We start from the raw sequence: 57,671 nt of genomic DNA, 5'->3' as shown, positions 1-57,671 counted from the left end.
GTTCGGCCGGACCTTGAAGCGCTCCACGAGCGCCGGGTAGATCGCTCCCAGCACGATGGCGCAGACGATCAGCAACGCCAGCCCGACCACCGGCAACCGCCAGGTGCGGGTCCAGATCGTCGCGACGAAGAGCGCGGCACAGATCACCGACGCACCGGCGAGCATCGCCTTGGCCGGCAGCACGGCGTTCTGGGCGGTGTAGTCGATGCCGGTGAAGAGCGAGTTGTCACTCACCGTGAGGTCGTAGCGGCCCAGCCAATAGGCGGCGCCGCGGACGAGCACCAGCACCGCGAGTAACACCGACAGGTGCACCCGGGCCGCGCCGGTGGTGTGAATTCCCCGGGCGTGCAAGGAGATTCCGCCATACAGGTAGTGCATGACAACCGCGGCGACCGCGGACAGAATCAGCGCCATGGTGAGGAAGCCGACCACCACCTGCAGCCAGGGCAGGGTGAAGACGTAGAACCCGATGTCCTTGTGGAACTCCGGGTCCTTGACACCGAAGCTCTGCCGGTGCAGCCACAGCAGCACGACCTTCCACTGGCCGATGCCCGCCGATCCGGCGAACAGTCCGAAGACGATCGGCACCACCCAGAACGCGGCCCGGCGGAACGGTTCGATCGCCTGGCGGTAGCGGTCCATCGAGTCGAGGTCGCCGTTGGCCGGCGCGTAGAGCGGACGCTGCCGGAAGGCGATCCACATGCTGCACCAGATGAGCCCGCCCACGATGATCCCGCCGCCGAGGAACATCAGTGCCTTGGTGAGGTATTCGGTGCGGAACACCGAGGAGAAACCGAGGCTGTCGAACCACAGCTGGTTGGTCCAGACGTTGGCCCAGACCTGCACCAGCACCGCCAGCACGATGAGCGCAGCAGCGACGAGCAACGTGCGTCGCGCGCCGACGGGTCCGAAATGCCGCATCGAGATGCCGGCGTGCTCGTCGTGGCGCTCGCTGCCGGTGGGCTCGTCCGAAGAAGTCACGTGGGCCTCGAAATTCGTTCGCGGACACTGTCCAGGTTGGGGACAACTTAACGCGGGGAGATATGTGAGGTGCCGACGACTCGAGGTTTCACCCGCGTGCGGCAGCATGGGGGTATGCCGTCCGACGACTCGACCCCCGTGGCCAAGCCAATGCTCAGTCCCCTCGCCGAGTGCGCGATCGAGACCGAGCGACACGTCGCATCGGCCGGCTGGGACCAGCCGCCGCGGCTGTTCGCGATCGCGCGCAACGCGGAGCTGCTCGATCGCGAGCCGGCGCTCGCCGGCCAGCTGCGCGGCGCAGACCCGTCGGCATACAGCACCATCGAGCAGGAGGGTCTGCCGCAGACCTCCAACATCGAGAGCCTGCTGCGGCAACTCGGCTGGCCTCCGGAAGTGGACGGCGTCGCGCTGGCCGTCGAGCGGATCGTCGTGCCGCCCGAGGCCGAGCAGGGACTGCCCGACAACCCGACCGAGGCGACCGATGCGCTGGCCGCGCACCCCGACCGCGCGGACGTGCGTCTCTTCGTGGCCGTGCTGCGCGACGGCGACTCGATCTGCCTGCTGCGCCAGCGCGCTCACGACACCGACGACAAGGTGGCCGTCGGCAAGGACATCGCACCCGGCCTCGTCCACGCCCTACGGGTCACTCTCGACGACTGACGTCGAGGGCTGGTCTGTCGGTCAGCAGCCCGGGAAGCCGGTGGTCTTGCCTGCCGCGATCTGCTTCAGCGCGGCCAGCGCCTCCTGCAGGCTGTTGATCCGGATGACCGTCAGCCCGTTCGGGACGTGCCCCTTCGCGTCCTGGCAGTCACTGACCGGCGCGAAGAAGAACTTCGCCCCGGCCCGCTTGGCACCGAGCATCTTCTGCTTGATGCCGCCGATCGGCCCGACCGAGCCGTCCTCACTCATCGTGCCGGTGCCGGCGACGTTCTTCCCGCCGGTGAGTGAGCCCGGCGTCAGCTTGTCGTAGATCGCGAGGGTGAACATCGTCCCCGCCGACGGTCCGCCGACGTCCCCCGCGTTGACCTTCACCGTGTAGGGGAACTTGTATGACGGGGAGATCGCGATGCCGAACACCGCGCCGCCGTCCTGGCCCTTGCCGGTCCGAACGCGCAGGTGCAGCACCTTGCCGGCCCGGCGCACGGTGACCGGCACCACACTGGCGGCGGTGACCTTGGACATCACCGTCGACACAGATTTCAGCGTGGTGACCTTCGTGCCGTTGATTGTCAGCAGCACGTCCTCGGGCTTCAGCGTGCCCTCGGCGGCCGCGCCGGGCTGCAACTGCACGACGGAGATCGTCTCCGGCACGGTGATGCCCGCGGCGCGCATCGCGACAACTTCGGCGGTCTGCTGGGAGTCGGTCATCTCCGCCGTGCTCTGCTGCTGCACCTGCTTGGAGGTGATCCCCTTCGGGAACCACATGCTCTCGGGGTCGATCTCGGCGTCGTCGTCGACGTACTTCGCCTTGAGCCACTCCATCACGCTGACCGGATACTGCGGGCCGCCCGCCATCGAAACCGTCGTGAAATCAAGGCTGCCCGAGGTCGGATACGTCGTGACGCCGTTGACCTCGATGACCGGCTTGCCGTTCTGCTCACCCAGCGTGTTGGTCACCGGGCCGGGCCGCAGGATCACCTTCGGCACGTGGACCAGGTTGAGTGCCGCGATCGCGACCACCACCACGACGGCGACGATCAGCAGCGAGACGTTCTTACCGCTGAGCTTTCCGCCAGACGGTCGCTGGTCGTCCGTCATACCTTCTGCCGCGCCGTGTTCGTGTGCACCTGACGTCATCGCTTCTACAGTCCGACCCATTCATCGCTTCCGTCACGGAACGCCTGATGCTTCCAGATCGGCACCCGCTGCTTGAGGGTGTCGATCATGTCCTTGCACACTGTGAGAGCGCTGCCCCGGTGCGGCGCGCTGACCGCGACCACGACCGCGAGATCGCCGACCTGCAGCCGGCCCACCCGGTGCACGGCCGCGAGCGCGGTGATCTCGTCGGTGATGACCGACTCGGCCACCTCCCGCATGACCTCCACCGCCGTCGGATGCGCCGAATAGTCGAGCAACTCAACGGCTTTGGCATGATCCTGCTGACGAACCGTGCCCACGAAGAGCGCCACTCCGCCGGCCGCTGGGTCGTTGACTGCGGTGAGTGCCTCGTCGACCGAGAGCGGGCTGTCCCGCAGGTCGACCAGGCGTACGCGCGGGTCGGGATCCGTCATACCTTCTCCTCATTGCGCTCAGGGCGAACACCGCCCGTCCGGCGGAACCAGACCGGCGAGTTCGTGGTTGTCTAGTGCAGAGGGTATTGATCGAACGCAGGCGCGCGCTCACCGCGTGCCCCATCCGGGCCAGGAGAAGACATGTCCAACAACCCACCCGAGCGCCCTGACGACGACGAACCACAACAGCCGGATCTCTCCGAGCTCCTGCGCTCTTTCCTCGGCGGCGGCTCCGGCAACGACCAATTGGCGAGCGCCCTGGAGCAGATGGGCATGCAGGACCTCAACCCGCAGATGCTCCAGATGCTGCAGAGCCAGCTGCAGGCGATGATGTCCAGCCCGGTGGAGGGTGCGGTCAACCTGGAGCTGGCGACGGATGTCGCGCGCAAGACCGTGTCCGCCGCCGGCGACGCCAGCGTCGGCGCGGCCGCGACGCGCGACGTGCAGCAGGTCGTGCAGGTCGCCAACCTGTGGCTGGACGAGGTCACCGAGTTCCCCGCCGTCGGACCGGCGAAGGCGCTCAGCCGGGCCGAGTGGGTCGACCAGACGATGCCGATGTGGCGCCAGCTGGTCGAGCCGGTCGCGGCCGGCGTCAACAGCGCGATCGAGCGGGCGATGGGCGAGCAACTGCGCCGCCTCGACCCGGGCGCTGCGGAGCAGCTCGGACTGCCGGCCGGCATCAATCCCGCCGCGTTGATGGGCCAGATGCAGCCGATGATGGCCCGGATGAGCGCCGGCATGTTCGGGGCGCAGGTGGGGCAGGCCGTCGGTGCGCTGGCCGGCGACCTGGTGAGCGGCAGCGAGGTGGGGCTCCCACTCACCGACGGCGTCGCGATGCTGCCGGCCAACGTCAGCGAGTTCGCCGACGGCCTGGAAGTCGACGCCGGCGAGGTCAACCTCTATCTCGCGGTCCGCGAGGCGGCGCGCGCCCGGCTCTTCGGGGGCGTGCCCTGGCTCGGTCCGGCGCTCATCGCGGCTGTCCAGTCGTATGCCGGGGACATCTCGATCGACACCGAGGGCATCGAGCGGGCTGTCGCCGATGCCGACGCCACTGATCCCGCTGCGATGCAGGAGGCCCTGCAAGGTTCGCTGTTCAGCGCTCAGCCGTCCGAGGCCCAGCAGCGGGCACTGGCCCACCTGGAGACGCTGCTGGCGCTCGTCGAGGGCTGGGTCGACGTGGTCGCCAACGAGGCCGCCGGCCAGCATCTCCCCCACACGACCCAGTTGTCCGAGGCAGTTCGGCGGCGGCGCGCGACCGGCGGCCCGGCCGAGCGGGTCTTCGCCTCGCTCGTCGGGCTGGAGTTGCGGCCGCGCCGGTTGCGCGACGCGGCCAGCGTCTTCACCCAGCTCGAGGAGGCGCTCGGCCAGGAGTCACGCGACGAAGCGTGGAAGCATCCCGATTTCGCACCGACCGCCGAGGATCTCGACGACCCGCAGGCCTACGTGCGGCGTCGGCAGTCGCCCGAGGAGACGGCCGGGGCGCCCGACGAGGTGGACGCCGCGCTCGAGGCGCTGCTCGCCCAGGGAGCGGCGGAACTCCACGCCGAGCGTGGGGGCGACTCGCGCCCCGGGGGCGGCTCCGGAGCTGAGGGCGACTCCGGTCCTGAGGGCAAGGACGACCCCAAGCGCACCGACGGCGGCTCCGGCGACGACCCGGACGACGCGTGACGGACAGCGGCACATCCGATTCACCGGTCGAGTCACGAACAGCGCTGCGCGACGACGCTTTCCAGGTGTTACGCGGCGCAGCGCCCGGACCGACTCGGGATGCGTTCGAGGCCCACCTCGCGGCATACGACGACGCGCTCTGGCGCGACGGCCCACCCGAGCACTTCACCGCGAGCGCGGTCGTCTTCTCCGCCGATCTGACCCGGGTGCTGCTCGTCCTGCACAAGAAGGCGCGACTGTGGCTGCAGCCTGGTGGGCACTTCGAGACAGGTGACCGGACGGTCGCCGGCGCGGCGCTGCGGGAGGCGACCGAGGAGTCGGGAATCGCTGGGCTGACGCCGGTGCCGGGCGCGCTGTTCCTGCACCGCCATGATCTCGCGGCGGCGTTCGGTCGCTGCACGGCTCACTGGGACCTGCGCATCGCCGCCGTCGCGCCGCACGGTGCCGCCGTCATTGTGTCCGACGAGTCCGAGGATGTGCGTTGGTGGCCGGTCGATGCGCTGCCCGAGCCGACGGATCCGGACTTGGCGGAGTGCGTCGACGTGCTGCGGGGACAACTCGTCTCGGCCTGAACCGACCCGGCCGCGGTCAGTGGCCGCGGCCGAGACCCGCCTCGCGCGCTCGCACGATCGCGGCCGACCGGTCCGACACCTGCAGCTTCGCCAGGATCGCCGACAGGTGGTTACGGACCGTCTTGTCGGTGAGCCCGAGCGCTGCGGCGATCGCCGAGTTGCGGCGCCCTGCGGCCAACAGGTCCAAGACCTCACGTTCCCGAGCGGTGAGTTCGGGAAAGGCGCCCTGCGCGAACCGGCTCGTCGACTCCAGGTAGAAGCCGACGATGCGCTGTGCGACCGAGGGGCCGAAGGCGGTGCCGCCGGCCGCGACGGTCAGGATCGTCGCGACGAGGTCGTCGGCGTCGGCACCCTTGAGCAGATAGCCGCTGGCGCCCGCGCGCATCGCGCCGAAGACGTTCTCGTCGTCGTCGTGCATGGTCAGCACGAGAACGGGCAGCTCAGGGTGCGCGCTCCGTAGCTGCCGGGTGACCGCGATGCCGTCCAGGTCAGGCATCTGCAGGTCGGTCAGGACGACGCCGGGTCGGACGCGGTCGACCAGATCAAGCAACTCGCGTCCGCCGGCCGCCTCGCCGACGAGCTCGACGCGCGATTCGGAGGCCAGCACGGCGGCGACCCCGTAGCGATACATGGGGTGGTCGTCCGCCAGCACCACCCGCACCGCCTCCCCCGCACTCATCGCGTCCCCTCAGCTGCCAGGGGTATCTCCGCGTGGACCACGCTGCCGTGCGGTGCGGCATCGCGGATCGCGAGCGTGCCGCCGACCGACTCCGCCCGCTCCTGCATCGACCGCCGCCCGATGCCCGGTGCGGAGCCGTGCAAGCCGACGCCGTCGTCGCGCACGTCGAGGACGAGCAGCGTTGGCGCACAGTGCAGTTCGACCTCGACGCAGGTCGCGTTCGCATGTCGCACGGCGTTGGTGATCGCCTCGGTCACGATGCGGTGCACCGCGATCTCGACCTGCACGTCGAGATCGGGCAGCGGGTCGATCGCAACGGTGACCTGCAGCAGGCCGAGCGCGTTCACGGCCTCCGCATGCGCGCCCAGCGCCGACCCCAGGGCGCCGTGCTGCAGGCCGGCTGGGCCGAGATCGTCGATGAGACAACGGACTTCGCGGACCAACTGCTTGATCTCGTCGTGCACGACTCCGAGGATCTCGCGGGTCTGCTCGGGCCGGTCACTGCGCAGCGCTGCTTCGATGCCGAGCGCGGCGCCGGAGAGCGACGGGCCGACGCCGTCGTGCAGGTCGGCCCGTAACCGGTGACGTTCCACAGCACGGACCTCGATCACCCGTGCGCGCGACTCCGCCACGTCGCGGGCCAGCCGGGTCGCGTGGACCGCGACGGCCACGGGCACGGCGAGCGCATCAATCAGCGCACGCTCCGCCCGTGACGGAGGATCGCTCGGCGTCCGCCAGCACACCCGCAGCGCGCCGATGCGACCCTCGCCGTCGTCCAGCGAGACCTCCGACGCCGTGTGCGGCTGCGACCGGCCGGCACTCGCCAGCAGCCGGCCGTCCGCGTCGACCACTTCCACGTATGGCGAGCGCAGGGACTCCGCGACCGCCGTGACGACGGCATCCAGGTCGGGACGCGTCCCAGCGTGCAGCCCTGCCCCGAGCCGGCCGAACGCGCGGGCCGGGTCGGCGCGATCGCCATACACGAATCGGCCGATCCAGCCCGAGAGCCGGCTGTATGCCGGGCGCACCAGCAGGGCGACGAGCGCCGCCGCGAAGAAGGTGGGCACCGCATTCGACGGGGAGACGACACCCACGGCGGCAACCGCGGCGAAGTAGACGCCGACGGCCAGGCCGATGAGCGTCCCATAGAGCAGCCCGCTGCGCAGGATCAGCTGCACGTCGAAGAGTTGGTAGCGCACGATGCCGATCAGCAGCGTGACCGTGGTCAACAAGGTGACGACGAAGAGCACGGGAGGTGTTCCGAGGACGACCGCCACGATCACCGGCACGACGGACACCACCAGCCAGGCGAGTTGCTCGCGCTCGGGCGACGCAGCCCGCCACAGCCGGTGGATCGTCCAGCCGATGGTGACCGCCGACAGCACGACCGAGACGACCACCCCGACCCCGGCGGCTCCCCAGAAGACCGGCTGAATGTGCCCGTGACTCAAGGGGTTCGAGCCGAGCGGGTGTCCTGGCGCGACGCCGTCATACACCTCGTCGAGGCCGGCCAGCCCGACGCCGAACAGCAGGCTTGCGACCCAGCCGAGGCGGACGATCCACCGACTCATCCGGGTCGTGGTTCGTCCGGTCGGGTAGATCGCGGGCAGGACGGTTCCGCCGAGGAACAGCGCCGTCGCCCAGGTCCACGAACCGAGCCAGGCCATGAGCGACCGGCCCGGCAGGGACACCTGGTATGACGCGAGCGCCCAGCCCTCCCCGAGGATCGCCAGCGCATTCACCGCCGCGAGATACATCATCAGCCAGCCCACTCGGTTCGCCGGCCGCAACCACATCAGCACCATGGCGACGCTGCCGATGACCACACCGTTGACCACGTTGTTGATCACGTTGTCGTGCATCATGCCGACCAGGCTGCGGCCGCCCGGGCCGTGCGCCAGCCAGGCGCCCACCACCGACCCCGCCATCACCGGGACACCGCACGCGATGCCGATCCAGCGAGAGCGGATCCGTGGGTCGTGAATCATCGCCGGAGCGGTCGGGGTGACGGTTGCGGTCATGGCGTCCTCCAGTCAGGCTTCATCCTCCCGCCGATACACCGGCCGCGCCTGCGGATTCGGCCGGGAAACCGTCCCGGGCGGATCGGGACATCCGCCCCTGTGCCGATACCGGGCCGCAGCGGGACGCTCTTGCTCCGAGGCGCCCCAGTCAGGGTGCGCCCGGCGACGAAGGAGACGACCATGAATCAACTACGGCAGCACCCCGGCAAGACCCTCGGCAGCCTGCTCGCGCTGGCGTTCGTGCTGTTCATGTGCAGCGGCATTCCCGCACTGAAGAACGCTCAGCACGGTGTCAACCTCGTGCTCGGCGACATCTGCTGGTTCGGATTCCTGTTGACGGCACTGGTTTTCGTGGTCTCGGGCGTCCTCACCCTGGTCTGGAGGACCGGGCGCGCGCGGAGTGCGCTGTAACCCGCGCGCAGCCGTCGTCGGCCGGCACGGCGAAGGAGGGCCGGACGGGCTGCGGGGTCCTGCTGTGCTATTCGTCGAGCGCGGCTGTGCCGGCGATGTCCGGCTGCTCGTCGGTGCCGGTCTCGGTGCTGAGGCCGGCGCCGAACGCAACGCCGTCGAGATAGCCGCGCGCCCGCTCCAACTGCGGATAGGCCTCGAGCAGAGCCCAGAAGCTCTTGCCGTGATCGGGCTGCAGCAGGTGCGCCAGCTCGTGCAGCAGCACGTAGTCGCTGACGTAGTCGGGCATGCCTTGCAGGCGCTGGGACAGCCGGATGGTGCCGTTGACCGGTGTGCAGGACCCCCAGCGAGCGTGCTGGTTGGCCACCCACCGGACCGACGCTGGGCGGGCCAGGCCGCCGAGGTAGCGCGTGGACAACTGGATCGCCCGGGCCATCAGCTCGGCGTCGGTGGACCGCCCCCTCGTCGCAGCCGCCTGCACCTTGCGGACCATGTCCGCGACGAGGCGCTGCTCGTCCTTCTTCGACAGCCGGGCAGGCACCAGCACGACGATGCGCTCACCGTCGCGGTATGCCGACACAGTGTGCCGCCGGCGGGTGGAGCGCCGCACTTCCACTTCGGGTGTGGGCGACGTCATACCTCGAACCTAAGCGATGCCGGTGACATTCGCGACCATCCGGGTTGGCGCCGCGCCGCCGCGCGCGGTAGTTTTCACAATGCAAACTTGTGTTTACTACGTCCGAGGATCTGCCGATGACTGAATTCCCGCTCACCGAGACGACGCACAGTTGCGGCTGCGGCTGCTCCGACAGCGCACCGCTGCCCGAACTGGACACCCGCACCATCCCGCACGAGCTGCGGCACGGCGCCGTCTTCGGCGCGCTGGCCACCCGGCGGCCGGGCACCGGCCTGGTGCTCATCGCGTCCCACGACCCCAAGCCGTTGCTGGCGCAGATCGCCGACCTCGAAGGCGACAGCATCGAGATCGAATACCTCGCCGAAGGTCCCGATGCGTGGCGCCTGCACATGACCCGGCGCTGAGCACCACACGGCGTCCTGCCGCGTTGCGCACACCGTCGCGGGCCTGGCTGCTCGCCCCCGCGGCACTCAGCCTGCTCGCCGGTCTGGACGCCGCGCTCCTGCTCGCCGGTGTAGCGGCGCCGGTCGACGCGGCGGCACTCGCCGCGCGGCACGGTGTGCTGATGACGCTGGGCTTCCTCGGCACCCTGATCGCCCTGGAACGCGCCGTCGCACTGCACCGTTCGTGGGCGTATGCCGCCCCAGCGCTGCTCGGTGCGGGAGGCGTGGCGCTCGCGGCCGGACTTCCGGCCCACATGGGGGCCGCGCTCCTGGCCGACGGGAGCGCAGCCCTGCTCGTCGTCTATGCGCTGCTGTACCGCCGCCAGCACGACGCGGCCACCGCGGCCGAGGCGCTCGCCGCGGTCGCGGCCACCGGTGCAGCAGTGCTCTGGCTGCGCCTGCCGGTGGCCGAACTGCTGCTCTGGCTGGTCACCTTCGTCGTGCTGACGATCGTCGCCGAGCGGGTAGAGCTCGCTCGCCTGCACCTACCGGCCTACGCACCGCACCTCCTGCTCGCCGGCGGTGTCCTGCTGATCGCGTCCGCCGTGGCTTCACTTGCCTGGCCGGACGCCGGGGACCACGCGGCAGGGGCGGTGCTGCTTGCGGTCACCGCCACCCTGATGGTGCAGGACGTGGCCCGCCATACGATCCGGTTGCCGGGGTTACCGCGCCTCTCGGCCGCGGCGCTGCTCGCCGGATACGGATGGCTCGCCGTCGCAGCCGGGGTGTGGTTGCTCACCGGCACACCGAGCACCCCCGCGCAGTACGACACGGCCGTGCACGGCGTCTTCCTCGGCTTCGGTATGTCGATGGTGATCGCCCACGCGCCGGTGATCCTGCCGGCGGTCATCCGACGCCCCCTGCCGTACCGGCGCATCCAGTGGGCACCGCTGGTCGTGCTGCAGGCGAGCCTGGTGCTGCGCATCGTGGGCGGGAACGCCCTCGGCGTGCATCGTTGGTGGACGATAGGAGCCGTGCTCGGCGTGGTCGCGCTGCTACTACTGCCCGTCAGCGTGCTGACCAGCATGACGACTGCGGGCGGTTCCCGATGATCGGTTCACCGTTTCGATCATCATCGCGTTCCTCGCGAGGCAGGTGGGCGTTGCGCGACCAGCCGGCCTTCGGCTGGCTGGTCGCCGCCGTGGCGGTGGCACTGCTGCACCCGGTGGTGTCCGACGCGCACTGGCTGATGGTGCACATGATCCTGCTGGGTGCGATGACGCACGCAGCGATCGTCTGGAGCACCTACTTCACCCAGGCGCTGCTGAAGACCTCCGAGGAGCTGGACCCCCGACGTCTGCAGTCGGCCCGCATCGTGCTGGTGCTCGCCGGCGTGCTCTGTGTGCTCATCGGCGTCCCGACGGCACGCTGGCCGCTCGTGATCGCCGGCGCGAGCCTGGTGTCCGCCGCGATCATCTGGCACGCCACAGCACTCGCCGTCCGGTTGCGGCACAGCGTGGCGCGCCGCTTCCGCACCACCGTCCTCTACTACCTCGCCGCGGCCGGATGCGTGCCGCTCGGCGCGGGCTTCGGGACGGCCCTGGCCAAGGGTCCGGGCGCGGAGTGGCACGGCCGCCTGCTGGTCGCACACTCGATGACCATGCTGCTCGGCTGGCTGGGGCTGACCGTGCTGGGCACCTTGGTGACGCTGTGGCCGACGATGCTGCGGACCCGGATGGACGCACGCGCTGAAAGCCTTGCACACCAGGCACTTCCGATCGTCGTTGCCGGCCTGCTCACGGTCGACTGCGCAGCCCTTGCGGGTCTGCCCTGGGCAACGGTCGCCGGCCTGCTGATCTATCTGGCCGGGACGTGCTGGTGGGGCCGGGCCCTGCTGCGACCAGTGCGGACCAGTCCCCCGAGACACGCCTCGGCATACTTCGTCAGCGCCGCGGTCGGCTGGGGCGCAGTCCTGCTCGTGCTCGCGCCACTCACGATCGCGACCACGAGATCGTGGGGCGACCTCGGCGACGGGTATGACGACGTGGCGACGATCGCGGCGGTCGGTTTCGCGCTGCAACTGCTGACCGGTGCTCTTTCCCACCTCGTGCCGGTCGTGATCGGGGGCGGCGCCCAGGTGATCCGAGCCGCGCAACGGCACTTCGACCGGTACGCCGTCCTCCGGCTCACCGTCGTCAACCTCGGACTGCTGCTCTGGGTGACACCGACGCCACCCGCCATCCGCGACACGGCGCGGGTGCTGGTCATGCTCACGCTGCTCGCCGTCGTTCCGCTGATGCTGCTCGGCATCCGGGCCGCGGTCCGCATGCGACGGGAGCTCGCCGCCGACCACGGCCTGCGCGGCCGGCAGCTCGGCGCCGATCCGGGCATCTGGTCCCCGGGGCAGCTGGTGGCGGGCGTCGCGGTGCTCGCACTCGGGATCAGCGTCGCCGTTGCGTGGAACCCGACGGGCGTCACGCCGGTGAATGCGGCAGCTGCCGCCTCCGGGGTCGTGCGAGCGACCGGGAAGACCACCACCGTGTGGGTCACCACGGACGACATGCGCTTCCATCCCTCGTCGGTCACCGTGCCACGGGGCAACAAGCTGGTGATCGTGCTCACCAACACCGACAGCACGACGTCGCACGACATCTACTTCCCGAACGGCGCGCGGGCGCCGCTCCTGTCGATGGGTCAGAGCGCCACCGTCGACGTCGGTGTCGTTACCAAGGACATCCAGGGCTGGTGCACCGTCACCGGACACCGAGCGATGGGAATGGTTTTCGACGTCGCGGTGCGCGATGCACCATCTGCCACGGCAGGCGGCTCGTCGATGGACATGCGCGCCGGCGGCACGGCCTCCGCCATACATCCGGACACTCGGGTGCCGGCGTCGTTCCGAGCCGCCGACGCGTCGCTGCCGCCGCTCCCGGCATCCACGGTCCATCACGTGACACTGACGATCCGGGACGTCCGGATGCAGGTTGCGCCCGGCATCTGGCAGACCCGGTGGACGTACAACGGACAGGTTCCCGGGCCGACGCTGCACGGTCGGGTCGGCGACAGGTTCGTCGTGAAGCTGATCAACAAGGGCGACATGGGCCACTCGATCGACTTCCACGCCGGCGACGTATCACCCGCCGAGCCGATGCGCACCATCGCGCCGGGGCGGTCCTTGACCTACACGTTCACCGCACATCGCGCGGGCGCCTGGCTCTACCACTGCTCGACGATGCCGATGTCGGCGCACATCGCAGCGGGGATGGCGGGCGCGGTGATCATCGAGCCGCCGCATCTGCCGGCCGTCGACCGGAGCTACGTCCTCGTGCAGTCCGAGGCGTATGTCGACGGCAACGGCCGCTCCTCCGTCACGGAGGTCGACGCCGCCGCAGTCGCCGCGCGAACACCGAGTTTCGTGACCTGGAACGGTATGGCGAACCAGTACGACTACCGGCCGCTCACCGCGAAGGCCGGTGAGCGCGTCCGCATCTGGGTCGTCGACGCCGGACCGAACGAGCCGACCAGCTTCCACGTCGTCGGGTCCCAGTTCGACACCCTGTACGCGGAGGGCGCCTACCTCCTCAAGCACGGCAGGGACGCCTTCGGCGACACCGGCGGTAGCGCGCAGGCACTGTCCTTGGCGCCGGGTCAGGGCGGGTTCGTGGAGTTCACCCCACCGGCCGCCGGCACGTACCCGTTCGTCAGTCACATCATGAGCGACGCCGAGGCAGGTGCCCATGGCGAGCTGACGGTGTCCGCCGGGTAGCGCCGGCGCAGGGTATGGCGCGCACTGTGGACAACTTCTGCGCGAGAGGGGCGGCCGGTGGCACGGTGGCTGTCTGCCACAGCGACCGTCACGTCGAAGGAGACACGTCGATGACCGCTCAGCCCGCGGCGTTCGAGCGACCGGAGCTGCCCGACCGGCTGGGCCTGCGCCGGCACAGCGACAGCACCGTGCTGTTGACCGGCCCCGACCCCGGGAGCCTGGTGCTGTCCGGGCTCACCGAGGCTGAGACAACGGCCGTCGTCGGACTCGGCGCTGCCCTGCGGATGCCGCACCAGCCGCGGCGCTGGACTCCGCCATCCAGCCGCTGGGGCGGGCTGCTGGCGATGCTCCAGGAGGCGGCCCGCCATCTGTCTCCACCGGCCCCGCGCACGCGGGTCGTCGTGCTCGGTGACGGCCCGCTACCCGACGAGATCCGCCGGGCGCTGACACCGGTCGTGCAGCGCATCGTGCCTGAGTCCGAAGCGCTCGCGGCCGTCCACGCCGACGCCACGATTCATCCGCCGGATCTCGTGGTGCTGCCGGCGATCGACGCGGTCCCTCCGCTCGCCGGCCGACGGTGGCAGGCCCGCGGGGTGCGCCAACTACCGGTCGTGGTCTCCGGCGGGATGCTGATGGTGGGACCACTCGTCCGGCCCGGCACCGGTCCGTGCTTGGGATGCCTGGACGTGCACCGCGGCGCGCGAGACCCCGGCTGGGCAGCGTGGCAAGCCGCGCGAGCAGGTATGCCGGACACCGAGCGAGATCTCGATGCCGCACCGGAGGTGCGGGTGGCGGCCGCCGCTCTCACCGCCTGGATCGCGTCCGGAGACCACCTGGACCAGGCCCTACCGGCCGGTGTCAGCGTCAGCCTGGAACGGCCGCGCCTACGCCTCCAGCACCATCTGTGGACACGGCACCCGTCCTGCTGTGGCTCCGTCACGCAGGGGTGACAATGGACAGGTGAGCGACCTCCCCCGCAAGACCGTCGTGCGTGCTGCCCGACTGGCGACGCTGCCCCTCGGCTTCGGCGCCCGCGCCGCGGTCGGGCTCGGCAAGCGGGTCGGCGGACGTCCCGCGGAGCTCGTGACCGCCGAGTTGCAGTCCCAGACCGCCGAGCAACTCTTCAAGGTGCTCGGCAGTCTCAAGGGCGGCGCGATGAAGTTCGGCCAGTCGCTGTCGATGTTCGAGGCAGCGCTGCCGGAGGAGCTCGCCGCGCCATACCGCTCGATGCTGACCAAGCTCCAGGACACTGCGCCGGCGATGCCGACCGCGTCACTGCACGCTGTGCTCCGCGAGGAGCTGGGGGTCCGGTGGCGCTCGAAGTTCACCGAGTTCGAGGACGAGCCCCGGGCCGCGGCCTCGATCGGGCAGGTGCACCACGCCGTATGGCGCGACGGCCGCGAAGTGGCGGTCAAGGTGCAGTATCCGGGCGCCGCGGAGGCGCTGATGTCCGACCTGAACCAGCTGTCACGGGTGGCGCGGGTGAGCACCAGCTGGGTGCCCGGGCTCGAGGTCGCACCGATCCTCGCCGAGCTGAAGGGCCGCATGGCCGAGGAGACCGATTACAGTCTCGAAGCCGCGATGCAGGAGCAGTTCGCCGAAGCGTTCGCCGGCGATCCGGCATACCTGCTGCCCGGCGTCGTCTTCGCCACACCCCGGGTGATCGTCAGCGACTGGATCGACGGTTTGCCGCTGTCCCGGATCATCGACTCCGGCAGCGAGGAGGAGCGCGACCTGGCGGCCGCACGCTATTTCGAATTCCTCGTCAGTGGGCCGGAACGCTCCGGTCTGCTGCACGCCGACCCGCACCCCGGCAACTTCCGGCTGCTGGCCGACGGGCGGCTGGGAGTGCTCGACTTCGGCGCGGTCAACCGGCTGCCCGACGGCCTGCCGCCCGCGATGGGCGAGTTGATCACCGCCGCGCTTCGTGGCGACGAGGTGACCCTGCTGGACGGCCTGCGCGACGAAGGCTTCGTCAAACGCTCCATCGACGTCGACGCGCACGACGTGCTCGAATACCTCGGCGTCTTCCTGAAACCGTTGCGCTCCAACGAGTTCCGCTTCGACCGCGATTGGTTGCGGAGCATTTTCAACTACCTCAACGACCCGCGCAACGCGACCTTCACCGTCGGGCTGCGGCTCAACCTGCCGCCGAACTACGTGATGATCCACCGCGCCTGGCTCGGCGGGATCGCGGTCTTGTGCCAGATCGGCGGCAACGTGCCGGCGCGGGAGATCTTCGATACGTGGGTTCCCGGCGCCGACCTGCCGCCATTGGCCGCCTAGCGCTTGCTGCTCGAGCGTCGGAGGCGGCTGCGCGCAACTCGCGACCGTCGCGACTTATGGACGCTGCGACGCCCTATTCCCGCACATACCTCGCGACCGTCGCGACTTATGGACGCTGCGACGCCCCATTCCCGCACATACCTCGCGACCGTCGCGACTTATGGACGCTGCGACGCCCTATTCCCGCACATACCTCGCGACCGTCGCGACTTATGGACGCTGCGACGCCCCATTCCCGCACATACCTCGCGACCGTCGCGACTCATGGACGCTGCGACGCCCCATTCCCGCACATACCTCGCGACCGTCGCGACTCATGGACGCTGCGTGTCGGGCGCTGCGTCGGACCAGTAGAACGTGCGGCATAGCGCACCAGCCACTGGACGGAAGCGGTCCCGCGAGCCTCGCCGTCGCCGCGGACCAGTAGAACGTGCGGCACAGCGCACCAACTACTGGACGCCAGCCGCCCCGCAAGCCTCGCCGTCGCGTCGGACCAGTAGAACGTGCGGCATAGCGCACCATCTACTGGACCTGGAACGACTGCGGAGCGGTGCCTCGCGTGAGCCGGCGGGACCAAGCGGACACAGCAAAGCCGGCCGCGGTGAGCCGCGACCGGCTTTGCGATCGGACCGCCGACGAGAGGCGGTGGTAGGGCGTTCATCGACGTGGGGTGGTCGGCGGGGGAAGCACACGCGTCACGTGTTTGCTTCGCCTGGTCGCCGGCTGGCCCGTCGGTGGGCGAGGTCGGGTCGGTTCGACCCGCAACAGCTGGAACATGGTGAAAGCTCTTTCGGGATGGGCATCCCCGCACGGCCGGTGTTGTCCGCGAGGGACACACCGGCCGCGCGGCATACCGGTGTCGTGAAGTCGAAGATTGCTGCGCATGGTGATCACGCGGCGACGGTCTGCTTGCGCGGCCGGCCGCGAGGCCGCTTCCGCGGGATCACCACGCCCTGATCGAACAGCTCGCCGCCCCAGACGCCCCACGGCTCGGAGCGGTCCTTCGCTCCGGCGAGGCAGGCGTCCCGCAGCGGGCAGGTGCCGCACAGCGCCTTGGCGAACTCGACGTCCTCCGGGCGCTCGGCGAACCAGAGCTCGGGGTCGTTGGCCCGGCAGGGCAACTGCTCGCCGCATGCCGCGGCCAGCTCGGTCGCGTCTATCAGATCGGTCAACATCATCGGTGGCACCTCCTTGTCGCGGAAACCCCGGGTGCGGGGCCCCTCCTGGTCGGTCCGCGCCTGGTGGGCGCCGGCCGGTTGTTCGGTGGTCGTGCACTCGTGCATGGAGTTCTTCCTGGTCGTGGATGGAGGCCTGCGACACAAAAAAGCCGCGGACCCTGGTGTCGGGTTCCGCGGCCTTCGATGAGGACCTTCACGTCTGGATCAGACGGGTGGCCCCGAAGGGAGGGAACGCCGGACACCGCCGGCAAAGCTGTAGTTGCGGTCGGACGGGACGTCGGCACGAACGATCGGGTCAGACACCGCACCCATGACCTGGGCGGCGCCCTCGACGAAACGCTCACGCTTGACCAGTCCAGTGACGACACCGCTGGCGATGGACGCACCGGTGGCGCCGAATCCACCGCGCGCATCGGCGAGGATCGTCGTCGACGGCAGGAGGGCAGGCGTCATCGCGGCGTGCTCATCGCACAGCTGCGTCATCGGAATGTTTCCCATTGCGCCGACCCTCCTTTCGCTTTCGCGTTCCTCAACACGTCGCCTGGACGCTTGAGCTGGACTCGAACAGGCTACGGTCTGCGCGCACACGCGAGCAACCGATTTACCGAGAATCTTTTCCCCGATTTGCCACTTTCTTGAAAAGCGTTGTGCGCCAACAAGATTCGAGACAAGAAAATCTGCACCTCGAAAAGGTATGGCGTGGCGCCGCGCCCGACCCGTCAGGCGCTGGTGCGTTGCGCCGCGACACACTGCTCCGCCGCCTGTTCCGGATCCGTGCCGGCCAGCACGGCCAGCACCGCTTCGCCATAGGTGTCCCGCTTGTGCTTGCCGACGCCGGAGACCTGGGCGAGGCCCGCCACGTCATCGGGCCGGCGCTCGGCGATCGCGATCAGCGTCGCGTCGGTGAACACCACGAACGCCGGAACCTTCGTCAGCGTCGCGACGTGCAGGCGCCACGCCCGCAACGCCTCGAACTGCGCCTCGTCGTAGGTCGCCGGGCAGTCCGAACAGCGGCCGATCTTGCGCTCGGCCGCCGTGTCGAGAGCCGCGCCGCAACTGCGACACGTCTTGGGCTTCGCGGGCTTCTTGGCCGGGCTGCCGGCCGCTTGGGTCTTCGGCGCACTGCGCGCGCCCGGACCGAGCAATGACGCCGCGGGGTCGAGGAAGCGCGACGGTCGCCGGCTCGCTCTGCCTCCGGCGTTGCGCGAGGCCGCCCAGCTGAGCAGCAGGTGCTTGCGGGCGCGCGTGAGCCCGACATACAGCAGCCGGCGCTCCTCCTCGATCGCCTGGGGTCCCTCGGCCAGTGAGATCGGGATCAGTCCGTCGGAACAGCCGATGAGCAGCACGGCGTCCCACTCCAGGCCCTTCGCCGCGTGCAGCGACGCGAGTGTCACGCCCTCGACGGTCGGTGCGTGCTGCTCGGCGGCGCGGCGGTCGAGCTCGGCCACCAGGTCGCGCAGCCGAAAGGCCCCGTCGGTGCCAGCGAGGTCGTCGGCGAGCTCGGCCAGGGCGTTGAGCGACTGCCAGCGCTCGAGCACCGAGCCGCCGGAGGGCCGCTGTGGCGACCAACCGGCCGCGGTGATGATGTCGCGCACCAGCTTGCCCAGGGCTTCGCTGCCGTCGTCACCGCGCACGCCACCGCGCAACAGCACCAGTGCCTGACGTACCTCGGCACGCTGGAAGAAGCGCTCGCCGCCACGGACGAGGTAAGGGATGTCGGCCGCCGACAACGCCTGCTCGATCGCCTCGCTCTGGGCGTTGATGCGATAGAGCACCGCGATCTCGCTGGCCGGAACACCCTCTGCGAGAAGCTTTTTCACCTCGGCCGCGACGTATGCCGCCTCGGCGTCGTCATCCGGCAACGAGCTCAGGCGAGGAGCCGGGCCGGCGTCGCGTTGCGCCCGCAACTGCACGCCGCCCTCGGCATGCCGCGTGCCGGCCTGCAGCACGACGTTGGCGAGCTCGACGACCTGCGGCGTCGAGCGGTAGTTGCGCACCAGCCGCACGGTCGCGGTGCCCGGCCGCCGCTTGGCGAAGTCGAGCAGATGCCGGGGCGTCGCGCCGGTGAAGGAGTAGATCGTCTGCGCCGGGTCGCCCACGACGCACAGGTCGGGCCGGTCCCCCACCCAGAGGTCCAGCAGCGCCTGCTGGGCGGTGTTGACGTCCTGGTATTCGTCGACGACGAAGTGCCGGTATTGACCGCGAACGGTCGCGGCGATGTCGTCCCGCTCGGCGAGCACTCCGGCCATCAGCAGCAGCACGTCCTCGAAGTCGATGACGCCGCGGGCCGTCTTGACCTCCTCGTAGGTCTCCCAGAGGCGCGCCATGGCGGTCAGGTCGAGCTCGGCGGGTGACCGGCCGGCCCGGGCGGCGGCGGCGCGGTAGGTCTCCGGGGTCAGCATCGACACCTTCGCCCACTCGATCTCCGCTGCGAGATCACGGATCACCACCCGGTCCAGCTCCAGCCGCAGTCGCGCGCCGGCCTCGCCGACGGCCGGCGCCTTGTGCTTGAGCAGCTGCGGGACGGGGCCGCCGATCGCCTGGGGCCAGAAGTACTGCAGCTGTTTGAGGGCGGCGGAGTGGAAGGTGCGCGCCTGCACGGTGGGTAGGCCGAGACCGCGCAGCCGGGTGCGCATCTCCCCCGCCGCACGGGCGGTGAAGGTCACTGCGAGCACCCGGTCGGCGCGGTAGGCACCCGAATGCACGCCGTAGGCGATGCGGTGGGTGATGGCTCGGGTCTTGCCGGTGCCGGCGCCGGCCAGCACGCACATCGGCCCGAGCGGGTTGCTCGCCACCTGCCGCTGCTCGGGGTCGAGCCCGGCCAGAACGTCGCCCGCACCCCACGAAGTTCTCCGCTCCTTCGTCGCTCCGATACTTCGCAGGGACCCCGCGTCCATTTCGGACTCGTCTCGTTGGCTCATCGCGCCTGCCGCAGCAGCGAGCCATCATCGGCCTGGTCGATCGGCCCGCCATACCAGTGCTCGATGAGGTGTCGCGCGATCGACAGGCGCGCCGACAACCGGATCTCCCCGCGGCTCACCGCGTCGGTGAGCTCCTCGCGACTGAACCAGCGCGCGGCCGCGATCTCGACCGGGTCGAGGGTGAGCTCAGTGGTGGTCGCCCGGCAGGTGAAGCCGACCATCAGCGACGCCGGGAACGGCCACGGCTGGTCGCCGAGAAAGCGCACATCGGTGACGGGCACCCCGACCTCCTCCATGACCTCGCGGGCGACGGCGGTCTCCAGTGACTCGCCGGGTTCCACGAAACCAGCAAGCACCGACATCCCGTTGCCGGCGAAGTTGTGACCGCGGCCGAGGAGGATCCGGTCGTCGGCGTCGACGACCGACATGATGACCGCGGGGTCGGTCCGCGGGTACTGGTCGCGGCCGCAGTTGTCGCAGTGCCGGACCCAGCCCGCCTCGGCGACCGTCGTCGCGTGGCCGCACCGGGGGCAGAAGCCGTGTGCCGCATGCCACCGGCCGATACCCATCGCCGCCACCGCGATCGGGACGTCGTCGGCGTTCAGGCGCAGTCCGAGCTGCCGCAGGCCCTCGGCGGTCACCCGGTCGTCGTGGGGCCGCAGCACGGCCAGCACCTCACGATCGCCGACCGCCCCCAGGTAGACCAGCAACTCCTCGCGGTCGTCGCCGCGCGGCGCCCGGTAGAGCAGCCGGCTGCCGCCGTCCTCGTGCGGCAGGCGATCGCCATACACATCCAGCACGGCGGTGGTCGGCTCCGCGAGGAGGCTCGCGATCAGCTCGGGGTCGCGCCGGCGCAGGGCCCGGCGGTCGAGAGCGCCGCTGTCGAGGACGAGATCCAGAAGAGTTTGGGAAGCTGCGGGCACGCCATCAAGGTTATGCCGTCGGTTCGGCTTACCGTGGGGCCGTGCTCCGCAGCCCGTTCGCCCTCGCCGCCCTCGCGACGGCCGCCGTCCCTCATTTCACACCGACCAGCGTCGAAGGCACCTCGACCGCCGGCGACGATCGCTTCCAGATCGCCTACGTCACCACCGGGGACGGCCGGCAGTGGGTGGTGCGCGCCGGGCTGAGCACCGCCGCGGGCGCCCAGATGGAGCAGTCCGACGGCCTGCTGCGGCTGCTCACCAAGCGGGTCCCCTTCGCGGTGCCGCGCATCGAAGGCATTGCCACCACTGACGACGGCACCGTCGTCGCCGTCCAGCCGCGGCTGCCGGGCACCTCGTTGGTATGGCGCGACCTGCGACCCGGGTCCGTCGTTGCACGCGGCATCGGCCGCGCCCTGGCCGCGGTGCACGACGTCGACCCGCGTGCGGTCGAGGAGGCGGGGTTGCCGACCTACGACGCCGACGCCTACCGGGCGCGCCGCCTGGCCACGCTGGACCGGGCCGCGGCGACCGGGCACGTGCCGCCGACGCTGTTGTCGCGCTGGGAACGCGCCCTCGAAGAGGTGGCGCTGTGGAAGTTCGCGACCTGCACCGTGCACGGTCCGCTCGAGGGCTCACACGTCCTCGTCGACGACACCGAGGTCGTGGCGATGACCGGCTGGGAGCAGGCGGCCGTGTCGGACCCGGCCGCCGACTTCGCCGTGCTCTCCGTGCTGGCCGAGCCGGCGACCTTCGACACCGTGCTGGAGGCGTATGCCGGGGCGCGTCGCGACACCATCGACCCCCACCTGGAGCGCCGGGTGCGGCTCGCGGCGGAACTGCAGCGGGTCAACGCGCTGATGGACGCCGTGACCACCGGCGACGAAGGCCTCGTCCGCCGCAGGGCGGCCGCCCTGCGGCGGCTCGACGAGTCCGTGCAGGGCGACGAGTCGCTGCTCCCACCCGCGCCGGGCAGACGCACCATGCCGGAGGTCGCCCCGCAGGAGCCGACGCCGACGGTCGACCCCGAGGACATCGAGGTGGTGGAGTTCGAGGACGCCGGTTCCGACGACGAGACGGTCGAGATCCCGGTCAGCCAGCGGCCCGCCGCCGGCACCGTGCACGACCGGGCCACCGACGAACACGCCGATGAGGAGCCGGAGCCGTCGACCTACCCGATCGAGGACGACGGCTCCGCCGACGACACCGAAGAGGACGAGACGACGTCCTGACCGCGAGCGCTACATGTCCATGCCGCCGTTGACGCCCCACACGGCGCCGGTGATGTATGACGACTGGTCCGCGGCCAGGAAGTGCACGACCCGCGCGATCTCGTCCGGGCGGCCGAGCCGGCCCATCGGGATCTTCGCCTTGATGCTGTCCAGCACCTTCTCCGGGATGTGCTCCAGCATCTCGGTCGCGATGAAGCCGGGCGCGACGGTGTTGACCGTGATGCCGGCCGAGTCCTCATCGAGTTTGCCGGCCCGTTTGAGCTGGAAGCACGCCTCCAGCGCGAGCGTCTTGGTCAGCCCGAAGAGGCCCGACTTGGACGCGGCGTAGTTGGCCTGACCGATGTTGCCGGTCTCGCCGATGATCGACGAGATGTTGATGATCCGGCCGGTGCCGCGCTCGATCATGTGCGGTAGCACGGCCTGCGCCATGAAGAACGCGCCGTTGAGGTTGACCGCGATGACCTTCATCCAGTCCTCGGCGGTCAGCTTGAGCACCGTCTTGTCGATCGTGATGCCCGCGTTGTTGACCAGGATGTCCAGCCGTCCGTGCCGTTCGATGACCTCGTCGATCGCCCGGCGGCAGTCCTCGACCTCCCCGACGTTGCCCTGCACCACCGAACCCTCGAGGCCGGCCTCCTTCAGGGAGTTGGAGTAGTCCTGCGCCTTCGCAGAGTTGGCGCTGTAGCCGGCGGCCACGACCGCCCCTTGCTCGGCCAGACTGCGGCTGATGGCCGCTCCGATGCCTCGCGTGCCTCCGGTGACGAAGGCGACCTTGCCGTGCAGGCGCGGCCGGCGCGGCGTCGTCGTGTCGATGTCCGGTGCTGTTGCGGTCATGATTCCTCCTCGCGCTGCGCAAGGAGCGGGCTCACCCGGGGCTCGGCACTCGCGCCGCTGGATCTGTTTCTGCTGGCGGCTCCTTCTCGAGGGCTCACGGTGAGCGTGCTCGTGCGCCGAGGCTACTGCGGCCCGGCAACGGACGGGTGAGTTTGGAGCGGCTACTGCGGGACGCGCCGCAGCAGCTCGGCGATCGCGTCATCCGGCGGCATCGCGGGCCAGACCGTTTCGCCGCTCGTCGCGTAGTAGAACGCGGCGGCCACCTGCGCGGTCGGTATGCCGCGCAGCCGCGCAAACGCCAGGCGGTAGGCCGCGAGTTGCAGGACTCGCGCCTGCATCGCCGGGCCCGAGGGGCGGGCGCCGGTCTTCCAGTCCACGATCATGAACCCGCCGTCGTCGCGCGGGAACACCGCGTCGATGCGTCCACGCACCGAGATGCCGTCGATCCACGTTTCGACCGACACCTCGATCTCCGAGGGCGTGCGGGCTGCCCATTCGGAGGCGAGGAAGCGGTCCTTCAACGCCTCAAGGTCCGCGCCGTCGTCCGCATCGTCGTCAGCGGCGCCGGGAAGCTCCAGCACATCGACGAGTGCAGCGCGCGAGTAGTGCTGCTCGATCCAGGCGTGGAAGGCGGTCCCGCGGCGCGCGGCCTGCGCCGGTGGCGGCGGCATCGGCCGGCGCAGCTCGCGAGTGAACTCCTCCGGATCTGCCGCCAGCGACACCACCGCCGATGCGGACAGGTGGCGCGGCAACAGCACCGCACCGGTCCCCCGGGTGCGCGCCCGATCCCGCTCTCGCAGCAGGAGCTCGATCTCCTGCTCGCGGTCGTCCAGCGGCAGCACATCGTGCACCGCGGGGTCGGCCAGCGCCGCCCGGACCCGGCCAACGCCATCGGCCAGCTCCGCCCGGCGTGCGGCCATCGGGTCGTGCGGCCAGGACACGACCGAATCTTGCCCGTCCCGGGGATCGGGCACCTTGGTCTCGCCCGGCTCGGGCTCGGGCATCGGCTCCCACCGCTCCTGGTCGACGAGACCGGTGTCGACCAGCTCGGTCAGATAGCGGGAGGTGATCCGTGGGGCCGTGGCGGTGGCCCAGACGCTCGCGGTGAGCAACAGCTCGGACCGGGCTCTGGTGAACGCGACATAGGCGAGCCGGCGCTCCTCGTCGAGGCCGTGCTGCCCTGCGGCGGCACGGAAGTCGTTGATCGCATCACGCAGCTCGGCCGCGTCGGTCGCCTCGGCCCAACGCAGCTGGGGCAATCCCTCGGCGTCACCACGCAGGTCGAACGGCAGCCCCTCGATGCCGCCGGTCCACTCGGCGGCGTTGACCGCCCAACTGTCGGGGTCACCCGGCCGGCCGTCCTTGCTGATCTTCCAGCCGTGGTAATCGGCGCTCCACGTCACGACACCCGAGTGGTCGGGGAAGGTGCCCTCGATCAGGCCCGGCACCGCGACGATGTCCCACTCGAGTCCCTTGGCGGCGTGCACGGTCAGGACCTGTATGGCGCGCGGCTCGGCCTCCAGGTAGGGACGGTCGAGCCCACGCTCCTCGCGCTCGGCCGCGGCCAGCCAGTCGAGGAATCCGCCGAGGGTCGGGCGGTCCGACGACGCGGCGAATCCCGCTGCGACTTCGGCGAAGCCGTCGAGGTGCACGCATGCGGTCTCGGGTGTCTGGCCGGGTCTGGACAGCACCTCGATGTCGAGGGCGAGCGCCCGCTCGGCCTCGACGACGAGCTCGCCGAGCGGCAGGCCGGTCATCGACCGCAGCCTCCGGATCTCGTGCGCGAGGCCGGCCAGCCGCTCGAGCGCCGACTTGCTGAGTCGCTGCCCTGCGGGCCCACGCCAGTCGGCGTCAGGCAGCTCCTCCAGCGCCTCGATGATCGATGCGCGGTCGCGGGTGTCGCTCTCAATGTCCTTGCGCCGGTCGCCGTCCATCCGGGGCCGGTCTCTCTTCTCCAACACGCGGGCCCACTCCGCCAGGCCGTCCAGGTCGGCCGGGCCGAGCCGCATCAGCGGCCCGGTGAGCAGCCGCATCAGCTGATCGCCGCGGGTCGGATCCTGCACTGCCCACAGCAAACTCACGATATCGGCGACCTCGGACGTGGTGAGCAGGCCGCCCACGCCGACCACCTCGACGGGCAGGTTGCGCTCATGCAGTGCCTCGACCACCGCGGGGAACTGGGACCGCTTGCGGCACAGCACCGCGGCTGTCCGGCCGGTCCATGCGCCGTCCGGGTCGGTGTGCCGGTCGGCGACCCAGCCGGCAAGGTATGCCGCCTCCGCATCCTGGTCGAGCAGCCGGGCCGCCACGACAGAGCCCTCGCCCGCTCCCGGCCGGGGCTGCAACGTCTCCACGGGCACCGCACTCGCCGAACGCAACGGTCCCGACACCCGGTTGGCAGCCGCCAGGATGCCCCGGTCGTTGCGCCAGCTGCGCGACAGCTGAAGGACTTTCGCCGGACCGTCGGTGTCGGCGAAAAGCTGCGGAAAGCTGGTCAGCGTGGTCGCACTCGCGCCGCGCCAGCCGTAGATCGACTGGTTGGGGTCGCCGACAGCGGTCACTCGCACGTCACGACCGGGCGTGTCGTCGGTCCCGGCGTACAGGGAGCGCAACAGCACCAGCTGCGCCTCGCTGGTGTCCTGGAACTCGTCGAGCAGCACCGCCCGGAACCGTTGGCGCTCCAGCGAGCTCAGCTCCGGGAAGTTGCGCGCCAACTGCGCCGCGAGGGCCATCTGGTCGGCGAAGTCGAGCGCGGACCGCTGCCGCTTCAGCCGGAGGTAACGCTCGACGATCGGAACGATCTGCTGACGCGCGGCGAGCGAGTCGATGACCTTCTTGATGTCGCCGCCGGTGACCTTGGTCGCACCCTTCGGCGGCAACGCGCCGGCGTCCTTGAGGAACTGCTCGAGGTGGTCGGACAGCTGGTCGACGGTCACCAGGTGCTCCGCGAGTTCACCGGCGATCGACACGACCGCGGTCGTCACGTTGCCCACCGCCGACGTGACGAGGTCCATCGGCCCGTCATACCCGAGGACGGCTTCGGAGGCGAGCTGCCAGGCGGCGGCCTCGGAGAGCAGCCGCGACTCCGGCTCGATGCCCAGCCGCAGCCCGTGCTCACCGACGATCCGGCCCGCATAGGAGTGGTAGGTCTGCACGGTGGGCAGCTCGGCGAGCGCCTCAGCGCCGTCGTCGGCCGTCGGTAGCCAGATGCCCTCGCGGCGCAACCGGCGCAGCCGCAAGCCGATCCGCTCGGCGAGCTGCCCGGCGGCCTTGCGGGTGAAGGTCAGGCCGAGCACCTGGTCGGGCTCCACGTGCCGGTTGGCGACCAGCCACACCACGCGAGCAGCCATCGTCTCGGTCTTGCCCGAGCCGGCGCCCGCCACGACCAGCAACGGGCTGTCGGCGGCGGCCTCGGTCACCGCGATCTGTTCGTCGGTCGGCCGCGGTAGTCCCAGCGCTGTGGCGAGCTCGACCGCGGAATACCGCTCCGTCATGAGCGAGATCCTTCCGGCCGCAGCGGACAGCACTTGATCACCGGGCACGTGCGGCACCGCTTGTTCAGTTGCGCGGTGAAGGTCGTCGCGGACATCCCCTCCGCGGTCTGCTCGATCAGCCGGTAGGCCCACCGCGGGTCGTCCTGGTCGGCGAGCGGGCCCTGCACCTGGGTGGCCGCGCTCTTGCCGGCCACCTTGCCCACCTGCACCAGGGCGGCGCCGCCCGAGGTCGTTCCCTCCTCGAAACCACCCTCGGCGATCGCCACCTGGTAGGCCGCGAGTTGCGGGTTGGTCTCCAGCTCCGCCGCGGTCGGTTTCGAGGAACCGGTCTTGAGGTCGATCACCCGCAGCTCGTCGCCCCGGCGCTCGAGGCGGTCGACGCGGCCGGTGAGCTCCGCGCGCCCGACGGCGACCCGGAACGCCCTCTCGACGTCGACCCGCTCCCAACCCTGCGCCTTCGCCTCGTCGAGGTAGCCGATGAGCCGGGTCAGCATCTGCTGCGCGGTGGTCCGCTGCTGCTCGGACACCCACGTCTCACCCAGCCCGAGCCGCGCCCAGCGCTCGTCGAGGGCAGCCGCCATCGCATCCGGATCGGTGTCGGCGAACTCCTGGGCAACCTCGTGCACCAGGGTGCCGAGCGCCGCCGCGCCGACGTCCGGTCCATCCGCGCCGGCGGTCGTCAGCAACCAGCGGAGTCCGCACTCCCCGAACGACTCGACCCGCGAGGGTGAGACCTGAACCCGCTGACCGGGCAACCGGAGCGGCCGGTCGTCGCTGAGCTCGCGCAGCGCCCACCACTGTGCCGGGTCCGCGCCCCGCACACCGGCCGCCGCCAGCCGCGCCAGTTGCCGGGCGGCCTGACCGCGCTGCTCGTCATCGCCGATCGCCAGCTCGCGCCGCAGCTCGGCGACAACCGCGGAAAGCGTTGTAGGCCTTGCCACTTCGGTGAAGTCGCGCAGGGCATCCGGATCGTCGGGCGCGTCCAGCGGGTCCACCACGTCGAGGTATGGCGAGGGCTGCTCGTCCTCACTGCGGACCGCCGTCACCAGCAACCGCCGGTTCGCCCGCGTGACTGCGACGAGGAACTGCCGGGTCTCGTCATACCGCACAGCGGCCTGGGCCGCCCGCCATGAGTCGCCGCGGTCGGCGAGCACGTCGACCAGCCGCTCGGAGCCGAGCAGCGAGCCGCGCAACCGCAGGTCGGGCCAGACGCCCTCCTGCACGCCGGCGACCACCACGAACTGCCATTCGCGGCCGGCCGCGGCCTGCGGGGTCAGCAACGCGACCGCCTCGTCGTCCGGGGCGGCGGCGACCAGCCGGTCGCCGGGCACGTCCTGTCCGCGGATGTGCTCCAGGAAGTCGAGTGGCGCGGCGCCGGGCAGCCGGTCGGTGTAGGCGGCCGCGTCGGAGAAGAGCGCGACGATCGCGTCGAGCCGTTCGTCGGCGCGCTTGCCGTCGCGTCCGCCGGCGAGCGCCTGCCCCTGCCATGCCGGCGCGAGCCCGCTGGCTTCCCACATGGCCCACAGCACCGACTCGGCCGTGGCACCGGCCGCCACCGCTGCATCCCGGCCCGCCCGTATGACGCGAGCCACCCGCAGCGCCGGCGTCGCCACCGGCCCGAGCAACTCCAACCACGGCAGACCGGTGACCGCGGCGGCGAGCAGCTCGTCGGACGACCGCGACCCGCCGGCGCCCAGCTCCTCGTTGCGCAAGGCCCGCCGCAGACGGCGCAGCGCGACCGCGTCGGCGCCACCGAGCGGGGAGGTGAGGATGTCCGCGGCCAGCTCGGGGCTGATCGGGTCGGGGTCCTCCTCGAGCAGCCGGCCGATCGTCTCCAGCAGCGCCAGGAACGGCCGGACCGCCGGTTCGTCGCGCACCGGCACCACCGTCGGCGGCGAACTGACCGGCACCCCCGCAGTCGCGAGGGCGCGGCGCAAGGACCCGGCGCGAGCCTGCCCGCGCACGAGTACCGCCATCTGCGACCACGGGACGCCGTCGAGCAGGTGGGCACGCCGTAGCTGCGCGGCGATGTGCGCGGCCTCTTGCGGCGCCGCGCGCAGCAGGGCCACGTCGACCTGACCACCCTTCCGGGTGGCGACCGACCGGTGCTCGACCCCTGCGACGGCACCGATGCGCTCGCTGACCCGCACGGCGGCCTCCCGCAGCGCCGCCGGCTGGCGGTAGCCGATCGGCAGGACGTGGTGGTCGATGGCGCCGAAATGATCCCCCAGCGCACCGAACATCAGCGGGTCGGCACCCCGGAAGCTCTGCACCGCAGCGTCCGGGTCGCCGATCAGGACGACCCGCGTCGCCGGCGCGACCACCAGCCGCAGCAGCCGCGCCGCCGCACGGGTCAGCTCCTGGGCGTCGTCGATGACGACGAGCCGGATGGCGTGCTGTACGCGGTCGCGAGCCTCCGGATCGGACTCGAGCAGGTCGGCGGCCGCAGAGAGGATCCATGCCGGATCAAAGGCACCGGGCCGGGACAACGCCGTCACCTGGTCGTATTCGTCCAGCACCTGAGCCGAGGCGACCCACTCCGGATGGTCGTGCGCCCGGCCCAGCCCGGCCAGCTCCTCGGCGGTCAGCCCCCACTCCACGGCACGCATCAGGAGGTCGCGCAACTCGTTCCGGAACCCTCTCGTCGGCAAGGCGTTTCGCACGAACGCGGGCCAGTCCGGTGGTATGCCGTCGCCGGCCTCGTGGCCGGCCAGCAGCTCACGCAGCACGACGTCCTGCTCCGGACCGCTGAGCAGCCGCGGTGCCGGCTCACCCTGCAGCGCCGCGGCCTGCCGCAGGATGCCGAAGCCGAAGGCCTGGTGGGTGCGGGCCAGTGGCTCGGTGGAGGTGCCCTGGAGCCTGGCGGTCACCTCGTCGCGCAACCGGGCCGCGGCCAGCCGCGTCGGTGCCAGCAGCAGGCACGCGTCGGGACGTATGCCGCGCTCCACGGCGGCCACCACGCATTCGACCGCGAGGGTTGACTTGCCGGTGCCGGGTGCGCCCAGCACCACGGTCGCGCGCTCGACGCTGTCCCGGACGGCCTGCTGGACGTCGTCGAGCACAGCCGGGTGCACCGACAGCTCGGGTCCGCGTCGCAACTCCAGCACGTGTCTCATCCCATCACGCGCGACCGACATACTCACTCCGACCGGCATTCCGATACGACGGCACGCCGTCGCCCCACCACTCGCCGAGAGGCCCACAAAGGTATCGACAGGCACACAAAATTCCCCCTCCCGCACGGGATTTTCTGAGCCTCTCGGCAGTATCTAGGCCTGCCGGCAAATGGGTCGGCGGGCGGGTGATCAGTGGGCGGCGGTCGGGTCGTCGGGGGTGTCACCTGCCGTGCCGCCCTGGGGGTGCTCCGTGCCGTCCGGGGTGCCGCCCGGCCGCCGGAAGTCCAGGCCGCTGAGGTCGAAGCGGGCCCGGGCCAGGTCGACGCGGTCCAGGAAGGTGCCCTTGAGCGGTGTGTCCTCCTCGCGGTAGTGCTCCAGCGCGGCGCCCTCGTGGCACGAGGGTGGCCGGCCGTCGGCCCGCAGCACGCGCCACCAGGTCACCATCCCGCCGTACTGCGACATCACCGCGCCGACCTGCCGCGGGCCGGCACCGACGACCTTGCCGATGTCGCCATACGTCACGACCTTGCCGGCCGGGACCAGGTCGACGATCTCGAGCACGGCGTCGGCCAGCTCCGGCAGCTCGGGGACCTCCATGATCACCGTCCGGCCGAAGGACGGCGAACGTCATCAAGTACGGACGATGGAGACGAGGAACGAGTCTTCATCGTCAGTACCGTGGGAGCGACGGGTCCACGGCGTCGATCCAGCCGAGCACGCCGCCGTTCAGCGACCGCGCTCGCACGCCGGTCGCCGCCTCGACCAGCCGTACCGCTTCGGCAGACCGGCCGCCGCTCTTGCAGTAGAAGATCGTCTCGGCGTCGATCGCGCCCAGCCGGTCGAGGGCCGTGCCGTCCCGCAGCCCCGCTACGTCCACATGTATGCCGCCGCCGGGCAGCGTCACGATGTCGCGCTCCTCCGTGGTGCGCACGTCGACCACCAACGGCGCGCGACCGGCATCGATCAGCGCGGCCAGCTCGGCGGGCTCGATCAACGGCACCGGCCGTTCCGCCGGCATGCCACACGACACGTCCTCGTCGCGCAGCACCCTGATCGTCGGATGCTCACCGCAGACCGCGCACTCCGGGTCCCGGGCGACCGGGACGCTCGACCACGTCCCGGCGAGGGCGTCGTGCACGACGACCCGGCCGGCCAGCGGCTGACCGATGCCGAGCACGAGCTTGAGCACCTCGGTCGCCTGGACCGAGCCCATCACCCCGGGCAGCGGGCCGATCACGCCGCCCTCGGCACACGACGGCACTGCGCCGGGCGGTGGGGCGGTCGGGAAAATGCAGCGATAGCAAGGGGAATCGCCATACGCCCAGACCGTGACCTGCCCGTCGAACCGGCTGATCGACGACCAGACGAGGGGCAGTCCGAGCAGCACGCAGGCGTCGTTGACCAGGTAACGCGTCGCGAAGTTGTCGGTGGCGTCGACGACGATGTCGTGGTCGGCGAAGAGCTCGAGGGCGTTGTCGGCGGTCAGGCGTGCTTCGACACCGTGGGCCTCGATGTCCGGGTTGAGGTCGTGGACGGCGCGCACCGCGGACGCGACCTTGGGCACGCCGATGTCCTGCGTGCGGTGGATGACCTGGCGATGCAGGTTGCTCACCTCGACGACGTCGTCGTCGATCACGGTGAGGCGGCCGATGCCGGCCCCCGCGAGCAGCGGCAGCACCGGCGCCGCGAGTCCGCCGGCACCGACCACGAGCACCCGTGCGTCGGCGAGCTTGCGCTGCCCCGCCACACCGACCTCCGGAAGCAGGGTGTGCCGTGAGTAGCGCTCGGCCTGGGTGTACCCGGCAGTCGTACTCCCGCGTAACGTGTTGAGGCGAGTCACACCGCCGAATCCTAGTCCGGCAATAGGATGCCCACGGAGTCACCGCGGTGACGCCGGTCAGAAAGGAACCCTGGAGTGAGTGTTGCGGACGCAGGAACTCGCGGAGGACGGCTGCCGAGGTCGGCCCGCCGCGCCCAGCTGCTCGAAGCAGCGCAGTCGGTCTTCGCCGAGTCCGGTTACCACGCCGCGGCGATGGACGAGATCGCCGAACGGGCACACGTCAGCAAACCGGTGCTCTACCAGCACTTTCCGGGCAAGCTCGATCTCTATCTCGCCCTCATCGAGCAGCACACGGCCGAGTTGCCGGAACTGGTCCGGCAGGCGATGGCCTCCACGTCCGACAACCAGGAGCGGGTTGCCGCCGCGGTCGCGACGTTCTTCTCCTTCGTCGAGCGGGAGGACGCCGCCTTCCGGCTGGTGTTCGAGTCGGACCTCTTGGGTGAGCCGGAGGTCGCCCGCCGCGTCGAGAAGATGAGCGCAGACTGCGCCGACGCGGTGGCCAAGGTCATCCAGGAGGACACCGATCTGCCGCCGGAGAAGTCCCTGCTGTTGGGCGTCGCCACGGTCGGTATGTCGCAGACCGTCGCCCGCTCGTGGATGCAGACGCACACGGTGCCGCGCGAGGAGGCGGAACGTCTCGTCGCAAGTCTCGTATGGCGGGGCCTCGCCGGCTTCCCGTTGCATCCGGAGCAGTCCGACAGCTGACCGGGTCCCGCGCCGTTCGCCGCCTCCTCCCTCCCCCGCTTCCCGGACGGCACATCCCGTCCGGATTCCGACCGGCACAGTTACCGGCGAGTGGCACACCTGCTGGTGTGCCACTCGCCGGCACGTGTGCCACTCGGCAGCAGGTGCGTCGGTCACGGCCGCTCGCCGGACGTAGAGTGAGCGCCAGTTCGTGAACCCGCCCTACCTGAAGGAGCTTTGAACGTGGAGATCCGCATCGGCGTGCAGCACGTCGCCCGCGAAGTCGTCCTGGAGTCCGAGCAGACGCCGGACGAGGTGCGCGCCCTGGTCGAGGCTTCGCTCGACAAGGGCACGCCGTTGTCCCTGAAGGACGAGCGCGGCCACACCGTCGTCATACCGCCGGGGGTGCTCGGCTACATCGACATCGGGAGTGAGCAGCGCGGCCGGGTTGGTTTCGGAGGCTGACGAAGCACGGAGCGGAGGTTGGCGACGCAGCGAATCCCGGGTCCCCGCGAAGTATCGGAGCGACGAAGGAGCGGAGAACTTCGCGGGGCCGGGGCGAAGGAGCGGAGTCGCCGGCCGGAGCGGAGTGCGAGGAAGCAGAGCGAACGGCCGGTCACCCGCGAGGGCGACCGGCCGTTCGGCCGACAACCGCAACTCACATCTCGGCGATGGCCTCCAGCGGCTTGGTGCGTGCGGCCCGGATGCCGGGCCACAGCGCTGCGAGCACACCGCAGACACCGGCGGCGACCAACGTGAACACCACGGTGCCCCACGGGATCACCGGGGTGATCCCGGTGATCCACTCGCGGAAGGTCCGCACCAGGCACCAGCCGATGATGACGCCGAGCACCATGCCGAGCAGCGCCCCGAAGATCGAGATGAGCACCGACTCCAGGTAGATCGTGCGGCGCACCTGCTTGCGCAGCATGCCGACCGCTCGCAGCATCCCGATCTCCCGTTTGCGTTCGACCACCGACAGCGCGAGCGTGTTGATGATCCCGAGCACCGCGATGATCAGCGCCAGGCCGAGCATCCCGTAGAGCACGGTCAGCATCTGGTTGATCTGCTGCGCCGAGGAGTTGGCGAACTGCTGCTTCGTCTGCACCTTGACCGTCAGATAGCTGCCGGTGGCGTTCTCGACGCGTTGCTGCACGGCCGAGGTGCTGGCACCGTTCGCCGGGATCACCAGGTCGACGAAGTCGGCCCGCAGCTGCTGCGGTATCAGCTTCTGGAAAGCTCCGTTGCCCATCAGCCACGGATCCAGCAGTGCCGAACTCTTGAAGATGCCGACCACCCTGACATCGGCATTCTGGCCGAATTTGCCCTTGAAGTGAAGGGTTTCGCCCACTGCCCAGCCGTGCTTGGTGGCGTATTTGTCGGAGACGAGCAGCCCGTCGGCGGGCAGGCTGGCGCTGCCCGTGACCAGCTTCATGGTGGCCGCCTGCCGGATGTCACCGCTGGGTGACGACCCGCTGACCGACGTGCCGTTCACGGTCGCGGTGACACCTCGGATCGACACGACAGTCCCGACCCCGTCGACGCCCTTGATGACGTTGCTGACCGAGGGCGGCAGCGCGCCGGTGCCACCGGTGCTGCTGACGATGATCGGAGCCCGTACCTGGTCGCTGATCGTGGAGTCGATCGTCGCCTTGAACGACGAGCCGAGCGTGCCGATGATCGCCACCAGCATCAGTCCCAGCGTGAGCGCAAACGCCGTGGCCGCCGTCCGGCGTGGATTGCGTATGGCGTTGGTGCGTGCCAGCTGCCCGAGCTTGCCGAAGGGTTTGGCGAGCAGGACGCCGAGGAAGCCCACGGCCGGCCGGGCCAGCGCCGGTGCACCGCAGACGACCGCGATGATCGTCCCCAGCGCGCCGAGGCCGACCATGCCGGCTGCGCCACCGCCCTTGCCGCTGGCGCCGATGGCGAGGGCCACGACGCTGAGCACGGCCAGCACCAGGGCGATGACGGTGCGCACCCGCAGCGAGGCGGAACCATCGGTCTGGCTCTCCCGCATCGCCTCGACCGGCGCGACGCGGGAGGCCCGGCGGGCCGGCGCGAGCGCGCTGACGGTCGTGACGATCACCCCGACCAGGATGCAGGCGATGACCGGGCCGGCGCCCACCACCAGCGCGCCGTTCGGCAGGCCGGACCCGGTGCTGGACAGCAGTGCCTGCAATCCGGCGGCCAGTCCGGTGCCGACGCCGAGGCCGACCGCAGAGCCGATGAACCCGACGATCACCGCCTCGAAGATCACCGAACGCAGCACCTGCCGGCGGGCCGCACCGATCGCGCGCAGCAGCGCCAGCTCACGCACCCGCTGGGCGACGATCATGGAGAAGGTGTTGTAGATGATGAAGGTGCCGACGATGAGACCGATCGCCGCGAAGGACAGCAGGATGTAGTTGAAGATCTGCAGGAACGAGTTGATCGCCTTCTTGTTCTCCGCACGCACCTCGTCACCGGTCTGCACCTTGTAACCGGGGAACTTGCCCTCGATCCGCTGCTTCAGCGTGTCTGCCGAGACACCCTTGACCGCACCCAGTTGCACGGTCGACAGGTGCGAGCCGTCGCTGAACAGCTTCCGTGCGGTGGCCGTGTCGAAGTCCATCTCGGTGTAGCCGGAGGTGTCGCCGACCATCTTGACCAAGCCGACGATCGTCACCTCGAAGGGCTTGGCGTTGCCGGCCGCGACGACCACCTTCGTCCGGGATCCGACCTTGAGGTGCCCGCGTTTGGCGGCGCTCTCGTTGAGCACGGCCTCCGTCGGGCCGTGCGGCGCGTGCCCGCCCGGCAGGATGGTCGCGCTGCTCGGATCCAGAGCCTCGCTCGGCGGCACCCAGTTGGCGCCCATCGACGGTGCGCCGCCGGTTTGCAGCGCCTTGCCCTTGGAGTCGGCGATGGTCATCATCGACTGGTAGCCGGGGACGATCTTCGCGACGCCGAGCTGGGCCTTGTCCTGCCGGATCTGCTGAAGGACGGAGTCCGGCACGCCGAGGCTCTCGGTGCCGCCATACGCGTTGTGGGCGGTGGTCTTCGGGCTGATCTGGGCGTCGACGCCGATCGCGACCTTGTCGAAGATGTTGTTGAAGGAGCTGCTCATCGTGGCGGTGAAGATCAGCGCGCCGGCGATGAACGAGGTGCCCAGCACGACGGAGAGCACGGTGAGGACCAGCCGCAGTTTGTGCGCCGCGAGATTTCGCAGCGAGACGTTGCGCATCGTGGAAGCCATGGCGCGCTCAGTCCTGCGCCGGCCGGCTGGGCGCGTGCTCGTCGAGGTGCTTCATGTATTCGTAGATGTCGTCCGTGCTGAGGCCGCGCTGGTCGTTCACGATCTGCCCGTCGGCCAGGAAGATCACTCGGTCGGCGTATGACGCCGCACGCGGGTCGTGCGTCACGATGACCACCGTCTGGCCGAAGTCGTCCACCGCAGCCCGCAGGATCGACAGCACCTCCGCGGACGACCGGGAGTCGAGGTTGCCGGTCGGCTCGTCGCCGAAGATGATCTGCGGCCGGCCGACCAGCGCCCGGGCGCACGCGACGCGCTGCACCTGACCACCGGACAGTTCGCTCGGACGGTGCCCGAGCCGGTCGGCCAGCCCGAGCCGGTCGACGACGGCGGCCATCCAGTCCTTGTCGACCTTTTTGCCGGCGATGTCGAGCGGCAGGGTGATGTTCTCCCGCGCGGTCAGCGTCGGCACCAGGTTGAACGCCTGGAAGACGAAGCCGACCCGGTCCCGGCGCAGTTTGGTCATCTGCTTGTCGCTGAGGCCGGTGAGCGCGATGTCGCCGATCTGCACGCTGCCCGAGGTGGCCGTGTCGAGGCCGGCGAGGCAGTGCATGAGCGTGGATTTGCCGGAGCCGGACGGCCCCATGATCGCCGTGAACTCACCCGCCGCGAACTCGACGGAGACCTCGCGCAGGGCGTGCACGGTGGTCTCGCCCTTGCCGTAGGTCTTGACCAGCTGGTATGCCGCGGCTGCCGGCGGCGTCTTCGCCTCGTCGGCCATCGGTTCGGCCATGGCTGGGTTGGACATGTGTGATTCCCTCCGAGATGTGGTCCTGATCTGTGCTGCAGTGTCGGCAACGACTATTCCGGCGCGCACGGGCGCACGCCATGCGGTTCAACCCTGATCACCCCCCGGTCGACCCTGAGCCGCGAGTGCCGGCACCGCGGGGTCCGCGTTTGCCCACCCGCCGCACGGGTACCAGCGTTCCAGCCGCCGCTCACCGTCGACAACTGCATTACCCCTTTGACTGAACAATCCGCGGCACGCCTGCAGCGAACGTTGCAGGTTCTCCCAGGGTGTAGCACAGTCAACGTTCTGGGTCCGTCCACCGATGGACCTCGACCAGAAGGAGAGAAGCCATGATCGGCACCATCATCAGCGCGATAATCGTCGGACTGATCATCGGCGCGCTGGCGCGTCTCATCATGCCCGGTAAGCAGAACATCGGCGTGGTCATGACGATCGTCCTCGGCATCCTCGGCTCACTGATCGGCTCCTGGCTGACCTACCAGTTGGGCTACAACAACTCGAACGGCGGGTGGGAAGTCATCCCCTTCATCGTCGGCATCATCGTCGCGATCGTGCTGATCGCGATCTACCTCGCGGTCACCGGCAAGAACAACCGGCGGGTCAACGCCTGAGTTCCGGCCACCGCTCGTGACGGTGCCCCGCGGCCGACAGGATGCGGGGCACCACTGCGTTTCCGGCACGTCACGCCGACAGGCCGAGCGCCTCCATCCGGGCGGTGTGCGCGTCGGTCAGCCGGGTGAACATGTGCATCCACCCGCCGAGGTCCAGCCCGTAGCCCGACCCGGTGTCGATGAGCAGTCCCATCAGGTCGTCGTTGTCGGCGGCCACCCGCTGGGCCTGGGACAGCGCCTCCCCGATCAGCCGCCGGCCCCACAGGGCGAGGCGCCCGGCGACCGTGGTGTCCGCGGCGATCGCCCGCCGCAGTTCGCCGGCGGCGAACTCCACCTGACCGCTGTCCTCCAGTGCCTCGCGCATCAGCGCCCTGGTCTGCGGGTCGACCAGTTCGGAGACCTCCCGGTAGAAGTCGTTGGCGATCGAGTTGCCGGCGTAGACCTTCATCAGTGCCTCGAGCCAGTCGGTCGGCGTGGCCCGCCGGTGCCAGTCGTCGACCGCGCCGGTGAACGGCGCCATCGCCTGGTGCGGATCGGCGCCGAGTTCCTCGATGCGCGCCGCCAGCCGCTCGTAGTGGCCGAACTCCTGGGTCGCGATGCGCGACACCGTCACCTTCTCCCGGGAGGACGGCGCGAAGCCGGCCTCCTGCGCGATGGTGAGGAAGCCGACGAGTTCGCCATACGCGAGCACTCCGAGCAACGCCACGAGACCCTGGCGGTAGCCGGGATCGGCGAGGTCGGCCTCGGTGCGCACCCCGCGGCGCTGCTCGGGGGCCGGCGAGCTGTGGTGCGGGGCGTCGGTCATGGCCGCATGGTAGCTGGCCGGGTATGACGACACGGCACGGTACAATGAGAGCTGGACGGGACCGCGCCACGCGCTCCCGTCCAGCTCGAGAACAACCCGGACCACGGTGCCCGGTCGGTCCATGACGACACATGTGCGGGGGAAGGCCCCCGCTTCGAAACCTCCGATCGGCTCCGCCATACCGCGACGCGATGCTCGCGCCGGCGACAGCTTTCGCCCGGCGCTGGAGGCGACGCAGCCGATACAGGAAGACGTTTCAACTCAATCTCATGACCGAAGAGCACACCACAACCGCACAGTCCTTCGCCGACTTCGGGGTGCACCCCGACATCGTCGCTGCCCTCACCGAGGCGGGCATCACCACGCCCTTCCCGATCCAGGCGATGACCTTGCCGGTCGCGATCTCGGGTCACGACATCATCGGCCAGGCCAAGACGGGCACCGGCAAGACCCTCGGTTTCGCCGTCCCCATGCTGCAGCAGACGGTCGCCCCCGCCGACCCGGGCTTCGACGATCTTCCTGCGCCTGGCAAGCCGCAGGCGCTGGCCGTGGCCCCGACCCGCGAGCTGGCCGTGCAGGTCGCCGGCGACCTCGAGACCGCCGCCCGGCGCCGCGGCATTCGCATCGCCACCATCTACGGCGGTCGCGCCTTCGAACCGCAGGTGGAGCAGCTGCGCAAGGGCGTCGAGATCGTCGTGGGCACCCCCGGCCGGCTGATCGACCTGGCCGGTCAGGGTCACCTCGACCTCAGCTATGTGCGCAGCGTCGTGCTGGACGAGGCGGACGAGATGCTCGACCTGGGCTTCCTGCCCGACGTCGAGAAGCTGCTCGCCATGACGCCCGCGTCCCGGCAGACGATGCTGTTCTCCGCCACCATGCCGGGCGCCGTCGTGTCCTTGGCCCGTCGCTACATGACGCAGCCGACGCATATCCGGGCGATGAGCGAGGACGGCGACGACCGGCAGACCGTCGCCGCGACCGAGCAGTTCGTCTACCGTGCGCACGCGCTCGACAAGGTGGAGATGCTCGCCCGCATCCTGCAGGCGGAGGGCCGCGGTCTCACCGTCGTCTTCACCCGCACCAAGCGCACCGCCGCCAAGGTCAGCGACGAGCTCACCCAGCGCGGGTTCGCCGCCGCAGCCCTGCACGGTGACCTCGGCCAGGGTGCGCGTGAGCAGGCGCTGCGCGCCTTCCGCACCGGCAAGGTCGACACGCTGGTCGCGACCGACGTCGCCGCCCGCGGCATCGACGTCGAGAACGTCACGCACGTGGTCAACTACCAGTGCCCCGAGGACGAGAAGACCTACGTCCACCGCATCGGCCGCACCGGCCGCGCCGGCAACACCGGCATCGCGGTCACCTTCGTCGACTGGGACGACCTGAGCCGCTGGGGACTGATCAACAAGGCGCTCGACCTGGGCATCCCCGACCCGCCGGAGACCTACTCCTCGTCCGACCACCTCTCCAGTGACCTCGACATCCCCACCTCCGCGACCGGTGAGCTGCCGCGGGGCCTGCGCACCCGTGCCGGGCTGCGCGCCGAGAAGCTCGAGGACCTGGGTGAGACCGGCGCCCGGCACGGTGGCCGCGACGGCGGCCGGTCATCCGGTGGCCGCCGCGGTGGCAAGCCGTCCGGACCCGCCAAGGCCGAGGGTGAGAGCACCGGCCGCACCACCCCGCGGCGCCGCCGCCGCACCCGTCGCGGCGAGGCCGCAGGGCGGACCGCCGCCGAGCAGGGCTGACCGGACCGGTGGGCACCGCACGGTTCAGCCCCCGGTATGTCGACCGGCTGCGTGCCGCCGACCGCTGGCTGCGCGCCTCGGAGCGGGACGCGCACGCCGCCCGGTATGCCGTGTGCCGCAGCACCATCTCGGCGCTCACCCGGGTGGACAGCTTCTACATCGGCTTCTTCCGCGCCGAGGACGTCGTCTTCATTCCGTACATCTACGACCACGACCAGTTCCTGCGCCCGACCATCGGACGCTACGGCAAGCACGGCGTGTCGCACTGGGTGCGCACGAGCAAGCGGGCCTACATCTACGCCGAGGACGGCGGCCGGCTGCTCACGAACGCCATACCGTTCGGCAACACCGACGAGGTGTCGATGGATGCCATCGTGGTGCCGCTGCTCGACGCCGTGAGCGGTGAGGTGACCGGGCTGATGAGCGCGCAGAGCCTGCAACCCAGGGTCTATGACGACGAGGCGATTCGCGCCCTGGAATGGCTCGGCCGCGCGCTCATGCACTCGTTCGCACGCGACGCCGCCGCGCAGGACGAGCTGGACCTCTACTCGATCTACCCGGAGCTGGACACCTCCGGCGTCCGGGACGAGACCGACCTCATCGACGAGCTCAGCTCGCGCGTCAACAAGCTGCACCGAGCGGTCCGCGACCTCGCCCAGCTGGCTACGCCCGTCGGCGGCGAGCTCGCCGAGGCCGCCCACCAGGTCCAGCAGCTCTCCGAGACGTTGCAGATCGAGATCGGTGACCTGTTCGGCGAATTCGGCGGCCGGCTGCGCGAGACCGACCTACCGGACCTCACTGCCGGACTGACCGCGCGTGAGCGGGAGATCGCCGAGCTGATCGCGCGGGAGAGTGCCAGCAACGCCGAGCTCGCGCGCCGGTTGCACATCTCCGAACGGACCGTGAAGACCCATGTCGGCAACATCCTGCGCAAGCTCGGGGTCGCGCAGCGGGCCGGCATCGAGCTCGTCCTCAACCCGCCCGTGGGCCGCGCCCGCCACGGGTAGCCGCACCGGGATCACCGCTTGCGCCGGGACGCCGCACGGCACCTCCCCCCAGAGAACTAGGCCTTGGGCCTAGGACCAGTGGGGCAAAGTTCATCCCGAGTCCCATAGCTGCGAGCCGGGGAACAGGCCACCATAGGTGTCAGGTCGTTCGCGTACGGGGGAGCGGACGACGGTCCAGGGGAGAGATCGCCGGCACATGCGGGGATGTGCCGGCGATCTTTTTTGCCCGAACCGTCGCCTCAGACCGACCGTCGGCCCTTCGGGACGCCGGCGGCCCTCGCTCACGGCGTGATGGGGCCCGTTCCGGAAGTTGCCTGGGCGACGAGTTGCTCGAACACCTCGGGCGCCGTGGCGTTCTCGCCGAGCTGGTTCTGCTTGCCGGTGCCGTGGTAGTCGCTCGAGCCGGTGACCAGCAGCCCCAGCCGCTCGGCGAGCCGCAGACCCTCCCCGATCGCCGCCTCGGTGTGGTCCCGGTGATGGACCTCGAGCCCCGCCAGGCCGGCGTCCGCCATCCGCTCGATGACGTCGGAGTCCACCGTGCGACCGCGCTCGGCGGCGAACGGGTGCGCCATCACGGGCACTCCGCCGGCTGCCCGCACCAGGCGGGTGGCGTGCGCGGGATCGGGCGCGTAGTGGGAGACGTGGTACTTCGACCGCGAGCCGAGGTATGACGCGAAGGCCTCGTCCCGGGACGCCACGACACCGGACGCGACGAGTGCGTCGGCGATGTGCGGTCGGCCGATCGTCGTGTCGGCGCCGAACTGCTCCTGTACCTGCAACCAGGTCAGCCCGGTGTCCGGCGCGAGTCGCTCCACCATCCGTTCGGCGCGGGTGCGCCGGGAGCTGCGCGCGCGCTCCAGTTCGGCCAGCAGCGGGGCATCCAGCGGATCGATGAAATAGCCGAGCAGGTGGATGCTGATGCCGTCATACGCGCAGGAGATCTCGATGCCGGGCACGAACGTGACGCCGGTGTCGCGCACCGCCCGAGCCGCCTGTCCCCAGCCGCGGGTCGTGTCGTGATCGGTGAGCGCCACGACGTCGAGTCCGGCATCGGCCGCCGCCCGCATGACGTCGGCCGGCGTCTGCGTGCCGTCGCTCTGGGTGGAGTGGGTATGCAGGTCGATGCGCACTCGCCGACCCTATCGAGCTGCCCGCCGCGGCGGCCGGTCCGGTGCCAGCGGCAGCCGCCAGCGCCGCCGTAACGCCACGAGCCGGAAACCCGACGCCAGCACGGTGCCCGCGACCAGGACGAGGCCGTCGCCGGCCCCGAGATCGTGCAGCAGCACGACGAGCGCGGCACCGGCCATGGCCGGCACGGCATACAGGTCCCGCTGCAGGATCAGCAGCGGCAGCTCGTTGACCAGCACGTCACGCAGCACACCGCCGCCGACCGCGGTGGTGATGCCGACCAGCACCGACGCCAGCACGCTCGCGTCGTGGTGCAGCGCGATGAGCGCGCCGGTCGCGGCGAACAGCCCCATGCCGAACGCGTCCAGGATCAGCACGCTGCGGTGCAACGCCGAGAACTGCGGATGAGCGAAGAAGACGACGAGCGCGGCGCCGCTCGCGACGGCAATCGGCCGCCAGTCCTCGAGGGACGACGGCGGATGGATGCCCAGGAAGAGATCGCGCACGATGCCGCCGCCGACGCCGGTGAGCACGGCCACCACCCAGATCCCGAACAGATCGAGCCGGCGACGCACGCCGAGCAGCGCACCGGACGCCGCAAACACCGCGATGCCGAGGAAGTTGAGCGCGGTGAGCAGCACTCGTGCACTGTATCGGCGACCCGGTCACACGCTGCTCCGGCGGCTGACAAGCTTGGCGTATGACGACGGCCCCCTCCCCGCCACGGTTGGCGCAGCTGCGCCCCAAACAGGTGGTGACCGCCACCCGGCTGATGTATGCCGGGGTGCTGCTCGCGCTCATCGGCGTGCTGGTCAACGCGCTCTCCCATGACGAGATCACCCGCACGCTCGAGCGCGCCAACGCGTCCCGCTCCCCCGCTGACCGCCTCTCCGCCGCCGACCTGCGGCACGCCGCCGGTCTCACCTACACGGCGTTCGTCGTCATGTCGCTCGCCGCGGTGGTCGTCTGGCTCGTCATGGCCGTGACCAACGCGCGCGGCCAGGGCTGGGCGCGCATCGTCGCCACCGTGCTCGCCGCCATGAACCTGCTGCTGACCATCGGTATGGCGACACGCGGCACGCCGGCTGCCGCGATCGCCGAGGCGCCCACCGTGCTGGTCGGTGCGGCGGCCGTGTGGCTGCTCTGGCACCCCGCGAGCACGCAGTTCTTCGAGCAGTGCGCGATGTTACGCGCGGCCCGGCGGACCCGCCGCGACGTCGGCGCACCGTCGGACTGACGGCGCTGCGAGGAAGCTCAGCCGGCGGCCCGCGTGGACTTCGCGGTGTCCTGCTCCTCGGCGGCCGCTTCGGCTGCCTTGCGTTGGCGACGCGCGGCAGCCTTTGTCGGGTCGTGCTTGTCCTCGTAGGCGTCGAGCACCTCGTCCGTAGGACCATCCATCACGAGTTGCCCCTTTTCGAGCCAGATCGCCCGATTGCAGGTCTCTCGGACCACCCCCAGGCTGTGGCTGACGAGGAACACCGTGCCGGCCTCCTCCCGCAGCTCCTTGATCCGTCGCTCGCTGCGCCGCCGGAACTCCGCGTCACCGGTCGCCAGCGCCTCGTCGATCATCAGGATGTCGTGGGACTTGCTCGCCGCGATCGCGAACCGCAGGCGGGCACCCATTCCGCTGGAGTAGGCGTTCATCGGCAGGGAGATGAACTCGCCGATGCCGGCGAACTCGCAGATCTTGTCGAAGCTCTGCTCGACCTCCTCCGGCGTCATACCCATCGCCAGGCCGCCGAGGGTGATGTTGCGTTCCCCGCTCATCGTCGCGATCAGTGCGGCGTTGACACCCAGCAGCGCAGGGTCGCCGCGCGTGTAGACCGCGCCGGCGGAGGGCGTCAGCAGACCGGCGATGCCGCGCAGCAGCGTGGACTTGCCGGAGCCGTTCGGCCCGATGAGGCCGATGGCGTCGCCTTCCCACGCCGTGAACGAGACGCCCCGCACCGCGTGCACCTCGCGGAGCCCGGGCGTCGACTGACGCATCAGGGTCCGCGCCAGGGCCGCCGCTCCACCACGCTTGGCGTATCGACCGGAGATCTTGTAGGTGAGGTGAACGTCGTCGGCGATCACCGTCGGCGTCCGGTCCTCCGCTGGATCAGTCACGACCGTACTGCTCCTCGGCCTTCCAGAAGAACACGTAGCCGCCGATCAGCGTGACTGCGGTCCACGCAATGCAGGCGAACCACTGGCCGGCCGTCGCGCCCGGCCCCGACGCCAGTAGCGGGCCTCGGTAGATGTACATGAACTCCGCGGCAGGGTTGACGTTGAGGATGTTGCCGACCAGTGGGTTCATGTGTGCGGTGAACTGGTTGATGCTGAACATGACGCCGGAGGCGTAGAGCCACACCCGCATCACGAACGGAAGCATCTGCGACACGTCGGGCACCTTCGCCCCGAGCCGGGCGAAGATGAAGGCCAGCCCCGCGCAGAAAGCCGACTGCAGGGCCAGTGCCGGGATGAGTTCCAGCCACTGAATCCGCAGCGGCTCGCCGGTCAGCAACACGATCGGCAGCAGCACGACGAGCGACACGACCATCTGTTCCAGCGCCACCACGGTCGCCGAGACGGGGAACACCGCGCGCGGGAACCGCAGCGTGCGGACCAGCGAGATGTTGGACTGCAGCGATCGCGCTCCGAGGTTGAGCGTGGTCTGGATGAACTGGAAGACGAAGATCCCGGTCACGAGGAAGCCGATGTAGTTGGAGACACCCCGCCTGGTGTTGAGCAGCAGCCCGAAGAGCAGGAAGTAGACGCCCGCGTTCAGCAGCGGCGTGAGGACCTGCCAGGCTTGACCGAGCAGACTCTTGGAGTAACCCGACGCGTTGGTCGCCCGGGAGAACTCGACGATGAAGTGCCGCCGGGCCCACAGTTCACGCGTATAGTCGGCCAGCGGAGCCCGGGCACCGGCACGTTTCAGGCCGTAGCGCGCGACGAGCGCCTGCACTTCCGACCGGGGAAGCGAACTGCTCCCCGAGGAGGTAGCGGAGGTCTGGGCGGACTGCGTCACGACGTGCAACGATACGGCATCCACCGAAAGCGGCAGGTCACGGCGGCGCGGCGGGAGCATGACGAGGCTCACAGTTGCGTGATCGTTTCCTGAACGTCATACCCGGTTTCCATCCCTATGATGTCGCCGACCTGCCCGGATCGATGAGACCACCGGGCGCTGCGCTGCCCCATCGATCGAGGTATTCGAAGGTGACCCTCTTGCGTATGCCGTCCATGCGGCTGAACGAGCCACGACAACGGGCGCGCCTCGTCGCGTTGCTCCGGCGGTGGTCCATCCGACTCGCGATCACGCTCGTCGCGCTCGCCGTCGTCTACGTGCTCTTTCAGGTCGCAGTGAGCATCGCCACGACCTACCTGTGGTTCGGCTCGGTCGACGCACGGTCGGTCTACTCCACCGAGATCTGGGCCAAGGTCCTGCTCTTCGCGGTCTTCGGCGTCATCGCCGGGATCATCGGTGGCGCCACCGTCGTCGCCGTGCGCCGGGCCCGGCCGCGACTCTCGATCAACACCGAGGACGACGTGTTCCGATCGGCGTTCCGCCGGTTCGAACCGCGCCTGAAGTGGCTGATCGTGGCTCTGGCCGTGGTGGTCCCCGGGGTGAGGATCGGACAGAGTGCCGCGGCCCAGTGGCAGACCTACTTGTTGTGGCGGCACGCCACCCCCTGGCAGCGGACCGACCCGCTGTTCCACAAGGACATCTCGTTCTACATCGAGGTCTACCCGTTCCACCTCGCGATCGACACGCTCCTCCTCAGCGCGATCAAGTACGGCCTGATCATCGCCGTGGTGGCCGGCTACTGGTATGGCGGGTGGCGGCTGCGCGGCGGCCGGCAGAAGGTCACCCGCTCCTTCATCGTCGTGCTGTCCTTGCTGCTCGCGGGCTACGTACTGCTGAAGGCGGTCGGCTACTGGCTGGCGCGGTATGCCGCCACCACCTCCAGTCAGGGGCCCGTGACCGGCGCCGGCTACGCGGCCGTGCACGCACTCGTGCCGAGCAAGGACGCCATGGTGGTCATCTGCGTCCTGTGTGCCGCAGCGCTCGCGGCGAACGGCTTCGTGGTCGGCCGGACCCGGATGCTCGTCGGCACGCTCGTCACCGTCGTGGTCGCGGCACTGGTCGTCGGCGTCGGCTGGCCCCAACTGGTCTACCGGCTGCGCGAGGCGCCCAGCCAGGCGCAGGTCGACCTGCCGGAGATCGCGCAGAACCAGAAGGCGACGCTCGCCGCCTTCGGGCTGGACGGCAACGTCACGACCGTCCCCTACAACCCCTCGACCACGAGCAACCACGATCTGGTGAAGCTGGCGAACAGCACCGCACAGATCCCGGTCATCGACCCGAACAAGCTCTCGCCGACCTTCACCGTCAAACAACAGCTGCAGCCCTACTACCAGTTCAAGTCGACCCTCGACATCGGGCACTACAACCTGCCCGGCGCGAGCAACCAGGACGTCGCGCTGGCGGTCCGCGAGCTGAACCTGTCCGGCATACCGAGCACCAGCTGGGTCAACACTCACTTGGTCTACACCCACGGGTACGGGATCGTGGCGGCTCCGACCACCCGGGTCGACTCCACGACGGAGAGCCCGGTGTTCCTCAACGGCGGCATCCCGCCGGCCCAGGACATCCCGGTCACTCGGCCGCAGATCTACTTCGGCCAGGGTTTTTCCCCGGGCTCCTACGCCATCGTCGGTGAGCCCGCCGGCAGCCATCAGAATCTGGAGTTCGACCACCCCGGCCCCAAGGGATCGTCGGACTCGGCGCACACGACATACCAGGGAAACGGCGGGATCCCGATCGGCTCGACGCTTCGCCGGTTCCTCTTCGCCGACCAGCTGAAGACTCCGAGCATCCTGTTCAGCTCCGAGGTCAACAAGGCGTCCCAGCTGCTCGAGGTCCGCAATCCGCGAGCCCGGGTCGCCCGCGTCGCACCGTGGCTGACGCTCGACGGCGACGTCTACCCGGCGGTGGTCGACGGCACGATCAAGTGGATCGTCGACGGCTACACGACGTCGAACGACTATCCGGACGCGCAGCAGATCAACCTGCACAGCGCGACCAACACCACACTGACCCAGAACGGCTCGTCGGCCGGCCAGCCGAGCACCGGCGTCAACTACATGCACAACTCGGTGAAGGCCGTCGTCGACGCCTACACCGGCAAGGTGACGCTGTATTCCTGGAACCAGCGGGCGCAGCCGGACCCGCTGCTGAAGGCGTGGGAGTCGGTCTTTCCCGGACTGGTCAAGCCCCAGTCGAGCATCTCGCCGGCCCTGCTCGCCCAGCTGCGCTACCCGACGGACCTGTTCAACGTGCAGCGCACGCTGCTGGCGAAGTACCACGTGACCGGGGCGGCCAACTTCTACAGCGGCAACGACTTCTGGACGGTGCCCACGGACCCGACCGTCGCGGCGGCGAAGACGCTGAACGCCAAGACCGGCACGGCGACGAGCGTCTCCGCCCCGAACCAGCCGTCGCAGTACATCTCGATGTCCGCGGACGGATTCGGATCGCAGCGCTACGCCCTGTCCAGCCCCATGGTCACCTACAACGGGCGTGACCTGGCCGCGTTCGTGTCGGTCGACGCGCAGCCGGGCCCCGATTACGGGAAATTCACGGTGCTCAGCTTCCCGTCGGAGGGCGCCGGCGAGTCGCCGTCCCAGGTGCAGAACGACATCGAGTCGGACACCACGATCACCGAGGCACTGACGCTACAGCGCGGTGGCCAGTCGAAGGTGGTGCTCGGGTCGCTCACCGCGATCCCGGTCGCCGGCCGTCTGTTGTATGTCGAGCCGGTCTACACGCAATCCACCGGCAGCCAGTCGTTCCCGATCCTGCGGCACGTCATCGCGCTGTATGGCAACGGCACCCCGTCGTTCGACGACAACCTGCAGGGGGCGCTGAAGGCCGCGGTGCGATCGGCGGGCGCGACCGGCTGACCCCGCCGAGAGTCCCCGATGAGACCCCAGTGACCAGGCTCGACCTCGCCCGGGTGACGAGACTCGGCCCGCTGACCATCGCTCAATGGGTGGAGGGTGGCCGTCCGGCGGCGACGTCGGCGCCTTCGCCGAGGTCACTGGATCAGGACACTCCGAAGCCGAGCCGGTCCAGGTCCTGCTCGAGGTACGGCGCGAGCGTGCGGCCATAGGTCGCGGTCATGTGCGAGGCGTCGAAGTACACGGTGACGCCACCAATGACCGCCGGGCACGACGTCGTGGTGCAGAAGTACTTCGTCATGTCGATGACGTGGACGCCCTTCACCCCGGCAGCCGCTGCGGAGTACGGGTAGTACCACTTCCAGGACGACGGCGTGCCGGAGCACTTGTCGTTGTGGCCCGGGTGCTGTGCCAGGCAGTCCGGGATGTTCTGCACCGTGTTGCCCGGGTAGGGAAGGTCGTGCAGCAGGACGATCGGAGTGCCGCCGGCCGTCCACTTCTTCAGGTAACTGTGGAATCCGGCCTCCGCCGCTTTCTCGCTGGACGGCCAGTCGTTCTTGCCCAGCGTCTGCACCGACTCACGGTCGGAAGTGATGATCAGGTCGTACTGGCCGTGCGCCGTCCGGTCCAGTACCCACTTGCCGTAGTCGTTGCAGTTCTTCGTCATCGCACTGGTCGGAAACTTCTGCAGCTCGTCACTGGGAGCGCATTGCGAGATCAGGTAGGTCGTGATCGACCAGTTGTTCCTCTTCGCCAGCTGCTGCAGAGCGGGCAGCCAGTGGCCGGCATGCGAGTTGCCGACGAGCGCGACCTTCACCGATCCGGTGCCGTAGTGGCAGTTCGGCCGGCCGGTATAGGGCTGGTTGGACCAGCAGCCGTCCGCGTAGGCGACGTTCTTGTCGTTCTTGGCGGCATCCGGCGGCGGCACCGGCGTCTTGGCCGGATCCTGCGGACAGGCGGCGAAGCCCTTGGCCATCGAGGCGGCCCCGAAGCACGGCCCCGCATTGGAGATCGCCGACTTGACCGCCCGCTGTTCGGCCTGAATGTGGGCGTTCCCCGTCCACCACCAGCCGGCCGCGGCGAGTGCCAAGGTGGCCATCGCGGCGAGGCCGTACCGGTAGGTGTGCGCCAACACCCGGGGGGTGCGTTTCTTGCGGAACACGTCCTCGACATACCGCTTGGAGAGGCCGGCCAGCACGATCGACCCGATCAGGATGGTCCACCGGTCGAGCATGCCGAGCTTGCCGCTGACATACGGCAGCAGCGCGACGAGGGGCCAGTGCACCAGATAGAACGAGTAGGAGATGTTGCCGATGTATTGCACCGGCCGGAGAGCGAACAGGCGGCCGAGGAGAGTGCTGTCCTTGGGGTGAGCGGCCAGCACGAGAGCAGTACCCAGCGTCGGCAACAGCGCCGTGTAGCCGGGGAACGGCATACTGCCCCGGTAGGTGAATCCCGTGACCAGGATCGCGATGACCCCGATCCAGCAGAGGGAGGTCCGCGCCCACAATGGCACCCGAGCCACAGCGGTGGCCGGCAGGACCGCGACGAGGCCGCCGAGCGCCAGTTCCCAGACCCGGGTCGGTGTCACGAAGTAGGCGCCGGGAGGGTTGATGCCGGTGTACCACACCGAATACGCGAGGGAAGCGACGAAAACCGCGCCCAGCACGACCGACAACCGCCCGGTGACCTGGCCGACCCGCGGCGACCGCTCGGTCACGTGCCGGTAGGCCCACCAGATCGCGAACGCCATGATGAACGGCCAGAAGATGTAGAACTGCTCCTCCACCGACAGCGACCAGTAATGCTGCAGCGGGCTCGGTGCGTTGTCCTCCGCCAGGTAGTTGACACTGTTTCCTGCCAGCACCCAGTTCTCGACGTAGAAGATGCTGGCGATCGTTTCGCGCGCGGTACCGGGCCACACGGTCGACGGAGCCACAGCCCGGGTCGCGATGGCGGTCGCGAGCAGCACGGTCAGCGCAGCCGGCACCAGCCGACGAATGCGGCGTGCCCAGAATTCGGCAAAGCCGCGGCCCGAGTGCGGCCGCGACTTGAGCAGCACCGCCGTCATCAGGAATCCGGAGATCACGAAGAAGACGTCGACACCGGCGAAACCGCCGGTGAGCTTGTCGGGCCAGATGTGGTAGATGACCACGAACAACACCGCGATCGCGCGCAGACCTTGAATGTCTGCACGGAATCCGATGCTGCTACCGATCGTGGCGCGCGGCGAGGTGGCCGGTCGGGTGGCTGTAGACACGATGACTCACTGTAAAGGCCGAATCTGAGGAATCGTGACCCGGCTGTGACAAGACTCCTCGTTTCGCGCAGAAGTACGACCGGGGGACATCGAACGCGCCGACGGATTTCAGCGGCCGGATGAGCCCACGGTAATCTGTGCGCGCGTCAGCCGACCGGCCGGCCGATCGCACACTGGAAAGCGAGAAACTGTTGAGTATGGGCCGCTCGAAGTTCAGCGTCGTCGTGCCGTTGTTCCGCACCGAGAAGTACCTCAGCGAGTTGCTCGATTGCTTCGACTCGCAGCGGCCCGGCGACTACGAGCTCGAGTTCATCTTCGTCGATGACGGCTCCGACGACGCGTCCGCCGAGATCGCCCAGGCCTGGCTGGACCGCTCCGGCGCCACCGGTCAGGTCATCCATCAGGAAAACGGTGGCGTATCCCGGGCCCGTAACACCGGGATCATCGCTGCAACCGGCGACTGGATCACCTTTCCCGACTCCGACGACCTGCTCAGCGACGCCTACTTCGCCAACGCGGCCACCGCGCTGCGCACGGCGGGCCCCGACGTGGCGTTGCTCAGCGCCAACGTATGGCGCTACGAGGAGTTCAGCGGGGAACGCCGTGACATGCACCCGCTGCGCAAGAAGTTCCAGGGCAACGTGTCGCTCGTGGACCTGCGGCAGCGTCCTGAGTTCATCCAGACCCAGGCCGCCTCGGCATTCTTCCGGCTGGATCTCATCCGCGAGCACGACATCGCGTTCGTCGACGGCCTCCGGGTCGCCGAGGACGCCGTCTTCGCCTCGACCTACCTCCTGCGCGCGCCCAAGGCGATGGTGGCGCCGCTGTCGAAGTCCATCTACTACTACCGTCGACGCGGTGACGGTACCTCCGCGGCCGACACCTACCAGACCAACACCGACTTCTACTTCGGCCGATTCACCCGCGGTTACCTCCCGCTGCTGGAGCTGGCGCGGTCTATGGGCGACGTCCCCCGGTGGCTCGAATACGTCATCCTCTACGACCTCGGCTGGTTCCTCCCGCGGGAGATGAACCGCGACCGCAAGGCCACCCATCTTACCAAAACCGAGCAGGCGCGGATCATTGCCTTGCTGCGGGAGATCCTGGGCTACTTCGACGACTCCGCGATCATCAACTACCGGATCACGCCGATCTCGGCGGAGGTGCGCGCCCTGATGCTCACCCTGTCCGGCAACTTGCTGCCCACCTCGGGCACGGTCCGCGTCTCCAAGAACGTCCCCGGCTCGTTCGAGATTTGCTATCTGTACCAGGGTGACCGCCCTACCGAGCTGATCAAGAGCGACGTGCAGCCGGTCACTCCGATCGCTGCCAAGACGCGCAAACTGGACTACTTCGGCCAGGAACTGATGCACGAGCGGATCATCCGCGTACCCGAACTGCCGGACATCAGCCTGACGTTGGACGGTGTGCGCCAGCCACTTCAGTACGGCAGCTACTACCTGGGATCTTCCGAGGCGACAGCCGCCTCGGCACGACTGGCGAGCGAGGGCACCGCCGGCGCCATACCCGTATGGCGGCAGCTGGCCAGCCGCGGCATCGCCGAGATGGTGTGCTTCACCAAGAAGTCGCCGATCGACGCGCCCACGGCGACCCGGAAAGGTGTTGCGCTACGCAAGCGGCGCTACCGCACCTTCATCCGCAACCTGGCCAAAACCCCGCAGATCCGGGACAAGTTCGCCGGCGCCTGGCTGATCATGGACCGCGTCGGATCCGGGCACGACAACGGCGAATACCTCTACGAATACCTGCGCGCGGAGCGACCGGACATCAACGCGTGGTTCGTGGTCAAGAGGGGCACCCCGGAGTGGCGGCGGCTGAAGGAGCGCGGCTTCCGGCTGATCGGCTATCGCAGCATCGAGCATCAAGCCGCGCTGCAGTGCGCCTCGATCGTTGCCTCGTCCCAACTGGACGTCGAGGCAATCGAACCGGTCCCGACCGACTTCTACCCGGGCAAGCGACGTCCGTGGCGCTTCATCTACCTGCAGCACGGAGTGCTCCAACACGACCTGGCGCACTGGTTCAACGGTAAGGACATCGACCTGCTCACGACCGCGAGCGTCGACGAGCACGAGTCGATCGTCGCCGACGGCGGCTCCTACCGGCTGACTTCGGACAGCGTGGTCATGACCGGCTTCCCGCGGCACGACGCAATCCTGCGGATCGCGGAAGCACACCCCTATGACAAGCGATCGATGGTGCTGATCGCACCGACCTGGCGCAACAGTCTCTTCCTGCCCAAGCCGTCCTTCGCGGCACGTCGCAAACTGCGTGACCCGTTCCTGCAGACCGACTACGGCCGCAACTGGTTCGGGCTGCTCAGCCACCCGGCGCTGCGCCAGCTGGTCGACGAGCAAGGCGCGGAGATCGTCTACCTGCCCCATCCGAATTTCCGGGGAACGACCCCGGAGGTGACCTATCCCGACTACGTCACGGTGATCGATTCGACGCCGGACATCCACGAACTGATGGCGAGGGCTCGGGTCACCGTCACCGACTACTCGTCGATCTTCTTCGATGCGGCGCTGGCGAAGTCACGCATCGTCTACTTCCAGTTCGACCAGGACGCGTTCCTCAACGGTTCACACACCTACCTGCCGGGCTACTGGGACTACGAGAAGCACGGCTTCGGGCCGATCGCGACGGGACTGGACGATGCCGCGCGGCTGACGACCGAGGCGTATGCCGACCCGGATTCGGCATGGCCGCAGCTCTACCAGGACCGGCTCGCCCGCACACTGCCCCTCGCGGACGGCAAGTCGGCCCACCGGATCACCCAGGTCATCGAGACGAAGTTCCGCGTTTGAGCTCGGCTCTCACCTGATCGGATCGGTGACATCGAGTGCGACGCGGTTTGTGAAGTTACCGGTCACGGCGTGATTGTCGAATCCGGTGTCGAGAATGTCTCCACTGGACGCGTCGAAACACAGAACGGCGTAGGAGAAGACCTGCGCGACCGCTCCTCTCGGGTGTGACTGGCCCGCGGTTGAGAACTGTCCTTGCGCTTCGGCGCAGACCACCGGCCGCGAGTCGTCCGAGGCCGGCGCTGCGCCCGGCTCCCCCATCGCGGTGTCAGCCGTTCCTCGGTCGGTCCCGAACGCGCTGCCCGAGCTGATGTTGGATGGCCACGCTCCGGTCTCGCGCGGGGTGCTCCTTGGAGCCGATGGGTCGGACTGCGTGGCAATGAGCATCAATGCCCGCCGCGCCCGTGCGATCTGAACGGCGGTCAGAGCCGAGTGCACGGAATCAGCCGGAGAGTTCGATGCGCCCGCTGTCGACGCAACCGCGAGTGTCACCACGGCCAGTGTCCCCGTCGAAACGGCGAGCACACGTCGGCGACGACGACGTAGCATGTCACACCGGGTTTCAGGTCGGACGAAGCGCCACGGGGAAAGTCAGCTGGTGCTTCTGGGGGTTTTCCAGTGCTGCGCCAAGTGTCGCACTGGGCACCTGGCCGATCAACATGCCGCAGGATGCGGCGACGGGCTACTCCCTGGTTTCGGGGGAGCCCGTCTGGGCCGCGGGCAGCGTACGGCGGACGTCGATGACCGCGCCGGTCAGCTCGGACGCCAGCACGGCGAGCGACGACTCCGCGACCTGCTCCGCGGACAGCAGGGTGCCGGGCGGCTCCTCACCGAACGCGGCGAGCCGCATCGGGGTCGCGGCACGCTCGGGGTTGATGACGTTGACCTTGATGTTGTCCGCCGACCATTCCTCGGAGAGCGCCTGAGTCAGGTTGACCACGGCCGCCTTGGTCGAGGAGTAGAGCGCGTAGTTCTCCCGGCCCCGGGTGTATGACGACGACGTGAAGTTGAGCAGGTGACCGCCGGACTTCTTCAGGTAGGGGTATGCCGCGCGCGCGACATTGACCGGCGCCATGTAGTTGACGTCGATCACCTTGGCGACATCCTCCGGGCTGGCGTCCGCCAGCCGGCCCATCTGCAGCACCCCGGCGGTCAGGACGACCGCGTCGATCTGACCGTGCTCGCGGGCGGTCGCCTCGAAGGCGTCCGCGATCTGGTCGGCGTCCTCCACATGCAGGCCGGTGGTGGACCGTCCGTGTGCGACGACCGTCGCCCCGTAGGTGCGGGCGAGCCGGCCGATCTCGGCGCCGATGCCGTAACTGCCGCCCAGGATCACGATCGTCTTGCCGGAGAAGAACTCCTTCAGGTCGCCCTCGGGCAGCGGAGCGTCCTGCGTGCCCAGCTGGAAGAACTTGTCGACGATGTACATGTCGAGCGGGTAGGTGACCTTCATGTTGCGGTCCGAGCCGAGGATCGTCTTGGTCTTGACGTCGGGCAGGTACTTGATCACCACACCGCAGTCGTCGGTCGCCGAGAAGTAGGGGTCCTCGGCCGCGAGCTCGTATGCCGCCCGCAGCACCGACAGCTTGAAGCCCTGCGGGGTCTGGCCGCGGCGTAAGAAGGCGCGGTCCGGGATGTGCGTGATGATCTCGTCCTCGTCGACCGCCACGATCGTGTCGGCGGACGGGATGACGACGTCCACGGCGTTGTAGCTGTCGAGGGCGGAGGCGCAGTCCTTGAGGATGCGGGCGTCGACGAGGGGCCGCACGGCATCGTGGAGCAGAAGCTTGGCTTCTTCCTCCTCGATCGCACCGAGCACCCGCATGGTGGTCTCGTTGCGCGTTGCCCCGCCGTCCAGGATCCGGGAGACCTTGGGGTATTTGTCCCCCAGGATCGTGGCGGTCTTCTCCGCCCAGCCGGGGGTGACCATCACGATCATCTCGTCGATGACGGCGGAGTCGTGCAGCGCCGCGACGGTGTGCTCCAGGATGGTCTTGCCGGACACCTTGACCATCTGCTTGGGCACACTGAGCCCTAGCCGTGCCCCTACCCCACCAGCCAGCACAACTCCGTAGGTCTTCACGCGGTCACTCCCTCGTAGCGTTTCGTTGACACCGGGAAGCCTTGCCAGCGCGGCATCCGGATCGTGGCTGGACGCGAGTTTACAAGGGCGATCGACCGACAATCCGGTCCGGGTTCAGCCGCGCAGGGCGTCGCGGGCAGCCTGCAGGAACGCCTGGACGCTGTCCGGTTGGTCCCCGAGATAGTACGAGCGCAAGTCACGTCGGACGGGCGCCAGCGGGTCGGCGCCGGTGCCGAGCACGGCTGCCAGACCGCTGCCCTCGAGATCGCCCCCCAGATCGAGCAGATAGGCGGCGCGCAGCATCGGGTAGTCCTCGGCGTCCACGAGCTTCCCAGTGCCGGCGGGCAACACCACCGCCAGCGGTTTGCACGACGCCAGGTAATCGGAGGCGACGCTCGAGATGTCCGACACCATGGCGTCCGACCGGTTGAAGTTGTCGACGATCCCCTCGGCGAGGGCCTGTGAACTCGTCAGGTGAGGGCACTCCGTTGTCGCGGCGGACGCGAGCAGCTCATCGATCCGTGCGATGGTGTCGGCAGCACGACGCTGCCCACGCGACAACGGATGCGGCCGGAACACGACCCGGGCACCGCCGTCGAGGAGGGCGCGGACGATCCGTTCGCCATACTCCACCGAACTCAGGCTCATCTCACGCATACCGGACTGCCAGGTCGGCGCGTAGAGCACCGTGCACCTGCCGGGCACCGGGTCGACGTTGCGTTCGGCCACCGCGGCCACCTGCGGTCGACCGACGACCACGAACTTGTCGGCGGGCATCGCCACGCCGTGCTTTGCGAACCGGTCGATCGCAGCCTGCCCCGCGACGAAGTTGCGGTCGAACATCGCAAAGATCGGGTGATAGCTGGACGGCTTGTCCGAATCACCGTGGTTGAGGTGAACGTGCGTGCGGTCCAGGTAACGGACGCCGTCCGCGGTGTCGCCGTGAATGTTGACGTAGAAGACGGCTCGGACGCTCGGCACCATGCAGGCGTCGAGTCCGGTGACCCGTGGGCAGGCGATCAACGGCACATCCGTGAGGGCGGCCGCTCGTGGCAACATGTCGGGGTTGCGGGCCAGGATCGCGAACGGCACCCCCAGTTGTTCCAGATAGGGCAGCCACATCCGCACCTGATAATCCCCGTCGACCGGACCGCTGAAATACACGAGGAATTGCGGAGCGTACTGCTCGAGCGCGCGGGTGACCGCGTGATCGACACTCCCGTCCCGGCGAGCGTGTATGGCGGAGCGCAACCGGCGCCCGCAGATGACCAGCCCGGCGAGCACGAGCAGCAGGACGAGCAGGCCGGCGAACCACGGAACCCGAGACCATGAGGCGGCGATCAGCAGCACCGCCAGCGCCAACCCGGCACCCGGCACCACCGGGGACAGCGGGCCCGGCTCCACCGGCCTCGGGTCGCTCGGCACGCCGGGGAGGTTGACGGCGCGCACCCGTTGCACGACGCGCTGGTGTATCGGACCCTGCGCCAGACCGACGGCGACCGCCGCTCCGACGGTCAGCGCCACCCAACCGGTCGATGCGCCCTGCGCCCGGAGTCCGAGTGCACACGAAAGGACGGCTACCAGCGCGGTCGCCGTGATCACCGGGCCCGGTCGACGGTGGCCGATCCCGGCGCCGGCGGTGACCAGCAGCAAGGCGAGGACGCCGACCAACACACCAGGGGCGGGCCAGACGGCGAGTGCCGCAGTGACCGCAGCGAGCGCGACCAGCACGAGCACACCGAGGATCGACCCGGCGAGCCGACGAACGGCCGCGATCACGCCTTCACCCTGGAGGACGCCATGATCGCCGCGAAGTGGCCGACCACCGCCAGCCACACCAGGACCGCCAGCACGGTGACGGCCACACGGAAGACCTGCTGGTCGTCGCCGAGGATCAACCCGATGACGCCCAGGCCGAGCGAGATCAGCCCGAGATCGACGGAGTGGAAGATCCGGTGAAAGGGTAGGAAGCGGAAGGCCTTGCGCGCCATACCGATCAGGCTGGTTGTCGGCACCGCCTTGGCCTCCGCAGTGTCGGGCAGCCGGTCCAGCCCGGAGATGGCACGCGCGACGTGCACCAAGTCGTTCAGCGACTTGTTGACCAGAATCCCGGCCATCAGGATCGCGCCGAGGAAGGCGTACTGCCACGGGTCCACGCCGGCGGGATGACCACCGACGACGCCGGCGGCCCGCAGCCCGAGAGCCAGACCGACGAACCCTTCGGTGGTGTAGTGCGCCACCCGGTCCAGGAAGATGCCCGCCGGGCTGAACCGCTGCCGCCAGCGGGCCAGCTCGCCGTCCACCGCGTCGAGGTACATCTGTAACTGTCCGAAGACGACCGCCAGGATCGGACCCCAGATGCCGGGGATCAGCAACGCAGCACCGATGCACCACCCGCACACGATCATGACCCCGGTCACTCCATTCGGCGTCATTCGCGTCGGCACCAGTTGCCGGGTCAGGTGGATCGACAGGTCCCGCATATAGAACCCCGACCAGTGCTCGGCGTTCTGCCGACCGCGTACCGACGGCGGCTGGCACACCTGCCGCAACTCGCCGATGGTCGGCCGATGATGCTGAGCGTTCACAGGGCTCCTCCCGCTGGTTTCCGACGCGATTGTCTCAGGTGGGCACGCGCGCAGACCGCGCCGGCTGCGGCGGGCCGGTGGTCGGTGTCGGGTGCACCCAGCCATGACAGCGGCTGAAAGTTGACGGTTAAATTGGCGGGAGAGTTCTGACAGCGACCACTACAACCGACCACGTCTGGTGACTTCATGAAAACCGTTCCACTTGCACCGTATGCAGATGACAGGGGCAACCGCATCGAATACACCGGGCCGGCGTCGGACTCGGTGAAGATCACGTTTCGGGGCGGCAACAACGTCGCACGAGTGCACCCGGACGCGAATGCGCGGAACCTTCGGATCGATTTCAACAGCAACAACGGCACTTTCGAGCTGGGCGCCAACCCCAAGAAGCGCACCTTCACCGGCGGCGTTCGCATCGGCGAGGACGCCGTGGTCCGGATCGGCGACGATGTCTCCTCGACGTCCGGGGTGATCGTCTCCGCGGTCGAGGGCGTCACCGTCGAGATCGGCGACGACACGATGTTCGCCAGTCACAACGAGGTACGCGCCGACGACGGTCACCCCATCTTCGACGTCCGCAGCGGCAAGCGGGTCAATCTCGCCGGCTCCATCCGAATCGGGGCACACACCTGGCTGGGATCGCGTGCCATCGTCCTCGCCGGCGTGGAGATCGGTGAGGGCACCGTCGTGGGTGCGAACAGCACCGTGACTCGCAGCGTGCCGAACAACGTCATCGCGGTCGGCTCCCCGGCGAAGGTGGTCCGCAAGGACATCGCCTGGGAACGACC

Annotated in this window: 45 protein-coding genes (2 of these 45 only partly in view); 19 read left to right on the top strand and 26 right to left on the bottom strand. The window is 69.5% G+C overall.

Features of this window, described 5'->3' with window-relative positions; all coding sequences use genetic code 11:
* A protein-coding gene (locus ACN8HC_RS13350) for a UPF0182 family membrane protein (RefSeq protein WP_490075323.1) crosses the window boundary here: on the bottom strand, positions 1–981 show its 5' end (the start). Its footprint begins 2,037 nt before the window's first position; the window shows 981 of its 3,018 coding nt (coding positions 1–981); the start codon lies at positions 979–981; the stop codon falls past the left edge of the window.
* 114 nt (positions 982–1,095) lie between these two features.
* On the opposite strand from ACN8HC_RS13350, the gene ACN8HC_RS13345 reads away from it, so the two are divergent.
* A complete protein-coding gene (locus ACN8HC_RS13345) occupies positions 1,096–1,641 on the top strand; it encodes a PPA1309 family protein (RefSeq protein WP_490075322.1) in 546 nt (181 codons plus the stop codon).
* 21 nt (positions 1,642–1,662) lie between these two features.
* On the opposite strand, the gene ACN8HC_RS13340 is transcribed toward ACN8HC_RS13345, so the two are convergent.
* Complete coding sequence (locus ACN8HC_RS13340; RefSeq protein WP_490075321.1) at positions 1,663–2,778, bottom strand: YlbL family protein; 1,116 nt, start codon at positions 2,776–2,778, stop codon at positions 1,663–1,665.
* Positions 2,779–2,783: 5 nt separating this feature from the next.
* Entirely contained in the window at positions 2,784–3,212 is a 429-nt protein-coding gene (locus tag ACN8HC_RS13335) for a molybdenum cofactor biosynthesis protein MoaE (protein ID WP_490075320.1), read from the bottom strand.
* 141 nt (positions 3,213–3,353) lie between these two features.
* Between ACN8HC_RS13335 and ACN8HC_RS13330 the strand changes: the two genes are divergently transcribed.
* Both ACN8HC_RS13330 and ACN8HC_RS13325 read left to right on the top strand, forming a co-directional pair.
* Positions 3,354–4,880 carry a zinc-dependent metalloprotease gene (locus ACN8HC_RS13330; RefSeq protein WP_490075319.1) on the top strand — a complete coding sequence of 509 codons (1,527 nt, stop codon included), beginning with the start codon at positions 3,354–3,356 and terminating at the stop codon, positions 4,878–4,880.
* Between the two features lie 65 nt (positions 4,881–4,945).
* Complete coding sequence (locus tag ACN8HC_RS13325; protein ID WP_490075318.1) at positions 4,946–5,452, top strand: NUDIX hydrolase; 507 nt, start codon at positions 4,946–4,948, stop codon at positions 5,450–5,452.
* A gap of 16 nt (positions 5,453–5,468) precedes the next feature.
* Here the strand turns inward: ACN8HC_RS13325 and ACN8HC_RS13320 are convergent, their stop codons facing one another.
* Together ACN8HC_RS13320 and ACN8HC_RS13315 are read right to left on the bottom strand one after the other, a co-directional pair.
* Positions 5,469–6,131 (bottom strand): response regulator, encoded by a 663-nt coding sequence (locus ACN8HC_RS13320; protein ID WP_490075317.1) that lies wholly within the window; start codon positions 6,129–6,131, stop codon positions 5,469–5,471.
* The gene (locus ACN8HC_RS13315) at positions 6,128–8,152 is read right to left on the bottom strand and encodes a sensor histidine kinase (RefSeq protein ID WP_490075316.1); all 2,025 of its coding nucleotides are present in this window, start codon (positions 8,150–8,152) and stop codon (positions 6,128–6,130) included. Before ACN8HC_RS13315 ends, ACN8HC_RS13320 begins: the two co-directional genes overlap by 4 nt.
* Before the next feature lie 180 nt (positions 8,153–8,332).
* Here ACN8HC_RS13315 and ACN8HC_RS13310 point away from each other — a divergent pair, with 180 nt between their 5' ends.
* Entirely contained in the window at positions 8,333–8,563 is a 231-nt protein-coding gene (locus ACN8HC_RS13310; RefSeq protein WP_490075315.1) for a hypothetical protein, read from the top strand.
* Between the two features lie 67 nt (positions 8,564–8,630).
* Here the strand turns inward: ACN8HC_RS13310 and ACN8HC_RS13305 are convergent, their stop codons facing one another.
* A complete protein-coding gene (locus tag ACN8HC_RS13305; RefSeq protein WP_490075314.1) occupies positions 8,631–9,197 on the bottom strand; it encodes a M48 metallopeptidase family protein in 567 nt (188 codons plus the stop codon).
* A 116-nt stretch (positions 9,198–9,313) separates the two neighbouring features.
* On the opposite strand from ACN8HC_RS13305, the gene ACN8HC_RS13300 reads away from it, so the two are divergent.
* From ACN8HC_RS13300 to ACN8HC_RS13280, 5 genes are all read left to right on the top strand, one after another.
* Positions 9,314–9,601 (top strand): DUF2249 domain-containing protein, encoded by a 288-nt coding sequence (locus ACN8HC_RS13300; protein WP_490075313.1) that lies wholly within the window; start codon positions 9,314–9,316, stop codon positions 9,599–9,601.
* Complete coding sequence (locus tag ACN8HC_RS13295; RefSeq protein WP_490075312.1) at positions 9,574–10,692, top strand: DUF8744 domain-containing protein; 1,119 nt, start codon at positions 9,574–9,576, stop codon at positions 10,690–10,692. Before ACN8HC_RS13300 ends, ACN8HC_RS13295 begins: the two co-directional genes overlap by 28 nt.
* A gap of 50 nt (positions 10,693–10,742) precedes the next feature.
* The gene (locus ACN8HC_RS13290; RefSeq protein WP_490075311.1) at positions 10,743–13,346 is read left to right on the top strand and encodes a multicopper oxidase domain-containing protein; all 2,604 of its coding nucleotides are present in this window, start codon (positions 10,743–10,745) and stop codon (positions 13,344–13,346) included.
* Between the two features lie 110 nt (positions 13,347–13,456).
* Complete coding sequence (locus ACN8HC_RS13285; RefSeq protein WP_490075310.1) at positions 13,457–14,296, top strand: TOMM precursor leader peptide-binding protein; 840 nt, start codon at positions 13,457–13,459, stop codon at positions 14,294–14,296.
* Between the two features lie 10 nt (positions 14,297–14,306).
* Positions 14,307–15,632: an ABC1 kinase family protein gene (locus ACN8HC_RS13280; RefSeq protein WP_490075309.1), complete on the top strand. Its 1,326-nt coding sequence runs from the start codon at positions 14,307–14,309 to the stop codon at positions 15,630–15,632.
* 890 nt (positions 15,633–16,522) lie between these two features.
* Here ACN8HC_RS13280 and ACN8HC_RS13275 read toward each other — a convergent pair.
* From ACN8HC_RS13275 to nudC, 4 genes are all read right to left on the bottom strand, one after another.
* Entirely contained in the window at positions 16,523–16,810 is a 288-nt protein-coding gene (locus tag ACN8HC_RS13275) for a WhiB family transcriptional regulator (RefSeq protein ID WP_490075348.1), read from the bottom strand.
* A 204-nt stretch (positions 16,811–17,014) separates the two neighbouring features.
* The gene (locus tag ACN8HC_RS13270) at positions 17,015–17,308 is read right to left on the bottom strand and encodes a hypothetical protein (protein ID WP_490075308.1); all 294 of its coding nucleotides are present in this window, start codon (positions 17,306–17,308) and stop codon (positions 17,015–17,017) included.
* 221 nt (positions 17,309–17,529) lie between these two features.
* Positions 17,530–19,707, bottom strand: coding sequence for an ATP-dependent DNA helicase UvrD2 (locus tag ACN8HC_RS13265; protein ID WP_490075307.1), 2,178 nt, complete (start codon positions 19,705–19,707; stop codon positions 17,530–17,532).
* Positions 19,708–19,727: 20 nt separating this feature from the next.
* The gene (gene nudC / locus ACN8HC_RS13260; RefSeq protein ID WP_490075306.1) at positions 19,728–20,654 is read right to left on the bottom strand and encodes an NAD(+) diphosphatase; all 927 of its coding nucleotides are present in this window, start codon (positions 20,652–20,654) and stop codon (positions 19,728–19,730) included.
* Positions 20,655–20,695: 41 nt separating this feature from the next.
* Here nudC and ACN8HC_RS13255 point away from each other — a divergent pair, with 41 nt between their 5' ends.
* On the top strand, positions 20,696–21,883 hold the full coding sequence (locus tag ACN8HC_RS13255; protein WP_490075305.1) for a phosphotransferase: 1,188 nt from the start codon (positions 20,696–20,698) through the stop codon (positions 21,881–21,883).
* Positions 21,884–21,892: 9 nt separating this feature from the next.
* On the opposite strand, the gene ACN8HC_RS13250 is transcribed toward ACN8HC_RS13255, so the two are convergent.
* The 5 genes from ACN8HC_RS13250 to moeB all read right to left on the bottom strand — a co-directional run bounded on the left by ACN8HC_RS13250 (position 21,893) and on the right by moeB (position 31,167).
* The gene (locus ACN8HC_RS13250; RefSeq protein ID WP_490075304.1) at positions 21,893–22,717 is read right to left on the bottom strand and encodes a 3-oxoacyl-ACP reductase family protein; all 825 of its coding nucleotides are present in this window, start codon (positions 22,715–22,717) and stop codon (positions 21,893–21,895) included.
* A 161-nt stretch (positions 22,718–22,878) separates the two neighbouring features.
* Complete coding sequence (locus tag ACN8HC_RS13245) at positions 22,879–26,211, bottom strand: ATP-dependent helicase (protein ID WP_490075303.1); 3,333 nt, start codon at positions 26,209–26,211, stop codon at positions 22,879–22,881.
* The gene (locus tag ACN8HC_RS13240; RefSeq protein ID WP_490075302.1) at positions 26,208–29,327 is read right to left on the bottom strand and encodes an ATP-dependent helicase; all 3,120 of its coding nucleotides are present in this window, start codon (positions 29,325–29,327) and stop codon (positions 26,208–26,210) included. Before ACN8HC_RS13240 ends, ACN8HC_RS13245 begins: the two co-directional genes overlap by 4 nt.
* A 189-nt stretch (positions 29,328–29,516) precedes the next feature.
* Entirely contained in the window at positions 29,517–29,924 is a 408-nt protein-coding gene (locus ACN8HC_RS13235) for an MGMT family protein (protein ID WP_490075301.1), read from the bottom strand.
* A gap of 73 nt (positions 29,925–29,997) precedes the next feature.
* The gene (moeB, locus tag ACN8HC_RS13230; protein ID WP_490075300.1) at positions 29,998–31,167 is read right to left on the bottom strand and encodes a molybdopterin-synthase adenylyltransferase MoeB; all 1,170 of its coding nucleotides are present in this window, start codon (positions 31,165–31,167) and stop codon (positions 29,998–30,000) included.
* A 75-nt stretch (positions 31,168–31,242) separates the two neighbouring features.
* Here moeB and ACN8HC_RS13225 point away from each other — a divergent pair, with 75 nt between their 5' ends.
* Both ACN8HC_RS13225 and ACN8HC_RS13220 read left to right on the top strand, forming a co-directional pair.
* The gene (locus tag ACN8HC_RS13225) at positions 31,243–31,872 is read left to right on the top strand and encodes a TetR/AcrR family transcriptional regulator (protein WP_490075299.1); all 630 of its coding nucleotides are present in this window, start codon (positions 31,243–31,245) and stop codon (positions 31,870–31,872) included.
* A gap of 222 nt (positions 31,873–32,094) precedes the next feature.
* Positions 32,095–32,316: a DUF3107 domain-containing protein gene (locus ACN8HC_RS13220; RefSeq protein ID WP_490075298.1), complete on the top strand. Its 222-nt coding sequence runs from the start codon at positions 32,095–32,097 to the stop codon at positions 32,314–32,316.
* Positions 32,317–32,509: 193 nt separating this feature from the next.
* Here the strand turns inward: ACN8HC_RS13220 and ACN8HC_RS13215 are convergent, their stop codons facing one another.
* Positions 32,510–35,083 (bottom strand): ABC transporter permease, encoded by a 2,574-nt coding sequence (locus ACN8HC_RS13215; RefSeq protein ID WP_490075297.1) that lies wholly within the window; start codon positions 35,081–35,083, stop codon positions 32,510–32,512.
* 7 nt (positions 35,084–35,090) lie between these two features.
* Positions 35,091–35,888, bottom strand: coding sequence for an ABC transporter ATP-binding protein (locus ACN8HC_RS13210; RefSeq protein WP_490075296.1), 798 nt, complete (start codon positions 35,886–35,888; stop codon positions 35,091–35,093).
* A gap of 332 nt (positions 35,889–36,220) precedes the next feature.
* On the opposite strand from ACN8HC_RS13210, the gene ACN8HC_RS13205 reads away from it, so the two are divergent.
* The gene (locus ACN8HC_RS13205) at positions 36,221–36,502 is read left to right on the top strand and encodes a GlsB/YeaQ/YmgE family stress response membrane protein (protein WP_490075295.1); all 282 of its coding nucleotides are present in this window, start codon (positions 36,221–36,223) and stop codon (positions 36,500–36,502) included.
* A gap of 70 nt (positions 36,503–36,572) precedes the next feature.
* Here ACN8HC_RS13205 and ACN8HC_RS13200 read toward each other — a convergent pair whose 3' ends face one another.
* The gene (locus ACN8HC_RS13200; RefSeq protein WP_490075294.1) at positions 36,573–37,307 is read right to left on the bottom strand and encodes a ferritin-like fold-containing protein; all 735 of its coding nucleotides are present in this window, start codon (positions 37,305–37,307) and stop codon (positions 36,573–36,575) included.
* 269 nt (positions 37,308–37,576) lie between these two features.
* Between ACN8HC_RS13200 and ACN8HC_RS13195 the strand changes: the two genes are divergently transcribed.
* Together ACN8HC_RS13195 and ACN8HC_RS13190 are read left to right on the top strand one after the other, a co-directional pair.
* On the top strand, positions 37,577–39,049 hold the full coding sequence (locus ACN8HC_RS13195; protein ID WP_490075293.1) for a DEAD/DEAH box helicase: 1,473 nt from the start codon (positions 37,577–37,579) through the stop codon (positions 39,047–39,049).
* Between the two features lie 8 nt (positions 39,050–39,057).
* A complete protein-coding gene (locus tag ACN8HC_RS13190) occupies positions 39,058–40,056 on the top strand; it encodes a helix-turn-helix transcriptional regulator (RefSeq protein ID WP_490075292.1) in 999 nt (332 codons plus the stop codon).
* A 281-nt stretch (positions 40,057–40,337) separates the two neighbouring features.
* Here the strand turns inward: ACN8HC_RS13190 and ACN8HC_RS13185 are convergent, their stop codons facing one another.
* Positions 40,338–41,186 (bottom strand): PHP domain-containing protein, encoded by an 849-nt coding sequence (locus ACN8HC_RS13185; RefSeq protein WP_490075291.1) that lies wholly within the window; start codon positions 41,184–41,186, stop codon positions 40,338–40,340.
* Positions 41,187–41,195: 9 nt separating this feature from the next.
* Positions 41,196–41,825, bottom strand: a complete 630-nt coding sequence (locus ACN8HC_RS13180) for a trimeric intracellular cation channel family protein (RefSeq protein WP_490075290.1) — start codon at positions 41,823–41,825, stop codon at positions 41,196–41,198.
* Between the two features lie 59 nt (positions 41,826–41,884).
* Between ACN8HC_RS13180 and ACN8HC_RS13175 the strand changes: the two genes are divergently transcribed.
* On the top strand, positions 41,885–42,421 hold the full coding sequence (locus ACN8HC_RS13175; protein WP_490075289.1) for a hypothetical protein: 537 nt from the start codon (positions 41,885–41,887) through the stop codon (positions 42,419–42,421).
* Between the two features lie 17 nt (positions 42,422–42,438).
* On the opposite strand, the gene ACN8HC_RS13170 is transcribed toward ACN8HC_RS13175, so the two are convergent.
* Positions 42,439–43,290 (bottom strand): ABC transporter ATP-binding protein, encoded by an 852-nt coding sequence (locus tag ACN8HC_RS13170; protein WP_490075288.1) that lies wholly within the window; start codon positions 43,288–43,290, stop codon positions 42,439–42,441.
* The gene (locus ACN8HC_RS13165; protein WP_490075287.1) at positions 43,283–44,194 is read right to left on the bottom strand and encodes an ABC transporter permease; all 912 of its coding nucleotides are present in this window, start codon (positions 44,192–44,194) and stop codon (positions 43,283–43,285) included. Before ACN8HC_RS13165 ends, ACN8HC_RS13170 begins: the two co-directional genes overlap by 8 nt.
* A gap of 206 nt (positions 44,195–44,400) precedes the next feature.
* Here ACN8HC_RS13165 and ACN8HC_RS13160 point away from each other — a divergent pair, with 206 nt between their 5' ends.
* Positions 44,401–47,133, top strand: coding sequence for a UPF0182 family protein (locus ACN8HC_RS13160; protein WP_490075347.1), 2,733 nt, complete (start codon positions 44,401–44,403; stop codon positions 47,131–47,133).
* Between the two features lie 142 nt (positions 47,134–47,275).
* Here the strand turns inward: ACN8HC_RS13160 and ACN8HC_RS13155 are convergent, their stop codons facing one another.
* Positions 47,276–49,390 (bottom strand): acyltransferase family protein, encoded by a 2,115-nt coding sequence (locus tag ACN8HC_RS13155; protein ID WP_490075286.1) that lies wholly within the window; start codon positions 49,388–49,390, stop codon positions 47,276–47,278.
* A gap of 197 nt (positions 49,391–49,587) precedes the next feature.
* On the opposite strand from ACN8HC_RS13155, the gene ACN8HC_RS13150 reads away from it, so the two are divergent.
* Positions 49,588–52,215 carry a CDP-glycerol glycerophosphotransferase family protein gene (locus ACN8HC_RS13150; protein WP_490075285.1) on the top strand — a complete coding sequence of 876 codons (2,628 nt, stop codon included), beginning with the start codon at positions 49,588–49,590 and terminating at the stop codon, positions 52,213–52,215.
* A 679-nt stretch (positions 52,216–52,894) separates the two neighbouring features.
* Here ACN8HC_RS13150 and ACN8HC_RS13145 read toward each other — a convergent pair.
* The 3 genes from ACN8HC_RS13145 to ACN8HC_RS13135 form a co-directional block, all read right to left on the bottom strand.
* On the bottom strand, positions 52,895–54,295 hold the full coding sequence (locus ACN8HC_RS13145; RefSeq protein WP_490075284.1) for an SDR family NAD(P)-dependent oxidoreductase: 1,401 nt from the start codon (positions 54,293–54,295) through the stop codon (positions 52,895–52,897).
* A 114-nt stretch (positions 54,296–54,409) separates the two neighbouring features.
* Positions 54,410–56,074, bottom strand: a complete 1,665-nt coding sequence (locus tag ACN8HC_RS13140; RefSeq protein ID WP_490075283.1) for a CDP-glycerol glycerophosphotransferase family protein — start codon at positions 56,072–56,074, stop codon at positions 54,410–54,412.
* Positions 56,071–56,883, bottom strand: coding sequence for a CDP-alcohol phosphatidyltransferase family protein (locus ACN8HC_RS13135; RefSeq protein WP_490075282.1), 813 nt, complete (start codon positions 56,881–56,883; stop codon positions 56,071–56,073). Before ACN8HC_RS13135 ends, ACN8HC_RS13140 begins: the two co-directional genes overlap by 4 nt.
* 186 nt (positions 56,884–57,069) lie before the next feature.
* Here ACN8HC_RS13135 and ACN8HC_RS13130 point away from each other — a divergent pair, with 186 nt between their 5' ends.
* Positions 57,070–57,671 carry the 5' portion of an acyltransferase gene (locus ACN8HC_RS13130; protein WP_490075281.1) on the top strand. It continues 244 nt past the right edge of the window, so only the first 602 of its 846 coding nucleotides appear in the window; its start codon is at positions 57,070–57,072; its stop codon lies off the right edge, out of view.

It is taken from the genome of Flexivirga sp. YIM B11880, from assembly GCF_058148645.1.
This window is presented reverse-complemented; position numbering and strand designations above follow the sequence as displayed.

Excerpts from the sequence above, each read along its gene's own strand:
- ACN8HC_RS13345 (WP_490075322.1), top strand. The coding sequence starts at position 1,096 with ATGCCGTCCGACGACTCGACCCCCGTGGCCAAGCCAATGCTCAGTCCC.
- ACN8HC_RS13340 (WP_490075321.1), bottom strand. The coding sequence starts at position 2,778 with ATGACGTCAGGTGCACACGAACACGGCGCGGCAGAAGGTATGACGGAC.
- ACN8HC_RS13335 (WP_490075320.1), bottom strand. The coding sequence starts at position 3,212 with ATGACGGATCCCGACCCGCGCGTACGCCTGGTCGACCTGCGGGACAGC.
- ACN8HC_RS13330 (WP_490075319.1), top strand. The coding sequence starts at position 3,354 with ATGTCCAACAACCCACCCGAGCGCCCTGACGACGACGAACCACAACAG.
- ACN8HC_RS13320 (WP_490075317.1), bottom strand. The coding sequence starts at position 6,131 with ATGAGTGCGGGGGAGGCGGTGCGGGTGGTGCTGGCGGACGACCACCCC.
- ACN8HC_RS13315 (WP_490075316.1), bottom strand. The coding sequence starts at position 8,152 with ATGACCGCAACCGTCACCCCGACCGCTCCGGCGATGATTCACGACCCA.
- ACN8HC_RS13310 (WP_490075315.1), top strand. The coding sequence starts at position 8,333 with ATGAATCAACTACGGCAGCACCCCGGCAAGACCCTCGGCAGCCTGCTC.
- ACN8HC_RS13305 (WP_490075314.1), bottom strand. The coding sequence starts at position 9,197 with ATGACGTCGCCCACACCCGAAGTGGAAGTGCGGCGCTCCACCCGCCGG.
- ACN8HC_RS13300 (WP_490075313.1), top strand. The coding sequence starts at position 9,314 with ATGACTGAATTCCCGCTCACCGAGACGACGCACAGTTGCGGCTGCGGC.
- ACN8HC_RS13285 (WP_490075310.1), top strand. The coding sequence starts at position 13,457 with ATGACCGCTCAGCCCGCGGCGTTCGAGCGACCGGAGCTGCCCGACCGG.
- ACN8HC_RS13275 (WP_490075348.1), bottom strand. The coding sequence starts at position 16,810 with ATGATGTTGACCGATCTGATAGACGCGACCGAGCTGGCCGCGGCATGC.
- ACN8HC_RS13270 (WP_490075308.1), bottom strand. The coding sequence starts at position 17,308 with ATGGGAAACATTCCGATGACGCAGCTGTGCGATGAGCACGCCGCGATG.
- ACN8HC_RS13265 (WP_490075307.1), bottom strand. The coding sequence starts at position 19,707 with ATGGACGCGGGGTCCCTGCGAAGTATCGGAGCGACGAAGGAGCGGAGA.
- ACN8HC_RS13250 (WP_490075304.1), bottom strand. The coding sequence starts at position 22,717 with ATGACCGCAACAGCACCGGACATCGACACGACGACGCCGCGCCGGCCG.
- ACN8HC_RS13245 (WP_490075303.1), bottom strand. The coding sequence starts at position 26,211 with ATGACGGAGCGGTATTCCGCGGTCGAGCTCGCCACAGCGCTGGGACTA.
- ACN8HC_RS13240 (WP_490075302.1), bottom strand. The coding sequence starts at position 29,327 with ATGAGACACGTGCTGGAGTTGCGACGCGGACCCGAGCTGTCGGTGCAC.
- ACN8HC_RS13235 (WP_490075301.1), bottom strand. The coding sequence starts at position 29,924 with ATGGAGGTCCCCGAGCTGCCGGAGCTGGCCGACGCCGTGCTCGAGATC.
- ACN8HC_RS13215 (WP_490075297.1), bottom strand. The coding sequence starts at position 35,083 with ATGGCTTCCACGATGCGCAACGTCTCGCTGCGAAATCTCGCGGCGCAC.
- ACN8HC_RS13210 (WP_490075296.1), bottom strand. The coding sequence starts at position 35,888 with ATGTCCAACCCAGCCATGGCCGAACCGATGGCCGACGAGGCGAAGACG.
- ACN8HC_RS13205 (WP_490075295.1), top strand. The coding sequence starts at position 36,221 with ATGATCGGCACCATCATCAGCGCGATAATCGTCGGACTGATCATCGGC.
- ACN8HC_RS13200 (WP_490075294.1), bottom strand. The coding sequence starts at position 37,307 with ATGACCGACGCCCCGCACCACAGCTCGCCGGCCCCCGAGCAGCGCCGC.
- ACN8HC_RS13195 (WP_490075293.1), top strand. The coding sequence starts at position 37,577 with ATGACCGAAGAGCACACCACAACCGCACAGTCCTTCGCCGACTTCGGG.
- ACN8HC_RS13175 (WP_490075289.1), top strand. The coding sequence starts at position 41,885 with ATGACGACGGCCCCCTCCCCGCCACGGTTGGCGCAGCTGCGCCCCAAA.
- ACN8HC_RS13160 (WP_490075347.1), top strand. The coding sequence starts at position 44,401 with ATGCCGTCCATGCGGCTGAACGAGCCACGACAACGGGCGCGCCTCGTC.
- ACN8HC_RS13150 (WP_490075285.1), top strand. The coding sequence starts at position 49,588 with ATGGGCCGCTCGAAGTTCAGCGTCGTCGTGCCGTTGTTCCGCACCGAG.